At 66.9% G+C, this 44,056-nt stretch carries 48 protein-coding genes and 1 tRNA gene (1 of these 49 running past the window's edge); 26 read left to right on the top strand and 23 right to left on the bottom strand.

The window, feature by feature from the left end:
• Positions 1-4: 4 nt before the first annotated feature.
• The 4 genes from VM780_RS01430 to VM780_RS01415 all read left to right on the top strand — a co-directional run bounded on the left by VM780_RS01430 (position 5) and on the right by VM780_RS01415 (position 2,993).
• Positions 5-451, top strand: coding sequence for a DoxX-like family protein (locus VM780_RS01430; protein WP_325444365.1), 447 nt, complete (start codon positions 5-7; stop codon positions 449-451).
• Positions 366-2,270, top strand: a complete 1,905-nt coding sequence (locus VM780_RS01425) for a PAS domain S-box protein (protein WP_325444353.1) — start codon at positions 366-368, stop codon at positions 2,268-2,270. The genes VM780_RS01430 and VM780_RS01425 overlap by 86 nt, the downstream gene beginning before the upstream one ends.
• Positions 2,267-2,635 carry a response regulator gene (locus VM780_RS01420; protein WP_325444351.1) on the top strand — a complete coding sequence of 123 codons (369 nt, stop codon included), beginning with the start codon at positions 2,267-2,269 and terminating at the stop codon, positions 2,633-2,635. Before VM780_RS01425 ends, VM780_RS01420 begins: the two co-directional genes overlap by 4 nt.
• A 217-nt stretch (positions 2,636-2,852) precedes the next feature.
• Positions 2,853-2,993 carry a hypothetical protein gene (locus tag VM780_RS01415; protein WP_325444349.1) on the top strand — a complete coding sequence of 47 codons (141 nt, stop codon included), beginning with the start codon at positions 2,853-2,855 and terminating at the stop codon, positions 2,991-2,993.
• Between the two features lie 567 nt (positions 2,994-3,560).
• On the opposite strand, the gene VM780_RS01410 is transcribed toward VM780_RS01415, so the two are convergent.
• Positions 3,561-4,181 carry a hypothetical protein gene (locus VM780_RS01410; RefSeq protein WP_325444347.1) on the bottom strand — a complete coding sequence of 207 codons (621 nt, stop codon included), beginning with the start codon at positions 4,179-4,181 and terminating at the stop codon, positions 3,561-3,563.
• A gap of 542 nt (positions 4,182-4,723) precedes the next feature.
• Here VM780_RS01410 and VM780_RS01405 point away from each other — a divergent pair.
• The gene (locus VM780_RS01405) at positions 4,724-5,806 is read left to right on the top strand and encodes a M42 family metallopeptidase (protein WP_325444345.1); all 1,083 of its coding nucleotides are present in this window, start codon (positions 4,724-4,726) and stop codon (positions 5,804-5,806) included.
• A 433-nt stretch (positions 5,807-6,239) separates the two neighbouring features.
• Here the strand turns inward: VM780_RS01405 and VM780_RS01400 are convergent, their stop codons facing one another.
• The 4 genes from VM780_RS01400 to VM780_RS01385 form a co-directional block, all read right to left on the bottom strand.
• On the bottom strand, positions 6,240-6,653 hold the full coding sequence (locus VM780_RS01400; protein WP_325444343.1) for a hypothetical protein: 414 nt from the start codon (positions 6,651-6,653) through the stop codon (positions 6,240-6,242).
• A gap of 349 nt (positions 6,654-7,002) precedes the next feature.
• Positions 7,003-7,509, bottom strand: a complete 507-nt coding sequence (locus VM780_RS01395) for a phage terminase small subunit P27 family (RefSeq protein WP_325444341.1) — start codon at positions 7,507-7,509, stop codon at positions 7,003-7,005.
• A 4-nt stretch (positions 7,510-7,513) separates the two neighbouring features.
• Positions 7,514-7,741 (bottom strand): DUF7220 family protein, encoded by a 228-nt coding sequence (locus tag VM780_RS01390; RefSeq protein WP_325444339.1) that lies wholly within the window; start codon positions 7,739-7,741, stop codon positions 7,514-7,516.
• Positions 7,741-9,033, bottom strand: coding sequence for a site-specific DNA-methyltransferase (locus tag VM780_RS01385; RefSeq protein ID WP_325444337.1), 1,293 nt, complete (start codon positions 9,031-9,033; stop codon positions 7,741-7,743). The genes VM780_RS01390 and VM780_RS01385 overlap by 1 nt, the downstream gene beginning before the upstream one ends.
• A 384-nt stretch (positions 9,034-9,417) precedes the next feature.
• Between VM780_RS01385 and VM780_RS01380 the strand changes: the two genes are divergently transcribed.
• The gene (locus VM780_RS01380; RefSeq protein ID WP_325444335.1) at positions 9,418-9,906 is read left to right on the top strand and encodes a DUF3489 domain-containing protein; all 489 of its coding nucleotides are present in this window, start codon (positions 9,418-9,420) and stop codon (positions 9,904-9,906) included.
• A gap of 64 nt (positions 9,907-9,970) precedes the next feature.
• Here the strand turns inward: VM780_RS01380 and VM780_RS01375 are convergent, their stop codons facing one another.
• From VM780_RS01375 to VM780_RS01365, 3 genes are all read right to left on the bottom strand, one after another.
• A complete protein-coding gene (locus VM780_RS01375; RefSeq protein ID WP_325444333.1) occupies positions 9,971-11,995 on the bottom strand; it encodes an AAA family ATPase in 2,025 nt (674 codons plus the stop codon).
• A gap of 107 nt (positions 11,996-12,102) precedes the next feature.
• Positions 12,103-12,321, bottom strand: a complete 219-nt coding sequence (locus VM780_RS01370) for a helix-turn-helix domain-containing protein (RefSeq protein ID WP_325444331.1) — start codon at positions 12,319-12,321, stop codon at positions 12,103-12,105.
• 99 nt (positions 12,322-12,420) lie between these two features.
• Complete coding sequence (locus VM780_RS01365; protein ID WP_325444329.1) at positions 12,421-12,960, bottom strand: hypothetical protein; 540 nt, start codon at positions 12,958-12,960, stop codon at positions 12,421-12,423.
• Between the two features lie 228 nt (positions 12,961-13,188).
• On the opposite strand from VM780_RS01365, the gene VM780_RS01360 reads away from it, so the two are divergent.
• The 4 genes from VM780_RS01360 to VM780_RS01345 are packed head-to-tail and all read left to right on the top strand — an operon-like array spanning position 13,189 to position 15,774.
• Positions 13,189-13,542: a hypothetical protein gene (locus VM780_RS01360; protein ID WP_325444327.1), complete on the top strand. Its 354-nt coding sequence runs from the start codon at positions 13,189-13,191 to the stop codon at positions 13,540-13,542.
• 5 nt (positions 13,543-13,547) lie between these two features.
• Positions 13,548-14,018: a DUF2924 domain-containing protein gene (locus VM780_RS01355; protein WP_325444363.1), complete on the top strand. Its 471-nt coding sequence runs from the start codon at positions 13,548-13,550 to the stop codon at positions 14,016-14,018.
• On the top strand, positions 14,018-15,328 hold the full coding sequence (locus tag VM780_RS01350) for a recombinase family protein (protein WP_325444325.1): 1,311 nt from the start codon (positions 14,018-14,020) through the stop codon (positions 15,326-15,328). Before VM780_RS01355 ends, VM780_RS01350 begins: the two co-directional genes overlap by 1 nt.
• Positions 15,325-15,774 carry a hypothetical protein gene (locus tag VM780_RS01345; protein ID WP_325444323.1) on the top strand — a complete coding sequence of 150 codons (450 nt, stop codon included), beginning with the start codon at positions 15,325-15,327 and terminating at the stop codon, positions 15,772-15,774. Before VM780_RS01350 ends, VM780_RS01345 begins: the two co-directional genes overlap by 4 nt.
• On the opposite strand, the gene VM780_RS01340 is transcribed toward VM780_RS01345, so the two are convergent.
• Together VM780_RS01340 and VM780_RS01335 are read right to left on the bottom strand one after the other, a co-directional pair.
• Entirely contained in the window at positions 15,771-16,652 is an 882-nt protein-coding gene (locus VM780_RS01340; RefSeq protein ID WP_325444321.1) for an oxygenase MpaB family protein, read from the bottom strand. The genes VM780_RS01345 and VM780_RS01340 overlap by 4 nt on opposite strands.
• Positions 16,653-17,155: 503 nt before the next feature.
• Positions 17,156-18,052 carry a LysR family transcriptional regulator gene (locus VM780_RS01335; RefSeq protein ID WP_325444319.1) on the bottom strand — a complete coding sequence of 299 codons (897 nt, stop codon included), beginning with the start codon at positions 18,050-18,052 and terminating at the stop codon, positions 17,156-17,158.
• Positions 18,053-18,151: 99 nt separating this feature from the next.
• Between VM780_RS01335 and VM780_RS01330 the strand changes: the two genes are divergently transcribed.
• Together VM780_RS01330 and VM780_RS01325 are read left to right on the top strand one after the other, a co-directional pair.
• A complete protein-coding gene (locus tag VM780_RS01330) occupies positions 18,152-18,358 on the top strand; it encodes a hypothetical protein (RefSeq protein WP_325444317.1) in 207 nt (68 codons plus the stop codon).
• Between the two features lie 100 nt (positions 18,359-18,458).
• Positions 18,459-19,154: a YoaK family protein gene (locus VM780_RS01325; RefSeq protein ID WP_325444361.1), complete on the top strand. Its 696-nt coding sequence runs from the start codon at positions 18,459-18,461 to the stop codon at positions 19,152-19,154.
• A 376-nt stretch (positions 19,155-19,530) separates the two neighbouring features.
• Here the strand turns inward: VM780_RS01325 and VM780_RS01320 are convergent, their stop codons facing one another.
• From VM780_RS01320 to VM780_RS01280, 9 genes are all read right to left on the bottom strand, one after another.
• Entirely contained in the window at positions 19,531-21,756 is a 2,226-nt protein-coding gene (locus tag VM780_RS01320) for a glycogen debranching N-terminal domain-containing protein (protein ID WP_414652762.1), read from the bottom strand.
• Positions 21,753-22,841, bottom strand: coding sequence for a glycosyltransferase family 4 protein (locus VM780_RS01315; RefSeq protein ID WP_325444315.1), 1,089 nt, complete (start codon positions 22,839-22,841; stop codon positions 21,753-21,755). The genes VM780_RS01320 and VM780_RS01315 overlap by 4 nt, the downstream gene beginning before the upstream one ends.
• A 156-nt stretch (positions 22,842-22,997) precedes the next feature.
• Entirely contained in the window at positions 22,998-24,635 is a 1,638-nt protein-coding gene (gene groL, locus VM780_RS01310) for a chaperonin GroEL (RefSeq protein WP_325444313.1), read from the bottom strand.
• A 45-nt stretch (positions 24,636-24,680) separates the two neighbouring features.
• The gene (locus VM780_RS01305; RefSeq protein WP_325444311.1) at positions 24,681-24,995 is read right to left on the bottom strand and encodes a co-chaperone GroES; all 315 of its coding nucleotides are present in this window, start codon (positions 24,993-24,995) and stop codon (positions 24,681-24,683) included.
• Between the two features lie 210 nt (positions 24,996-25,205).
• Entirely contained in the window at positions 25,206-25,790 is a 585-nt protein-coding gene (locus VM780_RS01300) for an NADH dehydrogenase ubiquinone Fe-S protein 4 (protein WP_325444309.1), read from the bottom strand.
• A 214-nt stretch (positions 25,791-26,004) separates the two neighbouring features.
• Positions 26,005-26,514 carry an Hsp20/alpha crystallin family protein gene (locus VM780_RS01295; RefSeq protein WP_325444307.1) on the bottom strand — a complete coding sequence of 170 codons (510 nt, stop codon included), beginning with the start codon at positions 26,512-26,514 and terminating at the stop codon, positions 26,005-26,007.
• 97 nt (positions 26,515-26,611) lie between these two features.
• Entirely contained in the window at positions 26,612-27,088 is a 477-nt protein-coding gene (locus VM780_RS01290; protein ID WP_325444305.1) for an Hsp20 family protein, read from the bottom strand.
• A gap of 262 nt (positions 27,089-27,350) precedes the next feature.
• Positions 27,351-27,917 carry a phosphate-starvation-inducible PsiE family protein gene (locus VM780_RS01285; protein WP_325444303.1) on the bottom strand — a complete coding sequence of 189 codons (567 nt, stop codon included), beginning with the start codon at positions 27,915-27,917 and terminating at the stop codon, positions 27,351-27,353.
• Positions 27,918-28,566: 649 nt separating this feature from the next.
• Positions 28,567-28,656 (bottom strand) — tRNA-Ser (locus tag VM780_RS01280).
• 162 nt (positions 28,657-28,818) lie between these two features.
• On the opposite strand from VM780_RS01280, the gene VM780_RS01275 reads away from it, so the two are divergent.
• The 6 genes from VM780_RS01275 to VM780_RS01250 all read left to right on the top strand — a co-directional run bounded on the left by VM780_RS01275 (position 28,819) and on the right by VM780_RS01250 (position 33,393).
• A complete protein-coding gene (locus VM780_RS01275; protein ID WP_325444301.1) occupies positions 28,819-29,127 on the top strand; it encodes a hypothetical protein in 309 nt (102 codons plus the stop codon).
• A 93-nt stretch (positions 29,128-29,220) separates the two neighbouring features.
• Positions 29,221-29,817: a TIGR00645 family protein gene (locus tag VM780_RS01270; protein WP_325444299.1), complete on the top strand. Its 597-nt coding sequence runs from the start codon at positions 29,221-29,223 to the stop codon at positions 29,815-29,817.
• A gap of 103 nt (positions 29,818-29,920) precedes the next feature.
• A complete protein-coding gene (locus VM780_RS01265) occupies positions 29,921-30,685 on the top strand; it encodes a chorismate mutase (RefSeq protein ID WP_325444297.1) in 765 nt (254 codons plus the stop codon).
• A gap of 8 nt (positions 30,686-30,693) precedes the next feature.
• A complete protein-coding gene (locus VM780_RS01260) occupies positions 30,694-31,821 on the top strand; it encodes a histidinol-phosphate transaminase (RefSeq protein ID WP_325444296.1) in 1,128 nt (375 codons plus the stop codon).
• Positions 31,814-32,752: a prephenate/arogenate dehydrogenase family protein gene (locus VM780_RS01255; RefSeq protein WP_325444294.1), complete on the top strand. Its 939-nt coding sequence runs from the start codon at positions 31,814-31,816 to the stop codon at positions 32,750-32,752. Before VM780_RS01260 ends, VM780_RS01255 begins: the two co-directional genes overlap by 8 nt.
• Before the next feature lie 62 nt (positions 32,753-32,814).
• Positions 32,815-33,393, top strand: a complete 579-nt coding sequence (locus VM780_RS01250; RefSeq protein WP_325444292.1) for a septation protein A — start codon at positions 32,815-32,817, stop codon at positions 33,391-33,393.
• Here VM780_RS01250 and mdoH read toward each other — a convergent pair.
• Positions 33,366-35,285: a glucans biosynthesis glucosyltransferase MdoH gene (gene mdoH, locus VM780_RS01245; RefSeq protein WP_325444290.1), complete on the bottom strand. Its 1,920-nt coding sequence runs from the start codon at positions 35,283-35,285 to the stop codon at positions 33,366-33,368. The genes VM780_RS01250 and mdoH overlap by 28 nt on opposite strands.
• 107 nt (positions 35,286-35,392) lie before the next feature.
• Between mdoH and VM780_RS01240 the strand changes: the two genes are divergently transcribed.
• Genes VM780_RS01240 through VM780_RS01225 form a run of 4 tightly spaced genes read left to right on the top strand, consistent with a single transcriptional unit; the run spans position 35,393 to position 38,706 of the window.
• Positions 35,393-36,394 (top strand): zinc-binding alcohol dehydrogenase, encoded by a 1,002-nt coding sequence (locus VM780_RS01240; RefSeq protein WP_325444288.1) that lies wholly within the window; start codon positions 35,393-35,395, stop codon positions 36,392-36,394.
• A gap of 8 nt (positions 36,395-36,402) precedes the next feature.
• The gene (locus VM780_RS01235) at positions 36,403-36,807 is read left to right on the top strand and encodes a 6-carboxytetrahydropterin synthase (protein WP_325444286.1); all 405 of its coding nucleotides are present in this window, start codon (positions 36,403-36,405) and stop codon (positions 36,805-36,807) included.
• Positions 36,800-37,864 carry a glycosyltransferase family 1 protein gene (locus VM780_RS01230; RefSeq protein WP_325444284.1) on the top strand — a complete coding sequence of 355 codons (1,065 nt, stop codon included), beginning with the start codon at positions 36,800-36,802 and terminating at the stop codon, positions 37,862-37,864. Before VM780_RS01235 ends, VM780_RS01230 begins: the two co-directional genes overlap by 8 nt.
• Positions 37,861-38,706 carry a class I SAM-dependent methyltransferase gene (locus VM780_RS01225; protein WP_325444282.1) on the top strand — a complete coding sequence of 282 codons (846 nt, stop codon included), beginning with the start codon at positions 37,861-37,863 and terminating at the stop codon, positions 38,704-38,706. Before VM780_RS01230 ends, VM780_RS01225 begins: the two co-directional genes overlap by 4 nt.
• A gap of 3 nt (positions 38,707-38,709) precedes the next feature.
• Here the strand turns inward: VM780_RS01225 and VM780_RS01220 are convergent, their stop codons facing one another.
• Together VM780_RS01220 and VM780_RS01215 are read right to left on the bottom strand one after the other, a co-directional pair.
• Entirely contained in the window at positions 38,710-39,246 is a 537-nt protein-coding gene (locus tag VM780_RS01220) for a cytochrome b (RefSeq protein WP_325444280.1), read from the bottom strand.
• On the bottom strand, positions 39,203-40,057 hold the full coding sequence (locus tag VM780_RS01215) for a RibD family protein (RefSeq protein ID WP_325444278.1): 855 nt from the start codon (positions 40,055-40,057) through the stop codon (positions 39,203-39,205). The genes VM780_RS01220 and VM780_RS01215 overlap by 44 nt, the downstream gene beginning before the upstream one ends.
• A 185-nt stretch (positions 40,058-40,242) precedes the next feature.
• Here VM780_RS01215 and VM780_RS01210 point away from each other — a divergent pair, with 185 nt between their 5' ends.
• Genes VM780_RS01210 through VM780_RS01200 form a run of 3 tightly spaced genes read left to right on the top strand, consistent with a single transcriptional unit; the run spans position 40,243 to position 42,696 of the window.
• Entirely contained in the window at positions 40,243-40,887 is a 645-nt protein-coding gene (locus tag VM780_RS01210) for a carbonic anhydrase (protein WP_325444276.1), read from the top strand.
• Between the two features lie 21 nt (positions 40,888-40,908).
• Positions 40,909-41,448, top strand: coding sequence for a formaldehyde-activating enzyme (gene fae / locus VM780_RS01205; RefSeq protein WP_325444274.1), 540 nt, complete (start codon positions 40,909-40,911; stop codon positions 41,446-41,448).
• A 54-nt stretch (positions 41,449-41,502) separates the two neighbouring features.
• Complete coding sequence (locus VM780_RS01200) at positions 41,503-42,696, top strand: GGDEF domain-containing protein (RefSeq protein ID WP_325444272.1); 1,194 nt, start codon at positions 41,503-41,505, stop codon at positions 42,694-42,696.
• Here VM780_RS01200 and VM780_RS01195 read toward each other — a convergent pair.
• Positions 42,693-43,304: a LemA family protein gene (locus VM780_RS01195; protein ID WP_325444270.1), complete on the bottom strand. Its 612-nt coding sequence runs from the start codon at positions 43,302-43,304 to the stop codon at positions 42,693-42,695. The genes VM780_RS01200 and VM780_RS01195 overlap by 4 nt on opposite strands.
• 364 nt (positions 43,305-43,668) lie before the next feature.
• Here VM780_RS01195 and leuC point away from each other — a divergent pair, with 364 nt between their 5' ends.
• Positions 43,669-44,056 carry the beginning of a 3-isopropylmalate dehydratase large subunit gene (leuC, locus tag VM780_RS01190; RefSeq protein WP_325444268.1) on the top strand. The gene runs 1,028 nt beyond the window's last position, so the window shows 388 of its 1,416 coding nt (coding positions 1-388); it begins with the start codon at positions 43,669-43,671; its stop codon lies beyond the right edge, outside the window.

The following is a 44,056-nucleotide window of genomic DNA, read 5'->3' as shown; positions in this document are numbered from 1 at the left end:
CCTTTTGATCGGGATCGGCATAGCCTTCAGGCGCACCGCGCGAATGGCGCTCTACGCGGCGATCGCCATCTCGCTGTTCTATGCCGCGGCGGGAACGGCGATCCTGCCGGAACTCTGGCTGGACCCGCTTGGCCCGATGTTTAAGATCTGGCCTATTTTGGCGCTGAACCTCGTTGCGCTCGCGCTGCCCCCCCCCCGGCGAAATGGCGCGGGAGCGCCCTACCCGCTCGGCCGATCCGAGGTACTCGCCGACGCTTCAAACCCGCGCAGAAAAGCGCCCGCGGCTCCACCGGAGCGGCCCGACGGCCCGAGCTGCTTGCCCCAGGCCTCTTTTGCGCCAGTTCGGTCATGGATCGAGAGGCCCGATGCCCAATCTTGCAGAGATGACGAAGCGGCAGCAGGTGCTCGGCCGCTTCGGCGAGTTCGCGTTGCGCAGCGACGACCTGGATGAAGTGCTCGCCGAGGCGTGCCGCCTGGTCGCTGACGCTCTCGGAACGGGCCGCGCGAAGGTCCTGGAGATCGAGGACGATAGCAAGACGCTGTTCGTCCGCGCGGGGGTCGGATGGCATGCCCAAATCGTTGGAACGGTGCGCCTGCCGATGCATGAGGACTCCTCAGAAACCTTCGCTATTCGGGCGGGCCGCCCGGTGTTCTCGCAGGACATCCGGAGAGAGGATCGTTTCCAGATCCCGCAGTTCATGAAGGACGCGGGCGTGATTTCCCTCGCCAACGTGCCCATTTTGCTCCCGGGCGGGCGCGCCTTCGGCCTTCTGCAGGTCGATAGCATTGAGGCGCGCGAATTCGGGGACGCAGAGACCGAATTCCTTCGCACCTACGCTACAATCCTCGGGCCGGTTATTGACCGGCTGCGGAAGGTGACGGACCTGCGCGAGGCCAGAGAACTCTTCCAGCTCATCGTCGAGAGCGTGCGGGACTACGCGATCTTCGTCACTGACGCAGAGGGTCTGATCACACACTGGTTTCCCGGAGCGGAAGCAGTCTTCGGATGGACCGCTGAAGAGGTGCATGGACAATCCACCAGCATCACGTTCACTCCTGAGGACCGCGCGAAAGGGGAACACGAAAACGAGCTCGAAACCGCCCGTCTGAACGGCGTGGCCCCTGACGTGCGATGGCATCTGCGGAAGGATGGCTCCCGGGTGTTCATCCAGGGAGCTTCTACCTCCTTGCGCGAGGCCGGCGGCAAATTCCATGGCTCGGTGAAGATCGGGCAGGACGTCACTGAGCGTCATCAGGCTGAAATCGCCCTCGAGAAGAGCCGCAGACAGCTGCAGACGCTTGTTGAGGCCATCCCGCAGATGGTGTGGCGGTCGGCCGACGGCGGAGACTGGCTATGGTCCAGCCCCCAGTGGACCCAGTACACTAATCTGTCACAGGACGAGAGCATCGGACTCGGGTGGCTGAAGGCTGTTCATCCCGACGATCGCAGCGTTGCGCTCCGCTCCTGGAACGAGGCCAGCCAACAAGCCCACTTGAAAGCAGAGTGGCGGATTCGCGAGGCCACAAGCGGAGGCTACCGTTCGTTCGCCATTCGAGCGTCGCCGGTTGCGACAGGAGCGGAGGGCCTCCGGGAGTGGTTCGGGACCTCAACCGACATTGATGAGCTTCGAAAGCTGCAGGACGCTCAGAAAGTCCTGGTGAAGGAGCTTCAGCATCGCACACGCAATCTGCTGGGTATCGTGTCCTCGATCGCTATGCAGACGGCTGACAACTCAGCCTCCTTGGACGATTTCAGCAACCACTTCACGAGCCGGATCGCCGCGCTCTCTCGCGTCCAGGGACTGCTTTCGGGAGCAGAACACGAACCGGTCGACATTCGCAGGCTGATTGAACTCGAACTCGCCGCGCTCGCAGCTGACGCTCTGGGCGACCGGGTCGAACTGGGAGGACCGGAAGCCCTCCTGGAAAGCTCAACAATCCAGACGCTCGCGCTCGCCCTTCACGAACTCGCCACGAATGCACGCAAGTACGGGGCGCTCGCGACTGACGCCGGCCGTTTGAGCGTCAAGTGGTTGACCACTTCAGCCGAGGGGAACAGCGATAGGTCTGTTCTTCGAATTGAATGGGTCGAGCAGGGATCACGAGACGCGCGGGATCAAAACGCGAGCCGTCGCGGTTATGGACGCGAGTTGATCGAGGAGGCCTTGCCATATGCGCTAGACGCGCAGACCAGCTTCGAGCTCAGGGAGGACGGCGTGCGCTGCGTAATCGAACTGCCCATTGCGACGTCCGAACGACGCGACCGGTGAACACGTCGACCCCTCCCTTGAAGGGCCGTCGTATTCTGCTGGTCGAGGATGATTATTTTCTCGTCCGGGGCCTCGTGAACTATTTCGAGGCCGCAGGCGCCGAGATCGCTGGCCCGGTGGCAGGACTGCAGCCCGCCCTACAGATCGCGAAAACCGAGCGGCTGGATGGGGCTGTCCTCGACATCGATCTGAAAGGCGAGTGCTCGCTGCCTGTCGCAGCAACGCTGCTTGAGCGCAACGTGCCGTTCGTGTTCGTCACCGGCTACGATGCGACGGCCCTGCCGGAGCCTTACTCCAAGGTTCGGCGGTGCCAAAAGCCTGCCGAGGCGTCAACTGTGGCCTGGAAGTTATTCCAGGCGAAGTAGTGGCTGACCCGCGACTGACAGTCACCCAATAAGGGGCACGGCGCCGGTGGCCGGTCGTCTCGACGTCTTGGCGATGGTCGCACCGCTTACTCTCGCTGGCCTCTGATGGTGGCGCTGACCCGTCGGTCGTATCGGAACGACACGGGAGAGCAAGGCCTTAGACCCCATACGTGGCGGACGGCGGATGTCAGATACAAAGATCGACAGGGACACGCTAATGGCGATCGGCGCGATCCTCGCGGAGAGAATGGTGGCCGTTCTGGAGGAGCCGCTTCCGGAGGAACTGGCTCGGCTCGCCGCCGCGCTCGAGGGGAAGCTCGCAGAGGCCAACGATTTGGCGCCAGATGCCGATAAATGATACGGCTCAGCTGCGGATCGCGCGCCAGGCGGTGAGGTTTGCGGAGCGCTGGTCTGCGGGCCCCTGCAGATCGGGTGCCTCTGGGGGATCAATGCCCAACACGACCGACCCACTCGTAACCCTGAATTCGAGCCGGTCGTCGTCAACTTCGTGGATCTGAACCAGAACGGGGCCGAACCGCGAGGTGATGATCTCGGCGGTCTGAGAAGGCTCCAAAGCGGCTAGCAGGGCGTGGCCGGTTAGCGATCCTCCTGCCTTGCAATGGGCTTCCGTCTCGTCCCCTAACACCCAAATGGAATATTCAATTGGGCCAAGGTCCCCACCGTCGCAGACAAGGCGACCGGTGTCGGCTATCACAAGTCGGTTTCGCATGTTCCCGCCCTCAGCAGAAACTACGCGTGAGAATGGGATTCGTTCGTTCCACGGGCCAAACGGCGGCAAAAGCCCTCCGCGACTCCAAGCCGCCGCGGGGGCGTCGTCAAGTGACGTGGACGATCTACCCAGTCCTAGCCTTCGGAAAGCCGACGCGGCGCGGAAGGTTCGGCAACCGTTGCCTCGAGGGGAGAGCTAAGGCTGATGGAAAACCGCCAGCGCGGCCGCGATCTGTCGGATGCTGGCTGGCTTGTGGCAGATCGGGATATCTTTGAGACGCGGCGGCAGGTCGAGCGCGCCGCATCCCGTCACGACGACGGTGGGGACCCGTCTATCGGCCAAAGCCATTGCGACAGGCACCGCGCTCACGCCGTTGAGATCGAGGTCTAGAAGGGCGATGTCGATGGGCGCGGCGGCGTCATTCGCGATCCGCAGCGCCTCACGATCATTCGCGGCCGGGCCAAGAACGATCGCGCCCTGGTCCTCCAGCTCGCGCCGTAACTGCCGTCCTACGAGGAAATCGTCCTCGACGATCAACACGCGGCGTGTGCGGAAGGTTTCTTCGGACTGGCGGACCGGCTGCTCGAAAGCTCCTGTAAGCGAGCTCGCTGGTAGATGCGGAGCGGGCATGGCCTGGGAGGCTGTCTGAAGAGCCTCGCGGCCGGACCGCGTTATGATCCAACCGTCGATCGCGCACTCCGTGAGTCCCGCCCTGGCGAGACCGTAAAGCACGGCTCCATCCAGAATCAGTCGCCGCTCCCCGCACGCGAGTCTCTCAAGAACCTCTCGCTCCGTCCGGGACAGTTTCATGCGCATGCGCACCTCACGAGGGCGGAAAACCTGAGTCCGATCAGTTTGTTCCAGCGCATCACCGAGTTCCCTAGCTCGTGAGCCTCACTGCCCCCGGGAACAATTCGTTCATCGATGACCTTCCGGCGTCCGCCGATGGCGAGCGCCAGTGCAGCGGCCGCAGCCCGTCTCGCGGCCATCGATGATCGTCTAAATGGCTGCTGAGCCGTGGCCGGTCGGCTCGCCTCAGCCGCGCCCTACGCTGTTAAGCGTCAGAGTTCGTGAGGTTATCTACCACCGTGTCCCACCGAGACATCGTGAAACCGCGTGGTAGCGGCAACTGTCTCGTCACGCTGATCCTTCTGACCATCAGCGCAGTCTTGATCAACATCCTGGTCGCTCTGGCGATCGGCGGGTGAGGAGCCTTGCGCGAAGGAACGCGCTCGGCTTCCAGCAAAGGAGGGCTGTTCAACCACTTTCAAGCCTCGTCGCCCCCACCCCGTAGGACAAATGCCTCCTGTCCTTTGCCTGCAGCTGCGCCACATTCGGCCGGAGCGACGGAGCCCGAGATGCGGCAGGAATCCCTGAACTTCCTCAAAGACCTGGTGGCGGCGCCCTCGCCGAGTGGGTACGAACAACCGGCCGCGGAGGCGTTCCGACGCTACGCCGGAGCCTACGCCGATCAGGTCAGCACCGATGTGCACGGCAATGTGACGGCGGTGCTGAATCCGGGCGCCGGCACGAAAATCATGCTCGCGGGGCATATGGACGAGATCGGCTTCGTCGTGCACCACATCAGCGATGAAGGCCTCATCTACTTCAGCCCGATCGGCGGCCACGACAGCGTCATTCCGGTGGGCCAGCGGGTTTGGGTACATGGCAAGGAGCGGGTGGCCGGCGTCGTCGGCCGTAAGGCCATCCACCTGCTCGATTCCGAGGAACGCAAGAAGAAGCCGGAGCTCAAGGAGCTTTGGATTGATATCGGCGCCACCTCGCGAGCCGAGGCGGAGGCGCTGATCGAGCTCGGCGACGTGGCGACTTTTCAGCATGAGTTCCAGCCGCTGCTCGGCGACCGCGCCACCGCCCGGGCTTTCGACAACAAGGTCGGCTGCTTCGTGGTCGCCGAAACGCTCCGCCTGCTTCGGAAAGAAGGCGGCATCGATCCGGACGTCGGGGTCTACGCGGTCGCAACCGTGCAGGAGGAGATCGGCTCGAGAGGCGCGAAGACATCGGCCTTCAGCATCGGGGCGCAGACGGGCCTTGCAGTCGATGTGGGACATGCCATCGACTATCCCGGCGTTAGCAAGCCGCAGTTCGGCCGCTGCGATGTCGGAGCGGGCCCCGTGATCTCGCGGGGGGCGAACACCAATCCAGTGGTATTCAGGCTTCTCAGAGAGGCCGCGAGGGATGAGGAGATTCCCTACCAGGTCGGGGTTGCGCCCGGCGCCACCCCGACCGACGCCGGCGCCATGCAGCTCAATCAGGCGGGCATGGCCACCGGCTTGCTCAGCGTCCCGCTGCGCTACATGCACACGCCTTGCGAGCTGCTAAGCCTGAGGGACGTCGAGGAGTGCGCACGTCTGATGGCGGCCTACTGCCGGCGTCTGAAGCCCGGCACGGATTTCACACCGCGAGACGGTCGCTGCTCCTGAACCACTGACCGGACGAACGCGCGTGGCGGCTGTCGGCTCCAGCGGCCGGGCTGCTGGATCGATGCAGTCAGCGCCGCCCCGGACACAAGAGTTCACGTACGCTGGTGGCGCTGCAAAGGGAGGCAGCATACGCGTGTGACCGCAGCCCTGTTGTTCACGACGGGCATCGCGCACTCCAGGGCTTTGAGTGGAGGCAGCCTCTGGCGCTCGGGGCAGGTCGGCAGCTCCGCCCCGCCCCCCCCGGGAGAAGACGGCGCACAAGACGACAAGCGCGACGAACGACGCTTCCGGGGGCGTGCCCGCCGGTTCCCCGAAGGTGGCGCGCACAGCAGGGCAGGCCGGCCGTGGCGCAGGGCGGCGGCGCCGCATCGGCGACCAGAGACTCGAGCTAACAAAACCGGGGGCACCCGGCGCAGCGCCCTCACTCCTCGGCTCACGCTGCCTTCATCTCGATCTGCCGGGCCGCAGCCACCGGCGGCGGCGGCGGGTCATCGTCGGTACCGTCGGGGCTCTTCCGCAGCCCCCGGCGCGGGCCCGTCCGGGGGAGCGATTTCCGCCGCCCAACATACCGAATTGCACGTCTTGGATCGAATCCTTCCGAATCCAGCCTGCGCAACGCAGCAAGGATTTCCGCGAGCCTGACGATCGCGCCGCTGTCGAGCTGCCTTAGGGCCGGTTCATGTTCGACAGCATGTGCGTCAGAAGCCCAGGATGCGAGCAACTCACGCTTGAGCGTTGGGTCTAAACTATTGTCGGCGAGCACCTCATCCGGGTGAGAAAACAGGGCCCCGTAGCTCGCCGCCCCAGGTGCGCGGTCAGAGCCGCGCACGCTATCAAGTGTTGTCATCTCCGATCTCCGCACATTGCGGTTCCGTTGGGTTCGATCGATGCGCTGGAGGCTCCGACAGCGGTTGATCCAACACATGCGACGGGGAGACAGATGTGTGATCACCAATGGCGCCTTCAAGGCGCCTTATGAACTTCCGGCGGGGGCCGCGCCTGCGACGCGCTGGTGGTGCTGATGAGTGAACGGTGCGGGCGTTCGCAGCGGCATTGTCGTTCATCAAGCCGAGCATCAGGCTGCTCTGGCGAAAGCGCTCACAGATGAGGGCCGCAGTCGCGCCGTCATCCAAAGGATGCGCGATAGGCGGGCGCTGAGGGCCTTTTTCACGTCGCTCTCCAGAGGTAAGTGGCCCTCAGTCGAAGAACTCGTCCGGCGCTTCACCCCCGCCGAGCGAACGGTCGAACTTGTTCCGCCCGAACTCCCAAGGTTTCGGCATGCTGGTGGCGGGCTGGGCATGGACCCTCGAGCGGGAGGTAGGGGTGAGGCCCATCTCGGCCATCATCTTCGCCATCAGCTCGAGCTGCTTGTTGGCGACGGCGAGCCAGGGGTTCTGTTGCACGTAGCCTGAGGGCAGTTTGATGAGCGCCGGCGTCTCCCGAAGCTTTCGCTCGGCCTCAACCCAGCGGCCATAGGTCTGGCAGTAGGCGGCGAGCGCCGCCCGATCGAGCGGGCTCATCATGCCAAGCTGGACAAGCTGACCGATCAGGCGCTTCCACTCAGCTTTTGCGGTCGGGCTCAGATGTGCAGGGCAGCTCGGCGCACCTCGCACCGGCTTTGGCTCTCGAGGATTGTACGGCCGCTTGCCCGGATTGCCTTCCAGTTCCCTCAGCGCAGTGGGCTTCGGCTTACGACCTCGCATCGCCTCACCTCGCGACCATCAGGCGCTCGAACAAGCGCCGTAGCAGGTAGGATCGAGCGAGTGACACCAGGGTGAAGATCCCGGCAATCGCGCCGTCGGCGGCGAGGCTGATGTGGATACCGAACAGCGGATAGGCGAGCCGCTGCGTCAGGAGCGCCAGCAGATAGCCGAGAATGACGTTCGTCAGCGCCTCGGCGAGGGAGGCCTGCCGTGTCTGGGCGGTGCGGTTCATCACTCGGCCGCCTGAAGCTCAACGCCGCGCTGGGCGGCGATCTCGGCGAAGCTGGCGCCACCCTCCTCCAGCATTGCGACGCCACCGATCGCCTCCTGCCAGCGCCGGACAATGACGTCGCAATAGCCCGGCTCGAGTTCGACCAGAGCCGCCTTGCGACCGGTGGCCTCCGCAGCCATCAGGCTCGTGCCCGAGCCTCCGAATGGATCCAGCACGAGATCGCGCGTTTTGGATGAGTTGCGGATTGCCTGCTCGACTAGCGAGATCGGCTTCATGGTCGGGTGCAGGTCGTTCTTCACCGGCCGGTCGTGCCGCCATACGTCGCCTTGGTCGCGCGCGCCGCACCAGAAGCGATCCGCTCCATTCGGCCAGCCATAGAGGATCGGCTCGTACTGGCGCTGGTAGTCCGACCGGCCCAGCGTGAATGCGTTCTTGGCCCAGATCACATAGGTCGACCAATGTCCGCCGGCGGCCTCGAAGGCTGACTTCAGCGTGCCGAGTTCCGACGACGACATGCAGATGTAGACGCCGCCTTTGGTGACGGGCAGGAACGCAGCGCAGGCCGCCTGCAGGAAGGCCCCAAAGCCGGAGCCGAGATCGTCGTTCGCGATCGCGGCGTGCTTCCCGGCGCGATAGTCCACGTTGTAGGGCGGGTCGGTGAAGACCATGTCTGCAAGCGCGCCGCCCAGCGCCCGGGCCACATCGTCCGCTCTGGTCGCATCTCCGCAGAGCAGCCGGTGGTCGCCCATCCGCCAGAGATCGCCGGCGCGCGAGACCGGGGTGACTGGCGGCTCAGGCGCCTCATCGGGGAAGGACGCACCGTCGCCCTGGCCCGCGAGCAGCTGTTCGACCTCGCCAGCATCGAAGCCCGAGAGCTCCAGGTTCACTCCGAGCGCCACAAGGTCGGCGACCTCGGCCGCGAGCATCGCCTCGTCCCAGCCGGCGTTCAGCGCCAGCTTGTTGTCAGCAAGGATGTAGGCGCGCTTTTGTGCCTCCGAGAGGCCGGCGAGCTCGATGACCGGCACGTTTGTCATCTGCAGCTTCCGGGCCGCAAGCAGCCGACCATGGCCCGCGATGACCCCGTTCCGGCCATCGACCAGGATCGGGTTGGTGAAGCCGAACTCCCGGATGGAGCCGGCGATCTGCGCCACCTGCGCGTCCGAATGGGTGCGGGCGTTCTTGGCGTAGGGGATCAGCTCGGCGAGCGAGCGATACGTCACTGCAAGATCGCGCCCGTGGCCATCGCCTCCGGAGTTTGTCGACTGGTTCTGGGCCTCCTGCCGTGTCGCCATGCCGTCTGCTCCCAAGAGGTTCTACGAGGATCAATGCGTCGCCGCGGGGGGATACCCCTTCCCAATTTCGCGGTTCTGCGTGCGAAGGGGCGGCACCGGTCCGCAGATCGAGGCGAGTGGACTCCTGAGCTCCCCCCCCGGGTGACCGCCCCCTGCTGGCCACTGATGTTGATTATAGACGATGCCGCCTGATCGTCTATACGAAGGAACTTCGCTATACTACGATCCACTACGATTCGCGACATATTCGATGAGCAGATTTGCCGCTATAACTGGACTATTCATCTGCCTTGAGTGCTTATTCCTCGCGGCGGCCCCGACTTGGGGCTCGGTCTCGTAGCGGAGCCGCGATGGTCGCTGCCCGCGTGGAGCAGGCTGATCCCGATGACCAAAACGCTTTCCGATACGCAGCGCGCGATCCTCACCGCGGCTGCCTCCGCCGACGACCGCGTGGTCCATCCCCAACACGTCCCGCTGAAAGGCGGAGCGGTGCGCGTCGTGCTCCTCAGCCTCGTGCGGAAGGGACTGCTCGAGGAGATCGAAGCAGCCGCCGGCGCTCACGTCTGGTGGGACGACGGCGAACAACCTGTCGCGCTGAAGGTGACGGTCGCCGGCTGCGAGGCGGTCGGCGTGACCGTCAGCCCGCGAGGCTCATCGCCGAAGACCTTCCGGGCCGGCACCAAGCAGGCGACGCTGATCGGGATGCTGCAGCGTCCCGAAGGCGCGACCATCGAGGAGATGGCGGCAGCGACTGGGTGGCTCACCCACACCGTCCGCGGCGCGCTCGCTGGAGCGATCAAGAAGCGTCTCCGGATGGAGGTGACATCGGAGAAGGTCGAGGGCCGCGGGCGGGTGTATCGAGTCAGAGGCTGAGCCCGGAGAAACCGGACATCCGTGACAATGTCCGGCTCGTCCACAGTACGGACAGGACAGGACACTAACGAGTGTCCTGTCTGTCCGGTGTGGAGGTCACGTCCGTCCCCTCGTCGCCGGATGGCCATATGTGAGAGACCCCGCGGATGTCCCGCGTGACTACGAGCCCGGCGGCAAGGGCGCTCCTCAGCGCCCTATCGAACGCCCGACGCTTGGCGTCGGCGCGCTTCGCCGGATCCGGGCTGTCGGCCGGGTAGACGTCGTAGAACTCCACACGCACGCCCGCGACCGCCACGGTCCTCACGCTGGGCCCATCATGTCCGAAGGGTCGCCGCTCCTCGCCTTCTTCCGCCAGCTTATTGATCAGCGCCGCATGAAGTACGCGAAGTGCCGGCGGCCATCGGCGTTCCTTACCTGCCTTACCGGAAAGACGATCACCCGCCATCCTCCACTCGACGATACATGTCGCCGTCGCGCTGAAGGCCGACTGCGCTTCGAGCGGGATCGTCTTCAACTCGAACGGCGTCACCGCGCCTGTCGCTCCGCTCCGCAGCTTCCTGATCGCCATCCGACGGTTAGAAACTTTCCCCTCAGTGTCTTTGTCGCCCAGCAGGGCCAGCACCATGTCGGCAGCCGCCTCTTTTGCAGAGGTTCCGCGTGTCCCAGTTTCAACCGTCTTCCCGAAGTGATCGACCGCAAGCACGAAGGCGCGGCTGGAGCGGCTTAGCTCGTCGAGCATCCGCATTATCTTCTGACCCTGCGCGGCATCGTTCTCGTCCTCAATGCCGGCGGCCGCCATGAGGGTATCGATGATGATCAGCACGAGCTCCGTCCTGAAGTCCGACCTCATCCGATCGGCAGCCGCTGCGATCGTCGCGGTATGAATGGCGACAGCGTCCTTGCTCATGAGCGGAGGACACTCGTCGATCCAGGCGAATGGCAACCGCTCGAGCTTGTCCGGGTCGACCCCGCCATGCTCCTTGAGCTTCACCTGAACGACGCCACGCAGCCGGACTGAGACCTCGTTGGCGCCCTCGGCGGCGATCAGCACGACGCCGCCCACGCGCTGGATCGCCCGCCCGGCAAAGTCGCCGCCTGTCATCACGCAGCCCGCCAGATCGAGCGCAACAAAGGTTTTGGCGGCACCCCACTGACCCGAAAGCAAACCTTTGCCTGTCTCCGGGATCATCTCGGCGACGAGCCACTTGCGCTCGGCGGTGTCATCCGGATCGCCATGCCAGTGCAGCGACAGCGCCCGAGGTTCTGCTGGTTTCGCAAGTATCTCATCGGCTGAACGAGGATCGCCTATCTTGCCGAAGGAGCGATCCACCTCCGCCTTGAGCCGCCCCTGATACTTCGCGGCGATCCCGCGGGGATGCGCTTCGAGCAGGTTCAGGATCGACGGTGCGGTCCAGCCGAGATCCTTCAGCCAACCGACGGCATGGTGGAACTGGTCACTGCGCTCGCCCTCGGGGGCCCCGTTCGCCACAAGGTCGGCTAATCCGCGGGGCAGGTCAGCCGACGCTGACGCCGTCGGCGGGACCGGCTTCTGATTAAGGTCCAGCGTCAACGGTTCCGGCGCCTGCCTAACTGGCTTTGTGGCATGCCGCGCGAAGACCTCGTCCATCACGCGGTCGATGTTCGAAAGCCCGGCTTCCGCGTTGTGGAGCGGGAGACCTGTGACCACGATGAAGCGCTTTGCCCGCCGGTAAAGCTCGACGCTGCCGACTTCTTCCGTGAACTTGCGGTGAATCTCTGGTCCATCCGCGAGGCCGATGATCCTCAAGCCGGTCCCGCTGATCGTGACCTCGACGTAGCTCTGCGCGTCCTTGATCAGGCTCTCGGCCCAAGGGGCGAGTTCACCTGTCTCCGGATCCCTGCAGTCGTCGAGATCCAAAGCGGCGATGTCGTCGTCCGCCAGTTGATACCCGATGCCGTCGGCGCGCCCTTGTCGGACCACCGCCATGGCAACCGCGTACAACGACCACGTCGAACTGTCGTTCGCCTTCGCGTATTGCGCCGGCCGTTCACACTGGAACGGGACCTTCGTCCATCCCGAGCGGTCCGCCTGCCACTGCCAGCGCCACACGACCCAACGAGGCTTCGCTACGAGGGGAGCCAGCGCCGGAGGCAGCCGCTCGATCTGGTGGAGGGGAGTAGACGGCGGCGCTTGACCTTGCACACCCGCCGAGCCGTTCACCGGCCGGAACCGAGCGCCTGCTGATCCTGGCCGCCTGCCGGCTTGTGGAGGGACGTCTCCTCATAGGTCTCGACGTCCTGCAGCCGGTACACGATCCGGCCGCCCAGGCGCAGGTAGGCCGGCCCGGAGCGCTTCCAGCGCCAGCTTTCGAGCGTCCGTTCGCTCATCGACCAGCGGCGGGCGAGATCGCGCTGAGTGAGATGTGAAAGAGCCATCGAGAAGGTCCTCGGCATAGATGATGCGGTCGAGAACATTCTGCGGTGGTCGTGGTGAGGAGGTCTTGCGGAGCCTGTGAGGAGACTTGAGGAGCCTTCCTAAGGCTTGCTCTCGAGCCAACAGAGTCCGCCTTCTACGCGGAGGTGCTTCTTCATCGGCTCGTAGTGAGGACTGCCCTTAAAGGCGTTCTGCAATGAGTTCGCGTTCGCTCCCGCGAACTTCAGGAGATCGGCGACGACTAACTTTCGGCCGCTAGGGAGCGCGTCCACCAGCCGGCGCAGAATGACCTGCTGTATCTCTCCTCTGACAAGGTAGGTCTTGCCGGCGATCGTCAGCTGCCGGTCATCGTCGGAAAGCGTGATCAGCTCTTGAGTGTCCGGCGCTGTCTTGATGATCGGCACCAGGTCCGGACCGGCTGACAGCGGGTACAGCTTTTCGCTGGCCTCCTTTGAGAGAACCTCGACCTGAACGATCTCGGTATGGGGGCCAATGAGCTCTGACTCGTCGAAGTCCGCCTCCAGGATGCTCCAGAGCTCGGGTGAGATGATCTCCCGTACGCTTCGGATGCCTAAGGGCGCTTCCAATCCGGTGGCGAGCCGCTCTCCTCTGCTCAGTATGTCGATGAAGGACTGTTGCATCGCCTCCCGCGTTTCCCAGTACAAACGCCGCATGCGCTCAGCCGGCAATTCGCCGCCGTCGCTCGATGTTCGCTTCAGGTCTTTCGCCGCAGCGTAAGGCGCAAGCGCCTCCCGCTGCTCAAGAGAAAGGTTCTCTTCAAAGGCTTCCTCCAGCGGTAGCCCGCGTAATTCGCTGCTCGGCTTCAGAGGATCTCTCCGCTGTCGGCACTCGTTCAGCCGGAGATTAGAATGGGCTTGGCGGCCGCGCGAGTGGGATCGAATCCAACATCCCGTAACCTCGCCTCTACGCTGCTGTTCTTTTGTAGCCGCACCCCTACGACAAGAGCTTGTTTCTGCTGTTCTTTCTCGGTTGGCGACCACATCCTCGCCAACATGACGCACGGAAATTCCCGTCCACAAGACGATGCTAAAGAGCGCCTTGCCGAACTCGCGGATCTGCTCGCGGCCGGCTTGCTGCGGCTGAGGCTCAGGCGGGCCGAGCAGTCCAGCGGTTTATCTGACGACGGCGGAGAGAGTTCGCTCGACTGCGTCGGCGACCGGAGCATGCATGCGAACCCGAAGACGCAGGGGATCGCAGCGTGAGCGCAATGTGGACGGCGGGAGAAGATCATCCGGAGCGCGGCAGGGTGCTGGCGCAGCTCTCGGCGCTTAAGACGGCGCCCACCCACGAACTCAAGACGCAATGGCGCTCGCTCTTCGGCAAGGAGCCGCCGCCTTACAACAGGCGCTTCCTCGAGAGCCGGCTGGCCTATCGCATCCAGGAGCTCGCCTTCGGCGGCCTGAAGCCTGAGACGGTGAAGCGGCTCGACGCCCTCGCTGACGCGCTCGACGGCCGCTCAGGCGGCAAGAAGCGCTCGTCCTCCGCCCGTCCGATCGCCGGCACGCGGCTGATCCGGCAGTGGAAGGGCGTCGAGCACGTCGTCACGGTGACGATGGACGGCTACGAGTATGCCGGCCGGCCATACAAGAGCCTCTCGGCCATCGCCCGCGCGATCGCGGGCACCCGCTGGAACGGGCCAGTCTTCTTTGGGCTGCGGCGCGCTGGGGAGCGTGCCTGATGGCGCCTCCCGTTCGGAAGCGACGCTGCGCGGTCTACACCCGCAAGAGCAGCGAAGAGGGTCTGGAGCAGGACTTCAACTCGCTTCATGCCCAGCGCGAGGCCTGTGCGGCTTACGTGGCAAGCCAGCGCTCCGAGGGCTGGGTCCTCGTTCCCGACGCTTACGACGACGGCGGCTTCTCGGGCGGCACGCTGGAGCGCCCTGCCCTCAGGCGGCTCTTAGCCGACATCGCCTGCGGCAAGGTTGACATCGTGGTCGTCTACAAGATCGACCGGCTGTCCCGCTCACTCATGGACTTCGCGAGGCTGGTCGAGGTGTTCGACCGCCACCAGGTGACCTTCGTCTCCGTTACCCAGTCCTTCAACACCACGACCAGCATGGGGCGGCTGACGCTCAACGTCCTGCTGTCCTTTGCGCAATTCGAACGGGAGGTCACCGCCGAGCGCATCCGCGACAAGTTCGCGGCGTCTCGCGCCAAGGGCATGTGGATGGGCGGCTGGGCGCCGCTCGGCTATGACGTGCGCGAGCGCCGACTGGTCATCAATGAGGCCGAGGCCGCGACGGTACGGATGGTCTTCGACCGGTTCGCCAAGTTCGGCTCGGCGACGAAGCTCGCGCAAGAGCTCCGCCAAAAGGGCGTCCTCAACAAACGCGGCAAGCCGATCGACAAGGGCTTCCTCTACAAGCTGATCAATAACCGCATCTATCTCGGTGAGGCGGTCCACAAGGGCGTCAGCCACAAGGGCGAGCACGAGGCGATCGTCAGCCGCGCTGCGTGGGACAAGGCTCAGGCGATCCTTGCGACCAACGCCCGCTCCCGAGGCGCCGCCACGCGGGCCCAGACGCCAGCACTCCTTAAGGGATTGATCTGGACAGCGGACGGGCACGCGATGTCACCGTCGCACACGCGTCGGCGCGGCCGGCTCTATCGCTACTATGTCAGCCAGAAGGTTTTGAGGCAGGGTGCGGAGGCAGAAAACCCGGCGATCTCGCGCGTGCCTGCGGGCGAGATCGAGCGCGCCGTCATCGACGAGCTCCGCCGGGTTATCGCATCCCCGGAGATCGTGGCGCGAACCACGCGGGCTGCCCGCCAGGACGATCCTTCCATCGGCGAGGGCGAGGTCGCAGACGCGCTCCAGCGCCTCGATCCGCTTTGGGAAGAACTCTTCCCGGCCGAGCAGGCCCGGATTGCGAGGCTGCTGGTGGATCGGGTCGTCGTTGCGGAGAATGGGGTTGAGCTTCAGCTGAACGTCGCGGGGCTCGCGAGCATCGCCGCCGAGCTGCGCCTGACCGAGAGGAAGGCGGCATGATCCCGGAGCGCCGGCTGAGCGGCGACGGCGACGCTCTCACCATCCGGATCCCGATGCGCTTCGAGCGGCGCGGCTATGCCAAGCGCATCATCGGGCCCGATGGAGAGCGGGTCGTGGTCGAGCCTGCTCCCGCCGGGCTCGAGGACCCGCTGATAAGGGCTCTGGCGCGCGCCTGGCGTTGGAAGCGAATGCTGGAGAGTGGCGGCTACGGCTCGGTCGGGGAGCTCGCCGCAGCGGAGAAGGTCAACTTCTCCTACCTCTGCCGCTTCCTCCGACTGACGCTGCTGGAGCCGGCGGTGATCGACAGGATTCTCGAGGGACGCGAGGGTGCTGAAACTTCGGTGGAGGCTCTACTGACGCACCCGGTGACCCTCGGTGGCCAAGCGGGAGTTGATCGCTTCGGCCTGCTACCAGCAGCCGATCGGCACTTCGTTCTGGAAAGCTAGGCTTTCACTGGCGCCGCCGAATCGCGGAGGGCCCACCGGACGAGAGCGCCCGCGCCCAAGGCCCCGGCTCTGATCGCCCGCGTCCTACGTGGTCCAAGCCGGAACCCGTGCATCTCGGCGGCCCAGGCGGGGAGAACGTCGATGCCGGCGTCCAACACGAGCGAGCTGAACGGCGCCATGAGGGGGCTTGGCGCGGGCTGGGACAGAAGCGCGCCCGCCACTTGGCGGGTCCGCCGATCCCACCTGAGTTCCGGACGCATCGCCTCAAGATAGGCGTCGACGTCCCGCCGCGTCGTTGGGGTTGACGTCGCCCCGAGGTGATGGGCGACGATCGCCATCTCGGCGAAGTAGCGGTCCTGTTCCGCAATCGGGAGGAACGGGTTCCGATATCGGAGGTACGAGCTCAAAAAGCAGCGGACCTCGGCGACATGCACCCAGGTCAGCAGAGCAGGATCGTTCGCGCTATAGGTCCCGCCGCCTGGCAACGCGCCTTGAACGCGATTGTGGACGTCGCGGACGCGCGCGATCAGCCCGAGCGCTCTTTCCGTCGAGCCATAGGTCGTTCCGGAGATGAACTGCGCCGTGCGTCGCAGCCGGCCGGGCATGTCCTCGCGGAAGTTCGAGTGATCCCAGACGCCGGCAAGCGCCGCGGGATGCAGCATCTGGAGAAGCAGCGAGCCAACGCCGCCGATCATCATCGACGTGAAATCGCGATGAACCCGCCAGGCGACCGAGTCCGGCCCGAAGATGCCGTCGTCCCTGCGGGGCTCTCCCGCGGGCGCCTCTTTCGGCCCCGCGCCGACCAGCTTGTGGACCTGTTCTCTGATCGCTCGTCGGACTGGCTGCATCCGCGTGACGTAGGTCGGCAAGCGCGACAACCAAGCCTGCTCGACGTCTTACTGAAGATCGCTCCTCAGGGCGCCACTGTAAAGTGCAGAGCGTCAGCTTCTCCCACTTTCGAAACTGTTAGCTGGATTGCAATGCGCTTCGCACGATTACGCGGCGCCCACTTCGATCTTCCAAGCCTCAGCGTCGACCGCATCGCATCCGACCTTCGGCTCTCCGAGAAAGGCGCGGAGCGCGGCAGGGACAACGAGCCGCCATCGGCGTCGGCAGCGTTCGACGACATCGAGAGTTGAAGGGCGCTGTCACAGAATTCCGACGGCTTTGCACCGGGTTGAGATGTGCGGACAATCTGCTTTTCGAGCATCGCTGCCGGAGCACCCAGTTGGAAGCCGAGCCTTGGGCCGCTCACGGCGAGCGCCCGCGGCCAGATAAGTTTCTGTCCACCACCTCTCGCTCGCCCACGCCGAATAGAGCCCGGGCCAAACCGTGTAAGCGGGCCGGAGGCCAGCACGCGCCCTTCTCTCGTTCCCGACGCTCAGCCCTCGTCAATCCGCGGCCACTCCGTGGCGACGTAGTCGACGAAGCTCCGCAGCTTTGGCGAGACCATCCGCGTCTGTGGGAACAGCATCTGCACCGGCGTCGGGTCGCGCTGATAGGCGCCGAGCAGCGCCTGCAGGCGGCCGGCGCGCAGGTCGTCGGCAACATACCAAGAGGGCGCGCGTGTAATGCCGAGGCCGTCGCGCGCGCCCGCCACCGCCACATCGAGGTCATTGACCGATAGCCGCCCGGTTAGGCGGATGGTCCGGCTGCGCCCGTCCATCTGGAACCGCCAGTCGACCGGCCCCGCGCTCTCAGAGAAGGTGAGGCAATCATGCGCCCGCAAGTCCTCGGGCCGCGACGGCGCGCCCCGTCTAGCGAGGTAGCCGGGCGATGCGCAGACGGTGAGGTCGATATCGTCGAGCTTGCGCACCACCAGATCGGAATCCGGGAGATGCCCGATCCGCACCGAGAGGTCGATATCCTCCTTGATCAGATTCACCGCGCGATCGAGCAGGATTAGGTCGACCGACATGGCGGGATAACGGGCGAGAAACGCCGTGATCAGCGGCGCCAGCACCAGGCGCCCGATCAGCGTCGGTGCGCTGACGCGAAGCCGGCCGGTCGGCTCGCTCCGTGTGGAGGCCAGTGCAAGCTCCAGTTCCCCAACGTCACCGAGGATCGCTTTCGACCGAGCATAGAACAGCTGCCCCGGCTCGGTGAGTGAGAGGCTGCGAGTCGTTCGCCGCAGCAAGGACACTCCAAGCTCGGCCTCCAGCGCAGCGATGGTCCGGCTGACTGCCGTGACAGACTTCGACATCGCGCGAGCGGCAGCCGACAGGCTGCCGCTTTCGACGGCCCGTACCAGGGCCGCCATGGCCTCCAGCCGATCCATGCTCAATCTTCCCGGTAACCGCAAAAGTGCTTGCGAGATATGAGGGATACTCCCCGTCGACACGTATTTTAAAGTCGCTTCTTTGATGGGAGGCGCCCAATGAGCATCGACCGATCACTTTTCGACGCAGGCACTGACAAGGATGGATCGGACGCGAGCGACCTCGCCATCGTCTGCTGCGTCACCGCCGGCGGCCTCGCCGCCTCTGGCCTGCTGCTCGACCCGCCGAACCTTGGGGCGGCTTGCTTATTGGCGGCCGCCGCCAGCGTTGGCCTCGCCTTCTGGGCGACGTCTGGCCAGCCGTGAAATGGAGGGCGGAGCCATGCATCGATTGCGGACCGACATGAGCTCCCTCGCTGGACGGAGGGGCGGCTTTGCGCGCGCCTCGATCCGCTTGTCCGCCGCGATGCTAGAGCGCGACGTGCTGACCGGCGTGTCGATGGCCTTCGTCGGCGGCTTCGTCGATGCCGCGGGGTTCATAGCGCTCGCCGGCTTGTTCACCTCGCATGTGACCGGCAATTTCGTGCTGATCGGCGAGCAACTCGCCACCGGCGCTGGTGGTGTCGTCGCCAAGCTGCTGGCGTTGCCGGTCTTCGTGCTGGCGGTAGGCGGCGCCCGGCTCGTTGCTTTGGCGACGGAGCGTCGTGGCATCGCGCCAATGCGCCCGCTCCTGCTGCTAGAAGCCTTGCTGCTGCTGGCCTTCCTGCTGTCCGGAATGGCCTTGTCGCCGCTACGCCTGCCGGATTCGGTCGCGGCAATCTTCGTCGGCATGTTCGCCGTGGCGGCCATGGGTGTTCAGAATGCGATCGGCCGTCTTGCGATAGCCCATCTCGTCGCAACAACTGTGATGACGGTGAATGTCGCCCAGGCGACCATCGACACGCTCGACATCTGGCTTGGCGCGGCGCCCGATCATGGAAGGCCCTCCAGGGCACGGCTGTGGCGTATGGCCCCGGCGATCGGCAGCTTCGCGCTCGGCGCCCTTACTGGCGCTTTCGGATTTGTGCTCTACGCGTTCGCCTGCGTCGCCATACCGATCTTAGTTCTGCTGGTTCTGTTCGCGTTGTTGGGCGCAGGGCTAGAAAGGAAGAAGCCGGGCTGAAATCGCGATCACGAGGCGCACGAACTGTTCTTCACCCGCTCGTATTCGGCGGCTTTGAAGAAGTTTGGGCACCCGAGGATGAGCGCCGTAATGCGTCAGGAGCAGACATTGCCTGCAGAGCCGGAAGCCCACATTGCGGTTTCGTTCTCCGAGCTAGCGGGCTCCTATCGGCTCCTTGGACGGACGCGGCATTCGTGACCATGTCCGTGGATGTCACGATTCCCCGCTCGTCGGCCGACGGCGGATGTTGGCTAAGCCGCTCAGATCGCGGCGCGTCACAAGCCCGCCGAGCACGTTCCGCAGCGTCCAGTCGACTGCCGGGGCGCGGGGACCGGCGTGCGCCGTCGATCCAACGGGCTTCCCCGAGCGCTTGCGTTCAGCTGACCATCACGATCCGCGCGCCTCCGCCGCGAGCGAGGGTCTCCACCACGACGGAGCCGTTCGCGCGCCGTACGGCGACGTCCGCCCGCGCCTCGCCGGAACGGAGATTGCGCAGAACGATCTCGTCGAGAAAGGCCGGCAGGATCGGACGCTCGAAGACGATCTCCTTCGCAGCCGGCCGGAACGACAGGCCGAGGCAGGACTGCACCAGCGACAGCGGCGTCGCGGCCGCCCAGGCCTGGGGCGAGCACGCCACCGGATAGGAGGTCGGTCCGCGGCCACGTTGCTGCGCGAAGCCGCAGAAAAGCTCCGGAAGACGCCTCAGGTCCATGTAGACGGACGCCCCGAATATGCCCTCAAGCAGCTTCGCAGCCTCGTCCCGGAAGCCGTAGCGGGCGAACCCGGAAGCGATCAAGGCGTTGTCGTGCGGCCAGACTGAACCGTTGTGGTAGCTCATCGGGTTGTAGCGCTTTTCGTCCGCGGCGAGGGTCCGGATGCCCCATCCCGAGAAGGACGAACGCGCCATGAGCGTGCGCACCACCCTCGGCGCCCGCTCCGGAAAGGCGAGACCGGTGAAGAGGACGTGCCCCGCGTTGGACGTCTTGACACGGCAGGCGCGCTTGGCTCCGTCGAGCGCCAGGGCGTAGGTCCCGAGCCCCTCGTCCCAGAAGGCGCGGTCGAAGCGTTCCCGAAGCTCATCGGCCCTCCGTATGGCGGTCTCCGCGGCGTCCGCATGGCCGAGCTCCGCGGCGATGAGCGCAGCGCTTCGCCATGCGGCGTAGACGTAGGCCTGCACCTCCGCGAGGGCGATCGGGCCTTCGGCGAGACGGCCGTCTTCGTGCGAGACGGAATCCTGGCTGTCCTTCCAGCCCTGGTTGAGCAGGCCTTCGCTCGTGCGCCGGCCATACTCGACGAAGCCGTCGCCGTCGCGGTCCCCGAAGCGCTCGATCCACTCGAGCGCCCGCTCGACGGCGGGCCAGAGATTCTCGAGCGTGGCGCGGTCGCCGGTGCGTTCGAGATAGGCGCCGGCGAGCATGACGAACAGCGGCGTCGAGTCGACGCTGCCGTAATAGCGGCGGAACGGCACTTCGCCGAGTTCGGCCATCTCGCCGCGCCGCACCTCGTGCAGGATCTTGCCCGGCTCGCTGTCGGCCTCGGCCTCGGACGTCGTCGCCTGGTTCGCCGCCAGATGAAGGAGAACGCCGCGGGCTACGCTCGGATCGAGCCAAAGAACCTGGAGCGCCGTGATGATCGCGTCGCGGCCGAAGGCCGTGCTGAACCACGGCACGCCGGCGTAGGGGTAAGGACCCTCCGCCGTGTCGGTCATGAGCATGAAGAGATCGGAAACGCTCCGGCGCACCGCCTCGTTGAAGATGTCGTTCGAGGTCGCGATGGAGGCCGCCCGTGACGCCGAGAGCCGCAGAGCGCGCCGCGCGTCGCGCATGTGCGTAAGATAGGCGCGCGGGAGCGGCGTTCGTCTCGCGCCGCTCGGCTCGCAGCCGATCTCCAGAAAGAGGCTCTCGCTCGCGCCGGGCGCCAGCGTAAGGCGGAAGAGCGCCTGCGCCGCCGACAATTCGCTCGGCCTTGGGGCGAACCGCAGACGTGTTTCGCGCCGGACCCCGTCCAAGCCGAGATAGGCGAGGACGACGTCGTCCATGCCGACGACCGGCGCGAGGAGCGTCCCGCGGCGCTTGCGGACAGCGCCGCGCACCTCGAACAGATCCGCGAAATCCGCCGCGAAGCCGAGCTCGATCGAGAGATCGATCGGCTCAGCGCCGAAGTTCCGGATGGCGATGCGCTCATGAACTGCGGCGTTCCACAGGAAGCGCGACCGGCGTATGTGAACCAGATCGTGCTCCAGGCGGACCTCCCCGCCCGGTCCGTGAAGGTCAGGGTTGGTGAGGTCGCAGGTCAGCGCGGCGTTGTCCTCGCGCAGAGTCGAGCCGAGCAGCATCGGTCGACGTCCCTCGATCGTGAGGCTCAACCGCGACAGGCGCCGCGTGTCGCGGTGATAGACGCCGTCGGGGCAGCCGGGCGCGTCGACCGCGTCGCCGTTGTGATCGAACACCGCGAATGTGTCGCCGTGCTTGAGCGTGCGGGGCCGTCGCTCCTCGAGGGAGACTGATCCGGGCGCCGCGATCGGCTGCCACGGATCGAGACCGGAGCCGGGCGCCATCCCCACATCCATCGCCGCCTGCTGGGTCGCGTGCGCGCCGCTCATGCCGCGACCCCGACGCCGGCCACGTCGAGGGCGCGATCGGGTAGGAACCTCAGAGCGCCGTCGCGGACGGCGCCCCGGTAGAGCTCGAGGTAGTCGAGCGCCATCCGCCGCGCGGAGAACCGCTCTTCGAAGGTCGCTCGCACCGCCCGGCGATCGAGTTCGGGCGCCCGGCGAACCGCCTCGACGGCTTCCGGGATGGAGCCGACCACATAGCCCGTGAGCCCATCGTCGACGACCTCGGGCACGGAGCCCGCCTCGAAAGCGATGACCGGCGTTCCGCAGGCCATGGCCTCGATCATCACCAGGCCGAACGGCTCCGGCCAGTCGATCGGGAACAACAGGGCGTCGGCCCCGCCAAGGAAATCGACCTTCTTCCGCTCGTCGATCTCCCCGACGTATTCGACATTCGGATGCGTGCGCACGAGGGGCGCGACGACTTCGTCCCAATAGCGCCGATCCGCCTCGTCGATCTTCGCCGCGATCTTCAGGGTTCGTCCGGCGCGAGTCGCGATCTCGATGGCCCGATCCGGTCTTTTCTCGGGCGAGATGCGGCCGAGGAAAGCGAGATAGCCCCTCGAGGTGGGCGTAAACGGAAGCAGGTCTTTCGGCAGGCCGTGATGGATGGTCGCCACGAAGTTCGCGTGCTCCAAAGGCCTGCGCTGGTCGTCCGAGATCGAGACCAGCGGCAGTTCCGGGAAGGCCGAGTAGAAGGCGGGCAGATCCGGCAGATCGAGCCGACCATGCAGCGTCGTCAGCGTTCGTTGCGCAAACTCTCGGACGAGCGGCGCATGCAGGAAGTCGCAGTGGAAGTGGAGGATGTCGAACTCGTGCGCGCGCCTGCGAACCTCGTCCATCATGATGACGTGATAAGGGAGCGGATCTTTGACTGCGGGATTGAGGCGGAGCGCGATGTCGCAGCACGGGACCAGTCGAGCCGCGGTTCGGCTGTCGCCGCTCGCGAACAGGGTGACGTCGTGGCCGAGCGCTACAAGCTCTTCGGTGAGGTAGGAGACGATGCGCTCGGTGCCGCCGTAAAGCTTCGGCGGAACGCTTTCGGCGAGCGGCGCGATCTGAGCGATTTTCATGGGCCAAGACTCCCTCACGGCTGAGCGAAGCGTCGACGGATGAAAATCCATGCGTCCGATCTTGCGGCCCGCATGGGATGCGACGGTTTTGATCCTTCTATGTCGAAGATGCGGGCGCCTCGCCGGCGCCCGCAGTAGGTGAGACCGGGCGGCCCCTCAGAAGTCCATGTCGCCCATGCCGCCGCCGCCGGGCAGCGATGGGACCTTGTCCTTCTTCGGCTTCTCGGCCACCAGCGCCTCGGTCGTGATCAACAGCGAGGCGACGGAGGCCGCGTCCTGCAGCGCGGTGCGCACCACCTTGGCGGGGTCGATCACGCCGGCCGCGACCAGGTTCTCGTAGACGCCCGTGGCGGCGTTGTAGCCCCAGTCGGCGTCCGCCTTCTCGAGGATCTTGCCGACCACGATCGAGCCGTCGTCGCCCGCGTTCTGCGCGATCTGGCGGGCCGGCGCTTCAATCGCGCGGCGCACGATCTGGACGCCCGCGCGCTGATCGTCATTCGCGGGCTTCACCGCGTCGATCGCCTTCAGCGCCCGCAGCAGCGCGACGCCGCCGCCCGGCAGGACGCCCTCCTCGACCGCCGCGCGCGTCGCGTGAAGCGCGTCGTCGACCCGGTCCTTCTTCTCCTTGACCTCAACCTCGGTCGCGCCGCCGACGCGGATCACCGCGACGCCGCCAGCCAGCTTCGCAAGCCGCTCCTGCAGCTTCTCACGGTCGTAGTCCGAGGTGGTCTCCTCGATCTGCGCCTTGATCTGCGCGACGCGGCCTTCGATGGCCGACTTCTCGCCCGCGCCGTCGACGACGGTCGTGTTCTCCTTCTCGATCACGACCTTCTTGGCGCGGCCGAGCATGTCGAGGGTCACGTTCTCGAGCTTGATGCCGAGATCCTCGGAGATCACCTGGCCGTTGGTCAGGATCGCGATGTCCTCGAGCATCGCCTTGCGGCGATCGCCGAAGCCCGGCGCCTTGACGGCCGCGACCTTGAGGCCGCCGCGGAGCTTGTTGACGACGAGCGTGGCGAGCGCCTCGCCCTCGACGTCCTCGGCGATGATGACGAGCGGCTTGCCCGACTGCACGACCGCCTCGAGCACCGGCAGGATCGCCTGCAGGCCGGAGAGCTTCTTCTCGTGGATGAGAATGTACGGATCCTCGAGCTCGACCTTCATCTTCTCGGCGTTGGTGACGAAGTAGGGGCTGAGGTAGCCCCGGTCGAACTGCATGCCCTCGACGACTTCGAGCTCGGTCTCGAGGCTCTTGGCCTCCTCGACCGTGATGACGCCCTCCTCGCCGACCTTCTGCATGGCCTCGGCGAGGAAGCGGCCGATCTCGGCATCGCCGTTGGCCGAGATCGTGCCGACCTGGGCGATCTCGTCGTTCTTGCTGATCTTGCGCGCACGGCTCTTGAGGTCGGCCACCACCGCCTCGACGGCGAGATCGATGCCCCGCTTCAGGTCCATCGGGTTGATGCCGGCGGCGACGTATTTGGCGCCTTCCTTGACGATGGCCTGGGCCAGAACCGTCGCGGTGGTGGTGCCGTCGCCGGCGAGGTCGTTGGTCTTCGAGGCGACCTCGCGCACCATCTGGGCGCCGAGATTCTCGAACTTGTCCTCGAGCTCGATCTCCTTGGCGACGGTGACGCCGTCCTTGGTGATGCGCGGCGCGCCGAACGACTTCTCGATCACCACGTTACGACCCTTGGGGCCGAGGGTGACCTTCACCGCGTTGGCGAGGATGTCGACGCCGCGCAGCATCTTCTCGCGCGCGTCCTGGGAAAACTTCACGTCCTTGGCGGCCATCGCCGTCTAGCTCCTCTCTGATCTGGCCTGTTGAGCGAAGGCGCTTTACGCCGCCTTCTTGAACGCCGCGGCATCCTGGACCACGCCGAGGATGTCGGCCTCCTTCATGATGAGAAGATCTTCGCCGTCGATCTTCACTTCGGTGCCGGACCATTTGCCGAACAGCACCTGGTCGCCGGGCTTCACGTCGAGAGGCGTGATTTCGCCGCGGTCGTCGCGCGCGCCCGGTCCGGTCGCGACCACCTCGCCGCGCTGCGGCTTCTCCTTGGCGGTGTCGGGAATGATGATGCCGCCGGCGGACTTTTCATCTGCCTCGATGCGGCGGACGACCACGCGGTCGTGCAGGGGACGGAACGACATCCTGTTTCTCCAGCAATATCGAACATTTACGAGCGCCGCGACCGGCCCCTGCCGGCCCGGCGCGATCGAGGTAGGCGCGCCATAACCGCCGCGCAAGGGAAAGCAGCGCTCGCCTAATCCTAGAACTTTCGTATAGACCGCATCGCGCAGAGCCTCCGCGCGATGCTTGCGAGAACCAGCCGCGCAACACCGTACTGCGTGGTCTGACGCTCACGCCGCTCGCGGGATCTCCGGGTTCGCCTCTTCGCGTCGCTCCATGCGCCCTTCGAGCGTGAGCAGCGCCTGTTCGACCTCGTCGAGCCGCGAGGGACGGCCGTTCTCGGGCATGCCCTCGTTGGTCGCCTGATCGATCAGGCGCTCGGTCCATGCCCAGTTCATGAGGATCGAACGCTTGGCTTCGGCCGACAGCGTGGGATCCCGGACCACGTCCATGGGCGAGCCCCAGCTCTCCGGACCGACCGGCTCGTTCCAGTTCGCAGCGCCGCCGACGGCGGCCCCGTAGCTCTCCCTAAGATGCCGCAGACGGAGCCGCTCCAGCGTGGCGTCCGAAAACGCCTGCGCTGAGCCTGTCGCTCCGGGCTCCGCTTCGGCCGCGCCACGGGGCGGAGCCTGGACGACATAGTCCAACCCCCGGCCTCGGGCGTAGCGGACGGCGGCCTCGAGGGTGGGGAATTCAAGCTCCACCTGCGCCAGCGTGTCGTCGCCGCCCGTCCAGCCCATCAGAGGTTCGATCCACGGCGCGCTGCGCCGCTCGAAGGCGAGCCTCCACCCTCTGCGCGGCCTCGCCGACGTCATGGCGGACCGGCTCGGCTTGAAGATGCGGGCGACCGCGTCCCGCGGGAAGGTAGACGGTCTCGCGGGACGCGGCGGTCTCTGGTTATCGTTCGAAGGCCATGCTCCGGGGTTTCGCGGGAGCGCGTGCTCTGCTCGACTGATGATCTCCATCGTTGTCCCCTCACGTCGGGCGGCGCGCCGGCGGCCGCGGCCGCCGGCGCGTCCGGCATGCCCGTCAGCCCTTGATCGCGATGCGTTTCACGCGCGACTGCGCCTTCGCGCTCTTCGGCAGGGTCACGGTCAGCACGCCGTTCTTGAACCGGGCGTCGACCCTGTCCTCCTCGACCTCGACGCCGAGCGGAATGCGGCGCTCGAAGCGGCCGTAGAAGCGCTCCGAGAACTGCCTCTCCTTGTCCTCCGTCTCGGAGCGCTTCTCGCCTCTCAGCGTCAGCACGCCGTCGTCCAGCAGCACTTCGACGTCCTTCTCGTCGAGGCCGGGGATCTCCGCCGTGACCTTGATCTCCTTGTCCTTGTCGGAGATCTCGACCGTCGGCCAACTAACGCCGGGAGCCGTCAGCGCGCCGTAACGCGGCCATCCGCCGTCGAAGGAGCGGAAGACGTCGTCGAACAGGCGGTTCACCTCACGGTGCAGCGAGAGGAACGGGTTGCGGTCCTCGTCGCGGTACAGGGCAGGCGCCTCGTTGCCGGCGCTTCGGCCCCACGGGATCAAGTCGCGAACACCCATAGCGTTCTCCTTCTCTGTTCCTACGAGATGCAAAACACTCCGAAAGACGCCGGGCGGGGCCCGGCGCCTCATGCCGACACAGACGTGACGGTGGTCCTCAGGCCGCCTGCGCCTCGGCTTCGATGCGCTTCGGCTCGGCTTTCGGCAGCGCCGCGCCGGCCGTGATCTCGATCCGGCGCGGCTTCATTTCCTCAGGAATCTCGCGCTCGAGATCGATGGTCAGCAGCCCGTTCGAAAGATCGGCGCCCACGACCTTCACGTAATCGGCCAGCTCGAACCGGCGCTGGAACGCGCGACCGGCGATGCCGCGATGCAGATACTCCTCGTCGCCGGAGCGGGATTTCTGGCCCGCGACCATCAGCATGTTCTGCTCCTGGGTCACGCTCAGTTCGTCCCGCGAGAAGCCGGCCACCGCCATGGTGATGCGATAGTCGTCTTCGCCGGTTTTCGCGATGTCGTAAGGCGGCCAGTTGTCGAAGTATTCGACGCGGCTCGCGGCTTCCAGCGCGTCGAGCATTCGGTCGAAGCCGACGCTCGATCGGAACAGGGGAGAGAAGTCGAAAGTGGTTCTCATAGCCACATCCTCCAATGAGCAACATGGATACAAGGTGCTTTTGCAGCCGGGCTGCTCGTAGCCAACCCGGCTTAGCCGTTCCATAAGACCGGCGCTGAAGATTTGGTTGATGCCGTGCTCCGTTCAAGACAGCACAGCGTCTCCCGAGAGCGGATTTTTTCCGCTGATGACACGCGCGCCCATCGAGTCATGAGGTCGCCGCCGGGGGCGGGATCGCGCGGCCTCCAGGTGTGACGTCGCGTTCGCGGAAGTGCCGGACGACCTACGGCGCGGCCTTCCCGGCGGCGTCCGGCGCCGGGCTTCGCCGTTCGGTCGAGGGCTCCCGCGCGGCTCCCTCCTTGCGGTCCTGATCGCGCACCAGCCAATGCACAGCGCCCAGCGCCAGAACCGCCGCGGCGAGGCCGATGATCGTCATGGGGTCAGTCTCGGTCGAGTCGAGGATGATGAATTGCCGAGCGAGCGCGAGGAGCGCGATCAGGACGACGGCCCGCGCCTGGATGATGCTGTCCCGCCGCTGGAGGACGCTCAGGATGGAGTGGTTGAACTCCAGCGCGATCAGCACCGTGAAGATCATGCCGAACACGGCCTGGAAGACCTTATGCTCGGCAGGGTCGAGAAAGCCGTGCATCAGCAGTTCGGCAACCCGGATCGACAGTCCGATCAGCGCAGCCACCACAACGATGCTGATGAGCGCGGTGAGCGCGATCGCGACCGCCTGCTCGAAGCGCTCGTAGAGGCTGAGCCCCGGCCAGACCCTGCGCGTCTCGCCCAGCAGATCGAGCGCGCGCGAGAGCCGGCGATCGTCCCTCGTTCGATCCGTCCCGATCATGTGCTCCGTCGCGGCGCCACCTCGCGACCTCCAACCCGTTCGAACCGTTGACCGGGAGCGCAGATAATGAGGCCCGGAAGAGCGTCAAGAGAGCTGTTTCGGGTCGGGCCTCACCTGTTCTCGACGTCCGCCACGTCGACCCGCAGCGTCCGGCTGAGACCATCGCGAACGACCTGCAGGTGACCGACGCGCTTGAGGAGGCCGGCGTCGGAAAGACGATCACCATTGCGCAATCCCAACGATGAGCTGGCGGCCCAAGGGCCCGGACCACGACTGCTGGACCCAGCGGATTAGGGTTACGAACGCCAACGGCGTGGCCCCCCCTCCGCAGCGAAGCCGAGAAGCGGAGGTTGTCTAAGTCCGCAACGGGTCGAAATCCGACGTGTTCGATCTTGGCATCACTCGCCGTGCGAAGGCGCCGGCTCGAACCACGAAGGCAGGTCGGTCACTGAATCCAAGAGGATCATGTACTTCCCCGTCTCCGTACGTTCCCGCGGAAGTACACAGCTTTGGAGAAAGCGCGGCGTCGGAGAGCCTAAGCCGTCCAAGGAGCAGTCGAGGGGCTACACAGCTCTTGCGCCGGAGCCTCGGGCTTCTTGAGGTTTTTCTGCGCCGACCGACGGGGAGAGAAACGTCCGCAGTCTCAGCTTGGCGGAGGGAGCGGGATTCGAACCCGCGATACGGTTGCCCGTATACACACTTTCCAGGCGTGCGCCTTCAACCACTCGGCCACCCCTCCGTCGGGCGGGAGTTAGCAAGGCCGCGGCGGCGTGACAAGCGGGGGGCTTGGCGGGGCCGGCGCTTCCCGGTCATGCGCGGATTGCCGGATGCGCTCGAAAATCGCATCTTCTGCCCGGCCGGCGAGCGAGGCCCGCGCAGGTCAAATCACAGAAGGTCGTCCATGATCCGTTTCCTGCTCCGTCTGCTCGGCTTCCTCATTCTGGCGGGCGGCTTCGTGGCCCTGGTGATCGACGGCGCCCGCTCGATCGCCGCCGGCGCGGTCAGCTTCACGCCGCTGCAGGCAAGCTGGAACGCCGCCTCTCCGTCGACGCTCGAGAAAACCCGCGGCTTTTTCGACGAGACGCTGCATGCCGGCGGCGCGTTCGACGCGGTGGCGGCGCAGCCGACCTTCGTCGCGCTCGGCCTGTTGGGCGTCCTGCTGATGCTGCTCGGCCGCCGGCGCAGGCGGCTCGTCGGAGTGGCGCCATAGGAGTCGCCGCAGGCCAGGAGGCGCTGGCGGCGAGACGTCTTGCCCGCGCCGTTCGGACGTGCGAAGCGGCGTCTCGCGCAAGAGGGAAGCACGATGATCGAAAAAGTGATCGAACGGGGCCTGTTCGCCAGCCGCTGGCTGATGGCGCCGTTCTACATCGGTCTCGTCGTCGGCCTCGTCCTTCTGCTCATCAAGTTCGGCCAGGAGCTGCTGCACTTCGCCGAGAGCGTGCTTCATGCGACCGAGAGCGAGGTCATCCTCGGCATCCTGTCGCTGATCGACCTCTCGCTGACCGCCAATCTGGTGCTGCTGGTGATCTTCTCCGGCTATGAGAACTTCGTGTCGCGGATGGATCTGCACGACCACTCCGAGCGGCCGGAGTGGATGGGCAAGATCGATTTCTCCGGCCTGAAGCTGAAGCTGATCGCTTCGATCGTCGCGATCTCGGCCATCCAGCTGCTCAAGGCCTTCATGGACCTGAACTCGGCCACCGACCGGGATCTGTGGTGGATGGCCGGCATCCACGTGGTGTTCGTGGGCTCCGGCGTGTTCCTCGCGCTGTCGGACTGGCTGAGCGACCACGCCCACCTGATCGAGGCGCGGATTCACGCCATGCACGCGAAGGGCGGCGGCGATGGCGAAGCCACCGCGGACGCCCATGCGCCGGATCACGGCGGCAAGCCGCGCTGAGCGGGCGGCAGCTGTTGGCCTCACGGCCCGGCTTCGTCTATGAAGTGCGCCCCTGAGCCGGGCGGCCGCGGCCGCCTCGGCTGCACCGACGGCCGATGTCCTCATGAACGACGCGCTCTCAGATCCGCTCGCCGAAATCCGGCGCGAAATCGACCGGATCGATGAAGCCATGCACCTGCTGCTCATGGAACGCGGGGCGGTGATCGACCGGCTGGTCGAGATCAAGCGCACGTCCGAGACCGGCTCGGCCTTTCGTCCGGCGCGCGAGGCCGACATGATGCGCCGGCTCGCCGCGCGGCATCAGGGCCGGCTGCCGCTCGCCACCGCCGAGCATCTCTGGCGCACCATCATCGCGACCTTCACGCATGTGCAGGCGCCCTTCACGCTGCATGTCGAGCAGGGCGCGCAGGCGCTCGAGATGCACGATCTGGCGCGGTTTCACGTCGGCTTCGACGTGCCGCTCGAGGGCCACGGCACCGCCGGCCGGGTCATCGAGGCGGTGCGCGGATCGACGGGCGACCTCGGGCTTGTGCGGATCGACGCGTCGCCGGCGGCGGCGTGGTGGGACGGCCTCGGCGGCGACGGCCCGCAGGTGATGGCGCGGCTGCCCTTCTTCCCGGGGCCGCGGCGCCCTGTTCCGCTCGACGCCTTCGTCATCGCCCGTCCGCTCGGCTCGGCCGCCGCGTCCGAGATCACGCTCTGGTCCGCGACCAGCGAGGGCGAGGCCGAGTTCGGCAACGACGTCGAGGTTCTGGCCAGCGTGACCCGCAACGGGCTCTGCAACCGGCTCCTGGCGGTCCCGGGCGACCGCCCGCCGGCCCCGCAGGCGCGCGCCCTTGGCGGCTACGCCGCCCCGTTCACCCGATGAGCGCGTCCGTGACCTCCGCCCTCCAGCAGCCCGCCGACGCGCCTGCGCCGCGGCCGGGGGCGCTCGCCATCGACGCCTATGTGCCCGGCAAGAGCAAGGCGCCGGAGGGCGTCCGGCTGCGCAAGCTGTCGTCCAACGAGACGCCGCTCGGCCCCAGCCCGAGAGCCGTAGAGGCGTTCCGGACCGCGGCCGATAACCTCGAGATCTATCCTGACGGGACCGCCCGCGCGCTGCGCGAGGCGATCGCCCGCGCCCACGGGCTTGATCCGGACCGGATCGTCTGCGGCGCCGGCTCCGACGAATTGCTGTCGCTGCTGGCGCTCGGCTATGTCGGTCCTGGCGACGAGGGGCTGTTCACCGAGCACGGCTTCCTGGTCTACCGGATCGCGATCCTTGCCGCCGGCGGAACGCCGATCGTGGCGCCGGAGACGAACCTGACCGCGGACGTGGACGCGATCCTCGCCCGCGTCACCGAGCGGACCCGGATCGTCTACATCGCCAATCCAAACAACCCGACCGGCACCTATCTGCCGTTCGACGAGGTGAAGCGGCTGCAGGCGGGGTTGCCGCGCAACACGCTGCTGGTGCTGGACGCCGCCTACGCGGAATACGTCCGCGCAAACGACTACGCCGCCGGGATCGAGCTCGTCAGCTCCTGCGAGAACGTCGTGATGACGCGCACCTTCTCGAAGGCCTTCGGCCTCGCGAGCCTCAGGATCGGCTGGCTTTACGGACCGGCTGGCGTGGTCGAGGCGCTGAACCGTATCCGCGGCCCGTTCAACGTTTCGGGTCCTGCGATCGCGGCCGGCGCAGCGGCGGTCGCGGACCGCGAGCACATCGACCGGGCCGTCGAACACAATGCGCGCTGGCTGGCCGAGCTCAGCGAGCGCATCCGCGACCTTGGCTTCGAGGTCACGCCAAGCGTCGCGAACTTCCTGCTGATCCACTTCCCGGATGAGCCGGGACGCCGGGCCGTGGACGCGGACGCGTTCCTCACAGCGCGCGGCCTGATCCTGCGCGCGGTCGGGGCCTATGGGCTGCCGAACGCGCTTCGCATGAGCGTCGGATCGGAGGACGCCAACCGCGCGGTTCTGGTGGCGCTCGCGGAGTTTGCGAAGGGCCCGCAGCTTGGCTGAGCCTCTGTTCGACCGCGTCGCGATCATCGGAGCGGGTCTGATCGGATCCTCGATCGCCTGGGCCGCCCGCAGGAACGGGCTCGCCCGCACGATCGTGGCCGCGGATCTGGACGCCCATGTGCGCGAACGCGTCGCCGCGCTCGGCTTTGCGGACGAGGTCTTCGAGAGCTCCGGCGAGGCCGCCGCCGACGCGGATCTCGTCATCGTCTGCACGCCGGTGGGCGTTTGCGGCGCTGTCGCCGCCGAGATAGGTCCGCGGCTCAAGCCAGGTGCCATTCTATCGGATGTGGGCTCCGTGAAGGGCGCGGTGGTCCGCGACATGGGCCCGCACGTGCCGGCGCATGTCCAGTTCGTGCCGGCTCATCCGATCGCCGGCACCGAGAATTCCGGCCCGGACGCCGGCTTCGCGGAGCTGTTCGAGGGGCGCTGGACAATCCTGACGCCGCTGCAGTCGACCGATCCGGCCGCAGTCGCGGCGCTCCGCGCCTTCTGGGAAGGCATGGGCGCTCGCGTCGACACGATGACGGTCGAGCATCACGACCTCGTCTTCGCGATCGTCAGCCATGTGCCCCATCTGATCGCTTACAACATCGTCGGCACGGCCGCCGACCTCGAGGAGGTCACCCAGTCCGAGGTCATCAAATATTCGGCCTCCGGATTCCGGGATTTCACCCGGATCGCTGCGTCCGATCCGACGATGTGGCGCGACGTGTTCCTCAACAATCGCGATGCGGTGCTGCAGATGCTGGGGCGCTTCGTCGAGGACCTGACGGCGCTCCAGCGCGCGATTCGCTGGGGCGAAGGCGACAAGCTGTTCGAGCTGTTCACGCGCACGCGGGCGATCCGGCGTGACATCATCGAGCAGGGCCAGGACACCGCCCAGCCTGATTTCGGGCGCAGAAACGCGCCTCCGGCGGCCGAACAAGGGTAAAGCGGCGTCATTTCCTGCTCCCGGGCCTTGATCGCGCCGCCGCGTAGAGTCAGAGGAAGTCCATGAGTTCCGCCCGCAGCGCGACCCGCTCCGTCCATCCGGTGACTAAGCTTGCGCTGGAGCTCGGACCGTTGGTGGTCTTCTTCATCGCGAACGCGCGCAGCAATCTGTTCACCGCGACGGCGCTGTTCATGGCCGCCACGGTGATCTCGCTCGTGGCCTCGTGGCTGCTGACGCGCCGGCTGCCGATCATGCCGCTCGTGTCCGGCGCCGTGGTGCTGGTGTTCGGCGGCCTGACGCTCGCCCTGCAGGACGAGTTGTTCATCAAGCTCAAACCCACGATCGTGAACCTGCTGTTCGCCGGCGCGCTGTTCGGCGGGATCGCGTTCGGCAAGCCGTTGCTCGAGGTCGTGTTCGACCAGGCCTTCGACCTGACCCACGAGGGCTGGATGAAGCTGTCGCTGCGCTGGGCCTGGTTCTTCGTCTTTCTGGCCGCCGTCAACGAGATCGTGTGGCGGACGCAGACCACCGATTTCTGGGTGGCGTTCAAGGTCTGGGGCATCATGCCCCTGACGATGATCTTCGCGATGGCCCAGGCGCCGCTGCTGCAGCGCTATTCGGCGGGCGCGGCGGCGGAGTAGCCGCCGGTCTCCTGCTCCGCTCCGTCGAAGCGGAACGGCGACAGCGGCTGAACCCAGCGTGGGGGCTTGCGCCGCAACCCGTCGCTGACCGCACGGACCTCCGCCGGCGGATCTGACTCCTCCGGGATCGCGCCGATCCGCAGATGCGTGTTCTCACGCGCGGTGAGAACCGCGAACGGGATGGCGAGCAGGAAGCTCCCCAGCACGGGAGCGGCCCAGAACAGAACCGCCGGCGCCGAAAGCGCGAACGACAGCGCCAGCGCTCCGCCGAACGCAGTCGCAGGCCACAGCGCCGCGGCGCTCTCGCGCCATGTCACCCGGTCGCCGTCGCGGTTCTGCGACGCCCATCCCACGCCGCGGCGCAGCACGAAAAGCCGGAACAGGAAGGTCGTCACGGTGAAGCTGACGATCGGGGCGAACAGCAGGCCGAAGGAGATCTCGGCGGCGACGCTCGCGAGAAAGGCAGGCGCGCCGCCATAGCGGCGGCTCTCGTCCGGCCGCAGCACGACATCGAGATAGCCCATGATCTTCGGGGCGAAGAGCACGAGCATCATCACGCAGAGCAGGACCGTGCCGAGCGTGAGCGAGAACTCGCCGCCATGCCCGATCGAAAATAGCGTCGGCGGCCCCCAGGCCTGCGCCGCGCCGGCGAGCATGAAGCCCATCCAGGCGGGCGCGCCGAGATACATCAGGATCGCGATCAGCAGGTTCACGCGCCCGACGAACGGCAGTCCCGGGCTGCGGATCAGCTTCAGATACTGCATGTTGCCTTGGCACCAGCGCAGGTTGCGCCGGATGAATTCGGTCAGGGTCGCGGGGTTGTCCTCCCACGATCCGCCCTCTTCCGGCAGCACCCGCACCTCATACCCGGCCTTGCGCATCAGCACGGCCTCATAGAGGTCGTGGCTCAGCACCGCCCCGCCGAGCGGCGGCGTCCCCGGCACCTCCGGCAGGCGCGCGTGATCGCGGAAAGCCTGCGCCCGAATGGCGGCGTTATGGCCCCAATACGGTCCGCAGTCGCCGCCCCACCACGCGGCTCCCATGGAGTAGGAGCGCATGCTGGCCCGCATGCCGAACTGGAACGCGCGGCCGAACACGGTGCGCGCCGGCAGGCCGACCACCAGCGTCTGAAGGATCCCGAGCTTCGGATTCGCCTGCATGACGCGGACGAGGCGGAGGATCGTCGCGCCCGACATCACGCTGTCGGCGTCCAGCGTGATCATGACCTCGTAGCGGTCGGCCCACCGATCGAGGAAGTCGCGGACGTTGCCAGCCTTGAAGCCCTCATTGGACTCTCGCCGGCGATAGATGGCGCGGGTCGGGTCGTCGAGCCCAGCTCGCCAGGCCCCGATCGCCGCCTCCTCCGCGAGGATCATCTCCGGCTTCTGGCTATCGCTCAGCACGAACAGGTCAAAGCGATCGCCATAAGGCGTCGCCTCCAGACTGGCGACGATCGCGTCGAGGCGGCGCACGACGCGCGCCGGGTCCTCGTGCCGGATGCACATCACGATGGCGTGCCGGCCTTCAACCGGCGCATCGGCGCGGGCCTTCAGCACGCAAGGCGCGACAGTCGCGACGGGGTCTTCGGCGAACCGCAGCAGAGCGAAGCCGATGGTCGCGTTCCAGAAGCCGATGATGATCCAGGGCGCCGAAACCACGAAGCAGACGAACATCGCAATTTCCGGCGCCGACCATCCGTCGCCGCCGATGATTTCCGCGAAGGAAAAGGACAGCGCCGCGTAGGTCAGGAGCGTGAGGGCGGCCATCGCGAACCGCCTCAGCCTGAGGGCAAGAAGCGACTGGGTGCCGGTTGGCGTTGCGGCGGCGCGGCGGCCGAGGAAAGAAGCGAGGCGAGGGGAAGCGGCCTGGAGAAGGTCGGTGTCTGAACGCATCTCACTCTTTCAGTAAGGCCGGACGATGGACGCTGGCGGCTCGGGGGAGCGCCGCTATATCACTTCGGCGGTCGCCAGCCGGCACGACCTGCCATGAATTTAGGCGCATGACACTCACCGACAACGCCCCGGAGGCGCTAACCGCCAGAGCGCTTTGGTATGACGGCCATGGCGGCGTCGCGCTCCGGGAAGAACCGCTAGCGCGAGAGGACCCCCTGGAGCCTCTCGTCCGAACGCTGTTTTCCGGCGTGAGCCGCGGGACAGAGCGCCTCGTCTGCGGCGGCCGCGTGCCGGAAAGCGAGTGGCGCCGGATGCGCGCGCCGCGGCAGGAGGGCGAATTCCCGGGCCCGGTGAAATATGGCTATGCGGCCGTCGGCCGCGTCGAGGCCGGACCTTCGGACTTGCAGGGGCGGCTGGTGTTCTGCCTCAGCCCGCACCAGGACGCCTTCTCCGCGCCCGCCTCGGCGCTTCACCCTTTGCCGCCCGGGATGCCGCCGCGGCGCGCTGTGCTGGCCGCCAACATGGAGACCGCGCTCAACGCGCTGTGGGACTCCGGCGCCGGCGCCTGCGACAGGGCCGTGGTGGTCGGCGGCGGCGTCGTGGGGCTGCTGGCGGCGGGGTTGCTCAGTCGGCTGCCGGGCGTCGAGGTGACCGTCGTGGACCTCGACGAGCGGAGAAGGGCGCTGGCCGAGGCCCTTGGCGCGGACTTCGCGGCGCCGGGAGAGGCGCCCCGGGACGCCGACGTCGTGTTCCATGCGAGCGCGACCGCGGCCGGCCTCGCCACCGCCCTCGCCTCCGCGGGCGAGGAAGCGACCGTGGTTGAGATGAGTTGGCACGGCGCGGATGACGTGGCGGTGCCCCTCGGCCGCGCGTTTCACGCAAGGCGGCTCAAACTGGTGTCGTCGCAAGTCGGCCAGGTCGCGCCCTCGCGGCGGCCGCGCTGGAGCGCAAGGCGGCGCCTCGCGGCCGCGCTCGCGCTGCTGGCGGCCGAGGACCGCTATGATCTCCTGCTCGACACGGAGATCGCCTTCGAAGACGCTCCAGACGCTCTTCCGGGCGCTCTCGCGCCCGGCGCGGACGGCCTTGGCGTCGTTCTCCGGTATCGCTGAGGTCCCCCATGTACGCCGTTGAAGTTCGTGATCACATCATGATCGCCCACAGCCTCAAGGGCGACGTCTTCGGACCCGCTCAGGCGCTCCATGGCGCGACCTTCGTGGTGGACGTGGCGTTTTTTCGGGAGGAGCTCGACCCGGACAACGTCGTGGTCGACATCGGACGCGCGACCGAGGCCCTGAAAGCCGCGCTCGCGCCGCTGAACTACCAAAACCTGGACACGGTCGAGGAACTGCGCGGCCATGTGACGAGCACGGAGTTCCTGTGCCGGCACATCTTCGACCGCATGGCGGACGCCGCCCGCACGGGCGATCTCGGAGCTCACGCGGCCGGGCTGACGCGGATCCGGGTTACGCTCGGAGAGTCGCATGTCGCCCGCGCCTGGTTTGAAGGGCCGGTTGGTGGCTGAGTTTATTCTCGCGGCTCCCGGAGACCTTGAGACCCCGACAGGCGGCTATCTCTACGACGCGCGCATCCTGCGCGAACTTTCGGCCCGGGGGCGCCCGGTGAGAGCTCTGGCGCTGCCGGACGGCTTCCCGACCCCCAGCGCGGGCGCGATCCAACGGAGCTTGGAGCTCCTCGCCGCCGTGCCCCGCGACGCGACGCTGGTGGTCGACGGGCTCGCCTTCGGGACGCTGCCGGCGGACAAGCTCCGCGTCTTGAGGCGGTCGCTCGCGGCGCTGGTGCATCACCCTCTGGCGCTGGAGAGTGGCCTCTCGCGGGAAGACGTGGAGCGGCTCGAGATCAGCGAGCGGCAGGCTCTTCGGGAGGCCTCGGCCATTATCGTCACGAGCTCCGCGACGCGACGGACGCTGATCGAGCGCTACCGAGCGGCCCCGGAGCGGGTGCACGTCGCCGAGCCTGGCGTGGATCCCGCCCCGCGCGCAATCGGCAACGCCGACGGCCCGGCCGTGATCCTCAGCGTCGGGGCGCTCGTGCCGCGGAAGAACCACGAGAACCTCGCGCGCGCGCTCGCGCTGCTGGGCGATCTCGACTGGCGCTGGCGCATCGTCGGGAGCGACGATCGTGATCCGGCCTGCGCGCGCCGCCTTGCAGGAATCGTCCGCGAGCTCGGCCTTGTGGAGCGGGTCTCGTTTCTCGGAGCCGTTCCGCCTGGCGAGCTTGAGGACGCCTACGCGGACGCCGATCTGTTCGCCCTCCCCTCCCGCCACGAGGGCTACGGGATGGCCTATGCCGAGGCTCTCGCACGCGGCCTGCCGGTGATCGCAGGCGACGGCGGAGCGGCCCCTGAGCTTGTCGGCCCCGAAGCGGGCGCGCTTGTCGAACCTGACGATGTTCCGGGCATCGCTTCGGCCCTGCGGCGCCTGATCGAGGATCCGAGCGCGCGCAAAGTGGCCTCGGACGTGGCCTGGACGCTCGGCCAGGGCCTGCCGCGCTGGGCGCATGCCGCAGATGTCTTCGAGCGCCTGATGACGGCGACATCCGGCGAAAATCGGGCCGCGTGAGCGGCTTCGATCCCAGCTGGCTCGATCTGAGGGAGCCGGTCGACCACAGATCGCTGGCCGCCGGTCCTCTGGAACGGCTTACGGCGACGTTCGGCGGCGCGCCGGTCTCGGTCGCCGATCTCGGCGCAGGCTCCGGATCGGCCTTACGCGCGCTGGCGCCGCGGCTCGGCCGTTCCCAGCGCTGGACCCTGATCGACTCGGACCCCGCCCTGCTCGCCCATGCCCGCCTGCGGCTGAGAGCCTGGGCCGACGCCGTCGAAGGCGACGGCGAGACATTGAGGCTCAACAAGGCCGGCGCGACGATCCACGTGGCCTTCCTTGCAGAGGAGCTCGCGCGGGACCACTTCCCGCAGGCGGCCGCAGCCGCCGACCTCGTCGTCGCGTCGGCGTTCTTCGATCTCGCCGGGGAGGCCTGGCTCGCCGCCTTCATTGAGCGGCTGGCGGCGGCGCAAAACACGCTCTACGCGCCGCTGATCTATGACGGGCTCAAGCGGTTTGCGCCCGCGCATGATCTCGACCAGGCGGTGCTGGTCGCCTTCAACGATCACCAACGCAGCGAGAAGGGGCTGGGGCCGGCTCTTGGGCCGGACGCAGCCCGGCGCCTTGCAGAGCTCGCGGGCGCTCAAGGCTATAGGGCGACCGCGGCCGCCAGCCCGTGGCGGCTCGGCGCGGCTGATCGCAGCCTCACTGAGGCGCTGGTGCGCGGCATGGCTTCGGCGGCCGCCCAATTGCCCGCCGCGCCGGACGCGCTTCCGAAATGGCAGGCCTTCCGGCTCGGCGCAGCCGCCGGCGGCGGCGCCGTCGGGCACGTCGACCTGTTGCTGACGCCGCCAGGAAGCTGAAGCTCACGTCATCCGCGCCAGCACCGCGTCGCGGCGCACGAAGCGGTGAAACAGCACGGCGCCGACATGCAGGACGATCAGCCCCGCCACCGTGATCCCAAGCGCCGCGTGCCACCCAAGGATCGTCTTGGCGAGTTCCTTGTCCTCGCCGACAAGGTTCGGGAGCGTGAACAAGCCGTACACGCTCACCGGCGCCCCGAAGGCGTTGGAGCCGGCCCAGCCAAGCCACGGCATCGTCAGCAGGATGGCGTAGAACGCATAGTGGTTGGCGGAGGCGATCGCCTGCTGCCACCGGGGCATGTCGGGTTCCGGAGGCGGCGGCGGGCACGTCAGCCGCCAGCCGAGGCGGACGATCATCAGCAGCAGGACGACGAAGCCCGTCGATTTGTGCATCAGGTATGCGAAGTCCTGGATGGGCCCCTGCGGCAGCAGGTCGAGCGACAGGCCGACCGGGATCAGCCCCAGCACCAGAGCCGCGATCACCCAGTGCAGGACCTTAGCCGTCCGCGAATAGCCGCCCCGGGCTGGCGTCGCGCTCATCCTGTCCTCCCCCGCTCCGACTTGCTGCTGTGGCGCGCATGTCGCAATCGAACAGCACGTCCCCATCCGCGAGCGGATGGATGATCGTGACCGGCCGCGCCGCGCGGTCAAGATCGCAGATCGGAGGGAGACTGAGACCCGCCTGCCCCGAGCCGACGATCAGCGGGGCCACCACGACATGCAGGCGGTCGAGAGCGCCTGCCGACATGAAGGCCGAGACGGTCGCGGCCCCTCCCTCGATGAGAACCCGGCGCAACCCGCGCCGGGCGAGCGCTGCTATCACGTCGGCCGGGGCGATCAATCCGCCGCGCGATCTGAGATGCACCGTCTCGACGCCCGGCTCGCTGCAATTCGGCGCCCCCTCCGCGCGGATGACGATGCGGCGGACCCCGTCGTCGGAGAGAGCCCGAGCCCGTAGGGGGATCCGGCCGCGCGGATCGATGACGACGCGGGCGGGCGACGGCCCCGCGACGCGACGGACGGTCAGCCGGCAATCGTCGGCGCAAACCGTTCCGACGCCCACCAGAACGGCGTCGGCAAGCGCCCGGAGACGATGCAGATGATCGAGCCCGCAAGGCCCGTTGATCAGGGCGGAGCCGCCGCCGAGCGTCGCGATCCGGCCATCGAGCGACTGACCGAGTTGTGCGAACACAAGGGAGTCCGGCCGGGCGACCGGCAGCAGCATCCCGCAAAGCGGGTGATTTTGGAGCGCCGCGGGGATGACCGCGCCGTGCCGGACCGCCCTGACCGCATCCCAGGCTGCGGCGTCATCGAGCGCAATCGGAACCGCCCCGCCCGTCGGACTGATCATGCGTCTTCTCGCTCGATCGGGCGGCGCGTCGCGAGCCTCCGGGAACACAGATAGCGGCGGCGGCGCCCGTCGCCAGTGCGCCGACTTAGCCAAGTGGCGGATTGAGAAACCCGCGACCCTCTGCGCCGTTGACGATGTCGCCGCCGGCATGATCCGTGCGGCGTCGAATGGGCTGCGGAGGATACATGAGCGACGCGGACAAGCAGGCTGGATCTCTGGACGCGCTTTTCGAGGGCTATCGACGCTTCCGAGAGGAAGCCTGGCCGGATCTCCAGCGCCGGTTTGAGCGTCTGGCGGCCGGCCAGTCGCCCAAGGTCATGGTGATCGGCTGCTCGGACAGCCGGGTCGACCCGCAGCAGATTCTCGGCGCGGCGCCGGGCGAGCTTTTCGTGCTGCGCAACGTCGCCGCGCTGGTGCCGCCTTATGCACCCGACCAGGCCCATCACGGAGCAAGCGCCGCCATCGAGTTCGCCGTGCGCGTTCTGGGCGTGCGCAGGATCGTCGTGCTGGCGCATGCGGGCTGCGGCGGCGTGAAGGCGCTGTTCGACGGCGCCCCGCCCGAGGCGTCGGACTTCGTAGTGAACTGGATGGAGATCGCCAGCCGCGCTAAGGAGACGGTTGATCCCACGCTCGAGGGCGGCCAGCGCGAGCGCGCCGGCGAAGAGGCTTGCGTCGGCGTGACCATCGAGAACCTGATGGGCTTCCCCTGGATCCGCGAGCGGGTCGAGCGGGGCGAACTCGCCATCACGGGCATGCATTTCGGCGTTGCGACGGGCTGTCTCCGTTGCCGCGACGAACGCGGCTTCTGGGCCGACGTGCCGGCGAACTGACGCACTCTTGGAGAAACGCTTATGACCGACGTCATCTTCCGCACGGGCGAGGCGACCGTATTGGCCGCAGAGGGCCAGGCGACCGACGCGATGCCCGAAATCGTGATCGGCGCCGTCAACGGGCCGGTCGGGACCGCCTTCGCCTCGATGCTCGGCCAGTCGGTCGGACATACGCGCATGTTCGTCGTGCGCGACCTCAACCAGGCGGTGAAGCCGGCGGCGATCATGACCAGCAAGGTCACGATACCGTCTGCCGAATATGTCGATCTGCTCGGCGGCGTCGTTCAGGCCGCGATCGGCGACGCGATCCTCGACAGCGTGATCGACGGCGTGATCCCGAAGGACATCGTCGACGACATCTGCATCATCCTGACTGTCTGGCTCGATCTGCGCTGCGCCGAGGACCCGAACCTCGACAAGAAGGACCTCTACCGCACCAATTACGAAGCGACGAAGCTCGCCATCAAACGCGCCATGGCGGGCGAGCCGACCATCGACGAGTTGATCGCCAACCGGAAGACGGTGAAACACTACGCCCTGGACGGCGTCATCGACTATTGAGCCGGCTGACTTGGTAAGCTGGAATTAACGGTCCCGGGCGCCTCTGTTCGTGCCATGCGAACCGAGGCGCCCTCGTACAGCCTGCCCCGCTGGCGCCTGACGCGCTGGCTGACGGACGCCGGTCCGGATGTCCCTGAGGACATAAGGCGGGCGCTGGTCGCGAGCCTGTTCGGAACGCTGCCGATCTTCGCCGGCGGCGTCCTCAACAGTCTGCTGGTTTCCGGCCTGCTGGCGCTTCGCCTTCAGACCGCGCCGTTCATCCTCTGGTTCGTGTCCGAGCTGCTGATCTGCGGCGCGCGTCTGGTCGTGCTGTTGAGGGCGTTCGCGCGCGCCAAGGAGGGCCGCGACACGCCCACCGACATCTATCTCGGCCTCGGCCTCCTATGGTCGGCGAGCGTCGGCTACGGCGCCTTCATGTCGCTGCTCAGCGGGGACTGGGTGGTCTCCACGATCGCCTGCATGTCCGCCGGCGCCATGATCGGCGGCATCGGCTTCCGCAATTTTGGCGCGCCGCGGCTGGCGGCGCTGATGATCGCCCTCAGCCTCGGCCCGACCGTCCTGGCTGCGCCGTTCTCCGGCGAGCCGATCCTGCTGCTGACGCTGATCCAGATTCCCTTCTACCTCGTGAGCATGCGGCTTGCCGCGTACAAGCTGAACGCTCTCATGGTCGCTACCATGCTGGCCGAGCGGGAAAACGACCGCTTGGCGCGCCATGATCCGCTGACTGGCCTCTCGAACCGGGCCGGCCTGAATCGCGAGATGGAGGCGCGCGGCGAGCGTCGGGCGGCGCTGCTCTACATCGACCTCGACGGCTTCAAGAGCGTCAATGACGGTCATGGCCACGCGGCCGGGGACGAATTGCTGAAAGCGGCGGCCGATCGCCTGCGCCAGCTGCTCAGGGCCGGCGACGTCGCAGCGCGGATCGGCGGCGACGAGTTCGTCATCATCGCGCTAGGCGTGGACCGACGGCAGGCCCCGGCGTTCGGAGAGCGGCTCATCCGGGAGCTCGGCGCACCCTATGAAATCCAGAGGGGCCTCGTGGTTCGCGTCGGCGTCAGCGTTGGCGTGGCGCTCGCGCCCGACCATGGCGACGACGTATCCGAGTTGCTCGACACCGCCGACGACGCGCTCTACCGGGCCAAAACCGCGGGCAAATCGCAATGCGTCGTCGCCACCGCGGCGGTGCGCTGGGGAGCTCGGCGGCACTCTGCAGCCGAGCCCCGGCAGAACGACGCCACCCTCGGTTAGAACGTGACCTTCGGCGCGGCCTGGTTCTCCTGCGCGGTCTCGAAGGTCGCCATCGGCTTGGCCTCGGGATAGAGCCAGGCGGCGATCCAGCGGCCCGGGATCGTCCGGAGCTCGGTGTTGTAAGCTTGGACTGCCTGGATGTAATCGCGGCGAGCCACCGCGATGCGGTTCTCGGTCCCCTCGAGCTGCGACTGCAGCGCCAGGAAGTTCTGGTTCGACTTGAGGTCCGGATAGTTCTCCGACACCGCCAGCAGCCGCCCCAGCGCGCCCGAGAGCTGCGCCTGGGCTTCCTGGAAGCGCTTCACGGCCTCCGGGTCTGACAGTTTGCTGGCGTCGATGTTGACCTGCGTCGCCTTGGCGCGGGCCTCGACCACCTCGGTAAGCACCTTCTCCTCCTGGCGCGCAAAACCCTTCACGGTCTCGACCAGGTTCGGGATCAGATCGGCGCGGCGCTGATACTGGTTCTGGACGTCGCTCCAGCGCGCCTTGGCCTGTTCCTCGAGAGTCGGCACGTTGTTGACGCCGCACCCGGCGAGCGACAGCGCAAGGCCTGTGAGCGTCAGCGCCGCCAACATGCGGATGGCGGGCGCGGTGAGCGAGAGCCTCATGGCGTCGTCCTTTACTGGGCCCGGAGACGGGCGGGAGCGGCGTTCGCGAAGGTCCGCCATCGCGCCTGATTGTCAAGCCGCCCGGGCGGGGGCCGGACCTGCGTCGAAACGCTCCAGAACTCGCCTGAGATGTTTGCAACTCATAGGGCTCTTCACCTATATGACCGCCATGAGCAGCCGCGGATCAGGACTTTCAGCGCTGACGTCGGAGGCCTTTGCGGGTCGCTCCGACCATGTGCGCCTGCCGTCCCGCTTCCATGCGCGGCTGTCGGCGATTGCGAGCCGACTCGGGAGCTGACGTCCTGCGCCGCCGGCGCAGCCCGCATCCTGTTCCCGACGCTCCCAAACGACCTAGAGGCGCCCAATGCCCGCCGCCGACGCTCCCAAGACCCTGTACGACAAGATCTTCGACGACCACGTCGTCGACCGCCAGCCGGACGGCTCCGTCCTGCTCTACATCGACCGCCACCTCGTCCATGAGGTGACGAGCCCGCAGGCGTTCGAGGGCCTGCGCGCGACCGGACGCAAGGTCCGCGCGCCGCATAAGACGCTCGCGGTCGTCGACCACAACGTGCCGACGTCGAACCGGTCGCTGCCGAACCCTGACCCGGAGAGCGCCGCTCAGATCGCCGCGCTGGCGGAGAACACCCGCGAATTCGGCGTCCAGTACTACGACGCCTTCGACAAGCGGCAGGGCATCGTGCATGTCGTCGGACCCGAGCAGGGCTTTACGCTGCCGGGCACGACGATCG

Source organism: Hansschlegelia sp., assembly GCF_035538955.1.
GTDB lineage: Bacteria > Pseudomonadota > Alphaproteobacteria > Rhizobiales > Methylopilaceae > Methylopila.
The sequence above is the reverse complement of the archived record's forward strand: the minus strand, read 5'-3'. Positions and strand labels throughout refer to the sequence as shown.

Coding starts and splice junctions, on each gene's coding strand:
- VM780_RS01425 (WP_325444353.1), top strand. CDS start 366: ATGCCCAATCTTGCAGAGATGACGAAGCGGCAGCAGGTGCTCGGCCGC.
- VM780_RS01415 (WP_325444349.1), top strand. CDS start 2,853: ATGGCGATCGGCGCGATCCTCGCGGAGAGAATGGTGGCCGTTCTGGAG.
- VM780_RS01410 (WP_325444347.1), bottom strand. CDS start 4,181: ATGCGCATGAAACTGTCCCGGACGGAGCGAGAGGTTCTTGAGAGACTC.
- VM780_RS01405 (WP_325444345.1), top strand. CDS start 4,724: ATGCGGCAGGAATCCCTGAACTTCCTCAAAGACCTGGTGGCGGCGCCC.
- VM780_RS01400 (WP_325444343.1), bottom strand. CDS start 6,653: ATGACAACACTTGATAGCGTGCGCGGCTCTGACCGCGCACCTGGGGCG.
- VM780_RS01395 (WP_325444341.1), bottom strand. CDS start 7,509: ATGCGAGGTCGTAAGCCGAAGCCCACTGCGCTGAGGGAACTGGAAGGC.
- VM780_RS01390 (WP_325444339.1), bottom strand. CDS start 7,741: ATGAACCGCACCGCCCAGACACGGCAGGCCTCCCTCGCCGAGGCGCTG.
- VM780_RS01385 (WP_325444337.1), bottom strand. CDS start 9,033: ATGGCGACACGGCAGGAGGCCCAGAACCAGTCGACAAACTCCGGAGGC.
- VM780_RS01380 (WP_325444335.1), top strand. CDS start 9,418: ATGACCAAAACGCTTTCCGATACGCAGCGCGCGATCCTCACCGCGGCT.
- VM780_RS01370 (WP_325444331.1), bottom strand. CDS start 12,321: ATGGCTCTTTCACATCTCACTCAGCGCGATCTCGCCCGCCGCTGGTCG.
- VM780_RS01365 (WP_325444329.1), bottom strand. CDS start 12,960: ATGCAACAGTCCTTCATCGACATACTGAGCAGAGGAGAGCGGCTCGCC.
- VM780_RS01360 (WP_325444327.1), top strand. CDS start 13,189: ATGGGCTTGGCGGCCGCGCGAGTGGGATCGAATCCAACATCCCGTAAC.
- VM780_RS01355 (WP_325444363.1), top strand. CDS start 13,548: ATGTGGACGGCGGGAGAAGATCATCCGGAGCGCGGCAGGGTGCTGGCG.
- VM780_RS01350 (WP_325444325.1), top strand. CDS start 14,018: ATGGCGCCTCCCGTTCGGAAGCGACGCTGCGCGGTCTACACCCGCAAG.
- VM780_RS01345 (WP_325444323.1), top strand. CDS start 15,325: ATGATCCCGGAGCGCCGGCTGAGCGGCGACGGCGACGCTCTCACCATC.
- VM780_RS01335 (WP_325444319.1), bottom strand. CDS start 18,052: ATGGATCGGCTGGAGGCCATGGCGGCCCTGGTACGGGCCGTCGAAAGC.
- VM780_RS01330 (WP_325444317.1), top strand. CDS start 18,152: ATGAGCATCGACCGATCACTTTTCGACGCAGGCACTGACAAGGATGGA.
- VM780_RS01325 (WP_325444361.1), top strand. CDS start 18,459: ATGCTAGAGCGCGACGTGCTGACCGGCGTGTCGATGGCCTTCGTCGGC.
- VM780_RS01320 (WP_414652762.1), bottom strand. CDS start 21,756: ATGAGCGGCGCGCACGCGACCCAGCAGGCGGCGATGGATGTGGGGATG.
- VM780_RS01315 (WP_325444315.1), bottom strand. CDS start 22,841: ATGAAAATCGCTCAGATCGCGCCGCTCGCCGAAAGCGTTCCGCCGAAG.
- groL (WP_325444313.1), bottom strand. CDS start 24,635: ATGGCCGCCAAGGACGTGAAGTTTTCCCAGGACGCGCGCGAGAAGATG.
- VM780_RS01305 (WP_325444311.1), bottom strand. CDS start 24,995: ATGTCGTTCCGTCCCCTGCACGACCGCGTGGTCGTCCGCCGCATCGAG.
- VM780_RS01300 (WP_325444309.1), bottom strand. CDS start 25,790: ATGACGTCGGCGAGGCCGCGCAGAGGGTGGAGGCTCGCCTTCGAGCGG.
- VM780_RS01295 (WP_325444307.1), bottom strand. CDS start 26,514: ATGGGTGTTCGCGACTTGATCCCGTGGGGCCGAAGCGCCGGCAACGAG.
- VM780_RS01290 (WP_325444305.1), bottom strand. CDS start 27,088: ATGAGAACCACTTTCGACTTCTCTCCCCTGTTCCGATCGAGCGTCGGC.
- VM780_RS01285 (WP_325444303.1), bottom strand. CDS start 27,917: ATGATCGGGACGGATCGAACGAGGGACGATCGCCGGCTCTCGCGCGCG.
- VM780_RS01275 (WP_325444301.1), top strand. CDS start 28,819: ATGATCCGTTTCCTGCTCCGTCTGCTCGGCTTCCTCATTCTGGCGGGC.
- VM780_RS01270 (WP_325444299.1), top strand. CDS start 29,221: ATGATCGAAAAAGTGATCGAACGGGGCCTGTTCGCCAGCCGCTGGCTG.
- VM780_RS01265 (WP_325444297.1), top strand. CDS start 29,921: ATGAACGACGCGCTCTCAGATCCGCTCGCCGAAATCCGGCGCGAAATC.
- VM780_RS01250 (WP_325444292.1), top strand. CDS start 32,815: ATGAGTTCCGCCCGCAGCGCGACCCGCTCCGTCCATCCGGTGACTAAG.
- mdoH (WP_325444290.1), bottom strand. CDS start 35,285: ATGCGTTCAGACACCGACCTTCTCCAGGCCGCTTCCCCTCGCCTCGCT.
- VM780_RS01240 (WP_325444288.1), top strand. CDS start 35,393: ATGACACTCACCGACAACGCCCCGGAGGCGCTAACCGCCAGAGCGCTT.
- VM780_RS01235 (WP_325444286.1), top strand. CDS start 36,403: ATGTACGCCGTTGAAGTTCGTGATCACATCATGATCGCCCACAGCCTC.
- VM780_RS01220 (WP_325444280.1), bottom strand. CDS start 39,246: ATGAGCGCGACGCCAGCCCGGGGCGGCTATTCGCGGACGGCTAAGGTC.
- VM780_RS01215 (WP_325444278.1), bottom strand. CDS start 40,057: ATGATCAGTCCGACGGGCGGGGCGGTTCCGATTGCGCTCGATGACGCC.
- VM780_RS01210 (WP_325444276.1), top strand. CDS start 40,243: ATGAGCGACGCGGACAAGCAGGCTGGATCTCTGGACGCGCTTTTCGAG.
- fae (WP_325444274.1), top strand. CDS start 40,909: ATGACCGACGTCATCTTCCGCACGGGCGAGGCGACCGTATTGGCCGCA.
- VM780_RS01200 (WP_325444272.1), top strand. CDS start 41,503: ATGCGAACCGAGGCGCCCTCGTACAGCCTGCCCCGCTGGCGCCTGACG.
- VM780_RS01195 (WP_325444270.1), bottom strand. CDS start 43,304: ATGAGGCTCTCGCTCACCGCGCCCGCCATCCGCATGTTGGCGGCGCTG.